This window comes from Prochlorococcus marinus str. GP2 (assembly GCF_000759885.1).
In the GTDB taxonomy this organism is placed as follows: domain Bacteria; phylum Cyanobacteriota; class Cyanobacteriia; order PCC-6307; family Cyanobiaceae; genus Prochlorococcus_A; species Prochlorococcus_A marinus_J.
Window position 1 is genome coordinate 1 of record NZ_JNAH01000005.1, and the last position, 57671, is coordinate 57671.

At 30.7% G+C, this 57671-nt stretch carries 53 protein-coding genes, 2 tRNA genes and 1 pseudogene; 31 read left to right on the forward strand and 25 right to left on the reverse strand.

Annotated features, from left to right (window positions below; genetic code table 11):
* A pseudogene (locus EU91_RS09400) lies at nt 1–302 on the forward strand (porin); the annotation flags it as partial.
* Between the two features lie 599 nt (nt 303–901).
* Here the strand turns inward: EU91_RS09400 and EU91_RS0108675 are convergent.
* Nucleotides 902–1009, reverse strand: coding sequence for a high light inducible protein (locus EU91_RS0108675; RefSeq protein WP_011132751.1), 108 nt, complete (start codon nt 1007–1009; stop codon nt 902–904).
* Nucleotides 1010–1507: 498 nt separating this feature from the next.
* Nucleotides 1508–1579: transfer RNA gene (locus tag EU91_RS03710), tRNA-Lys, on the reverse strand.
* A gap of 177 nt (nt 1580–1756) precedes the next feature.
* On the opposite strand from EU91_RS03710, the gene EU91_RS03705 reads away from it, so the two are divergent.
* From EU91_RS03705 to EU91_RS03690, 4 genes are read left to right on the forward strand one after another with little or no spacing between them, the layout of a single operon-like run.
* Nucleotides 1757–1873: a photosystem II protein Y gene (locus EU91_RS03705; protein WP_011818654.1), complete on the forward strand. Its 117-nt coding sequence runs from the start codon at nt 1757–1759 to the stop codon at nt 1871–1873.
* Nucleotides 1874–1879: 6 nt separating this feature from the next.
* Entirely contained in the window at nt 1880–3292 is a 1413-nt protein-coding gene (gene trmFO / locus EU91_RS03700) for a methylenetetrahydrofolate--tRNA-(uracil(54)-C(5))-methyltransferase (FADH(2)-oxidizing) TrmFO (RefSeq protein WP_032524561.1), read from the forward strand.
* 24 nt (nt 3293–3316) lie between these two features.
* Nucleotides 3317–4861: a carotenoid isomerase gene (gene crtH, locus EU91_RS03695; protein ID WP_032524562.1), complete on the forward strand. Its 1545-nt coding sequence runs from the start codon at nt 3317–3319 to the stop codon at nt 4859–4861.
* 11 nt (nt 4862–4872) lie between these two features.
* Complete coding sequence (locus tag EU91_RS03690; protein ID WP_032524563.1) at nt 4873–5403, forward strand: hypothetical protein; 531 nt, start codon at nt 4873–4875, stop codon at nt 5401–5403.
* Here EU91_RS03690 and EU91_RS03685 read toward each other — a convergent pair.
* Nucleotides 5376–6113 carry a response regulator transcription factor gene (locus EU91_RS03685; protein ID WP_032524564.1) on the reverse strand — a complete coding sequence of 246 codons (738 nt, stop codon included), beginning with the start codon at nt 6111–6113 and terminating at the stop codon, nt 5376–5378. The two genes, EU91_RS03690 and EU91_RS03685, sit on opposite strands and share 28 nt — an antisense overlap.
* Nucleotides 6114–6200: 87 nt before the next feature.
* On the opposite strand from EU91_RS03685, the gene EU91_RS03680 reads away from it, so the two are divergent.
* Nucleotides 6201–6470: a DUF6761 family protein gene (locus EU91_RS03680; protein ID WP_032524565.1), complete on the forward strand. Its 270-nt coding sequence runs from the start codon at nt 6201–6203 to the stop codon at nt 6468–6470.
* Nucleotides 6471–6518: 48 nt separating this feature from the next.
* On the opposite strand, the gene grxD is transcribed toward EU91_RS03680, so the two are convergent.
* Genes grxD through EU91_RS0108680 form a run of 4 tightly spaced genes read right to left on the reverse strand, consistent with a single transcriptional unit; the run spans nt 6519 to nt 8262 of the window.
* Nucleotides 6519–6842 (reverse strand): Grx4 family monothiol glutaredoxin, encoded by a 324-nt coding sequence (gene grxD / locus EU91_RS03675; protein WP_032524566.1) that lies wholly within the window; start codon nt 6840–6842, stop codon nt 6519–6521.
* A 4-nt stretch (nt 6843–6846) separates the two neighbouring features.
* The gene (locus tag EU91_RS03670; protein WP_032524567.1) at nt 6847–7077 is read right to left on the reverse strand and encodes a BolA/IbaG family iron-sulfur metabolism protein; all 231 of its coding nucleotides are present in this window, start codon (nt 7075–7077) and stop codon (nt 6847–6849) included.
* Nucleotides 7078–7089: 12 nt separating this feature from the next.
* Nucleotides 7090–7605: a hypothetical protein gene (locus EU91_RS03665; protein WP_032524569.1), complete on the reverse strand. Its 516-nt coding sequence runs from the start codon at nt 7603–7605 to the stop codon at nt 7090–7092.
* A gap of 42 nt (nt 7606–7647) precedes the next feature.
* Nucleotides 7648–8262 (reverse strand): lysophospholipid acyltransferase family protein, encoded by a 615-nt coding sequence (locus tag EU91_RS0108680; RefSeq protein ID WP_032524673.1) that lies wholly within the window; start codon nt 8260–8262, stop codon nt 7648–7650.
* 158 nt (nt 8263–8420) lie between these two features.
* On the opposite strand from EU91_RS0108680, the gene EU91_RS0108685 reads away from it, so the two are divergent.
* The 9 genes from EU91_RS0108685 (at nt 8421) to EU91_RS03625 (ending at nt 22491) form a co-directional block, all read left to right on the forward strand.
* Nucleotides 8421–9137, forward strand: a complete 717-nt coding sequence (locus EU91_RS0108685) for a pyridoxine 5'-phosphate synthase (RefSeq protein ID WP_032524570.1) — start codon at nt 8421–8423, stop codon at nt 9135–9137.
* Between the two features lie 8 nt (nt 9138–9145).
* Nucleotides 9146–9463, forward strand: coding sequence for an MgPME-cyclase complex family protein (locus EU91_RS03660; protein ID WP_032524571.1), 318 nt, complete (start codon nt 9146–9148; stop codon nt 9461–9463).
* Nucleotides 9464–9480: 17 nt separating this feature from the next.
* Complete coding sequence (locus EU91_RS03655; RefSeq protein WP_032524572.1) at nt 9481–12663, forward strand: exodeoxyribonuclease V subunit gamma; 3183 nt, start codon at nt 9481–9483, stop codon at nt 12661–12663.
* Between the two features lie 3 nt (nt 12664–12666).
* Complete coding sequence (locus EU91_RS03650; protein WP_032524573.1) at nt 12667–13140, forward strand: methyltransferase family protein; 474 nt, start codon at nt 12667–12669, stop codon at nt 13138–13140.
* Nucleotides 13141–13152: 12 nt separating this feature from the next.
* Complete coding sequence (locus tag EU91_RS03645; protein ID WP_032524574.1) at nt 13153–16779, forward strand: UvrD-helicase domain-containing protein; 3627 nt, start codon at nt 13153–13155, stop codon at nt 16777–16779.
* Between the two features lies 1 nt (nt 16780).
* Complete coding sequence (locus EU91_RS03640) at nt 16781–18484, forward strand: AAA family ATPase (protein ID WP_032524575.1); 1704 nt, start codon at nt 16781–16783, stop codon at nt 18482–18484.
* A gap of 138 nt (nt 18485–18622) precedes the next feature.
* Nucleotides 18623–20404, forward strand: a complete 1782-nt coding sequence (locus tag EU91_RS03635; RefSeq protein WP_032524576.1) for a DEAD/DEAH box helicase — start codon at nt 18623–18625, stop codon at nt 20402–20404.
* 147 nt (nt 20405–20551) lie between these two features.
* On the forward strand, nt 20552–20707 hold the full coding sequence (locus EU91_RS09590) for a hypothetical protein (protein WP_241433934.1): 156 nt from the start codon (nt 20552–20554) through the stop codon (nt 20705–20707).
* Between the two features lie 11 nt (nt 20708–20718).
* Nucleotides 20719–22491, forward strand: coding sequence for an ABC transporter ATP-binding protein (locus EU91_RS03625; RefSeq protein ID WP_032524578.1), 1773 nt, complete (start codon nt 20719–20721; stop codon nt 22489–22491).
* A 14-nt stretch (nt 22492–22505) separates the two neighbouring features.
* Here EU91_RS03625 and psbP read toward each other — a convergent pair whose 3' ends face one another.
* Complete coding sequence (gene psbP / locus EU91_RS03620; protein WP_032524579.1) at nt 22506–23063, reverse strand: photosystem II reaction center PsbP; 558 nt, start codon at nt 23061–23063, stop codon at nt 22506–22508.
* A 103-nt stretch (nt 23064–23166) separates the two neighbouring features.
* Between psbP and recR the strand changes: the two genes are divergently transcribed.
* Together recR and lipA are read left to right on the forward strand one after the other, a co-directional pair.
* Nucleotides 23167–23766 carry a recombination mediator RecR gene (recR, locus tag EU91_RS03615; protein WP_032524580.1) on the forward strand — a complete coding sequence of 200 codons (600 nt, stop codon included), beginning with the start codon at nt 23167–23169 and terminating at the stop codon, nt 23764–23766.
* Nucleotides 23767–23769: 3 nt separating this feature from the next.
* On the forward strand, nt 23770–24669 hold the full coding sequence (gene lipA / locus EU91_RS03610) for a lipoyl synthase (protein ID WP_032524582.1): 900 nt from the start codon (nt 23770–23772) through the stop codon (nt 24667–24669).
* On the opposite strand, the gene EU91_RS03605 is transcribed toward lipA, so the two are convergent.
* Genes EU91_RS03605 through lysA form a run of 6 tightly spaced genes read right to left on the reverse strand, consistent with a single transcriptional unit; the run spans nt 24666 to nt 30238 of the window.
* Nucleotides 24666–25166, reverse strand: coding sequence for a hypothetical protein (locus EU91_RS03605; protein ID WP_032524583.1), 501 nt, complete (start codon nt 25164–25166; stop codon nt 24666–24668). The genes lipA and EU91_RS03605 overlap by 4 nt on opposite strands.
* A gap of 11 nt (nt 25167–25177) precedes the next feature.
* Nucleotides 25178–26110 carry a rhodanese-related sulfurtransferase gene (locus EU91_RS03600; RefSeq protein ID WP_032524584.1) on the reverse strand — a complete coding sequence of 311 codons (933 nt, stop codon included), beginning with the start codon at nt 26108–26110 and terminating at the stop codon, nt 25178–25180.
* Complete coding sequence (gene bioB / locus EU91_RS03595; protein WP_032524585.1) at nt 26107–27114, reverse strand: biotin synthase BioB; 1008 nt, start codon at nt 27112–27114, stop codon at nt 26107–26109. The genes EU91_RS03600 and bioB overlap by 4 nt, the downstream gene beginning before the upstream one ends.
* A 6-nt stretch (nt 27115–27120) precedes the next feature.
* The gene (locus EU91_RS03590) at nt 27121–27924 is read right to left on the reverse strand and encodes an isoprenyl transferase (protein WP_032524586.1); all 804 of its coding nucleotides are present in this window, start codon (nt 27922–27924) and stop codon (nt 27121–27123) included.
* 3 nt (nt 27925–27927) lie between these two features.
* Nucleotides 27928–28836, reverse strand: a complete 909-nt coding sequence (gene cdaA, locus EU91_RS03585; RefSeq protein ID WP_032524587.1) for a diadenylate cyclase CdaA — start codon at nt 28834–28836, stop codon at nt 27928–27930.
* Between the two features lie 28 nt (nt 28837–28864).
* Nucleotides 28865–30238, reverse strand: a complete 1374-nt coding sequence (gene lysA / locus EU91_RS03580) for a diaminopimelate decarboxylase (RefSeq protein WP_032524588.1) — start codon at nt 30236–30238, stop codon at nt 28865–28867.
* 84 nt (nt 30239–30322) lie between these two features.
* On the opposite strand from lysA, the gene rimI reads away from it, so the two are divergent.
* From rimI to EU91_RS03560, 4 genes are all read left to right on the forward strand, one after another.
* Nucleotides 30323–30766, forward strand: a complete 444-nt coding sequence (gene rimI / locus EU91_RS03575) for a ribosomal protein S18-alanine N-acetyltransferase (RefSeq protein ID WP_241433935.1) — start codon at nt 30323–30325, stop codon at nt 30764–30766.
* 179 nt (nt 30767–30945) lie between these two features.
* The gene (locus EU91_RS03570) at nt 30946–33474 is read left to right on the forward strand and encodes an ATP-dependent Clp protease ATP-binding subunit (RefSeq protein WP_032524589.1); all 2529 of its coding nucleotides are present in this window, start codon (nt 30946–30948) and stop codon (nt 33472–33474) included.
* A gap of 15 nt (nt 33475–33489) precedes the next feature.
* The gene (locus EU91_RS03565) at nt 33490–34581 is read left to right on the forward strand and encodes an iron-containing alcohol dehydrogenase (RefSeq protein WP_032524590.1); all 1092 of its coding nucleotides are present in this window, start codon (nt 33490–33492) and stop codon (nt 34579–34581) included.
* 8 nt (nt 34582–34589) lie between these two features.
* Nucleotides 34590–35489, forward strand: coding sequence for an alpha/beta hydrolase (locus EU91_RS03560; RefSeq protein ID WP_032524591.1), 900 nt, complete (start codon nt 34590–34592; stop codon nt 35487–35489).
* A gap of 12 nt (nt 35490–35501) precedes the next feature.
* Here EU91_RS03560 and EU91_RS03555 read toward each other — a convergent pair whose 3' ends face one another.
* Entirely contained in the window at nt 35502–36359 is an 858-nt protein-coding gene (locus tag EU91_RS03555) for a phosphatidate cytidylyltransferase (RefSeq protein WP_032524592.1), read from the reverse strand.
* 9 nt (nt 36360–36368) lie between these two features.
* The gene (locus tag EU91_RS03550) at nt 36369–37766 is read right to left on the reverse strand and encodes an aminotransferase class I/II-fold pyridoxal phosphate-dependent enzyme (protein ID WP_032524593.1); all 1398 of its coding nucleotides are present in this window, start codon (nt 37764–37766) and stop codon (nt 36369–36371) included.
* Nucleotides 37767–37831: 65 nt separating this feature from the next.
* Between EU91_RS03550 and EU91_RS03545 the strand changes: the two genes are divergently transcribed.
* Entirely contained in the window at nt 37832–39490 is a 1659-nt protein-coding gene (locus EU91_RS03545; RefSeq protein ID WP_032524594.1) for an ABC1 kinase family protein, read from the forward strand.
* 114 nt (nt 39491–39604) lie between these two features.
* Nucleotides 39605–40099 (forward strand): helix-turn-helix domain-containing protein, encoded by a 495-nt coding sequence (locus EU91_RS03540; protein ID WP_032524595.1) that lies wholly within the window; start codon nt 39605–39607, stop codon nt 40097–40099.
* Between the two features lie 13 nt (nt 40100–40112).
* Here EU91_RS03540 and malQ read toward each other — a convergent pair whose 3' ends face one another.
* Nucleotides 40113–41633: a 4-alpha-glucanotransferase gene (gene malQ, locus EU91_RS03535; RefSeq protein ID WP_032524596.1), complete on the reverse strand. Its 1521-nt coding sequence runs from the start codon at nt 41631–41633 to the stop codon at nt 40113–40115.
* A gap of 251 nt (nt 41634–41884) precedes the next feature.
* On the opposite strand from malQ, the gene EU91_RS03530 reads away from it, so the two are divergent.
* On the forward strand, nt 41885–42880 hold the full coding sequence (locus EU91_RS03530) for a ribose-phosphate pyrophosphokinase (protein ID WP_032524597.1): 996 nt from the start codon (nt 41885–41887) through the stop codon (nt 42878–42880).
* Nucleotides 42881–42889: 9 nt separating this feature from the next.
* Here the strand turns inward: EU91_RS03530 and EU91_RS03525 are convergent, their stop codons facing one another.
* Together EU91_RS03525 and EU91_RS03520 are read right to left on the reverse strand one after the other, a co-directional pair.
* Nucleotides 42890–43327 carry a hypothetical protein gene (locus tag EU91_RS03525; RefSeq protein WP_032524598.1) on the reverse strand — a complete coding sequence of 146 codons (438 nt, stop codon included), beginning with the start codon at nt 43325–43327 and terminating at the stop codon, nt 42890–42892.
* 62 nt (nt 43328–43389) lie between these two features.
* Nucleotides 43390–43932 (reverse strand): hypothetical protein, encoded by a 543-nt coding sequence (locus tag EU91_RS03520; protein ID WP_032524599.1) that lies wholly within the window; start codon nt 43930–43932, stop codon nt 43390–43392.
* Between the two features lie 106 nt (nt 43933–44038).
* Here EU91_RS03520 and EU91_RS03515 point away from each other — a divergent pair, with 106 nt between their 5' ends.
* Both EU91_RS03515 and EU91_RS03510 read left to right on the forward strand, forming a co-directional pair.
* Nucleotides 44039–45157 carry a histidine kinase gene (locus EU91_RS03515; protein ID WP_032524600.1) on the forward strand — a complete coding sequence of 373 codons (1119 nt, stop codon included), beginning with the start codon at nt 44039–44041 and terminating at the stop codon, nt 45155–45157.
* Nucleotides 45158–45198: 41 nt separating this feature from the next.
* Nucleotides 45199–45271, forward strand: a tRNA-Glu gene (locus EU91_RS03510).
* A 16-nt stretch (nt 45272–45287) separates the two neighbouring features.
* On the opposite strand, the gene EU91_RS03505 is transcribed toward EU91_RS03510, so the two are convergent.
* Nucleotides 45288–45824, reverse strand: coding sequence for an SRPBCC family protein (locus EU91_RS03505; protein WP_032524601.1), 537 nt, complete (start codon nt 45822–45824; stop codon nt 45288–45290).
* A 181-nt stretch (nt 45825–46005) separates the two neighbouring features.
* On the opposite strand from EU91_RS03505, the gene EU91_RS03500 reads away from it, so the two are divergent.
* From EU91_RS03500 to EU91_RS03485, 4 genes are all read left to right on the forward strand, one after another.
* Nucleotides 46006–47148: an FAD-binding oxidoreductase gene (locus EU91_RS03500; RefSeq protein WP_032524602.1), complete on the forward strand. Its 1143-nt coding sequence runs from the start codon at nt 46006–46008 to the stop codon at nt 47146–47148.
* 110 nt (nt 47149–47258) lie between these two features.
* A complete protein-coding gene (gene zwf, locus EU91_RS03495) occupies nt 47259–48782 on the forward strand; it encodes a glucose-6-phosphate dehydrogenase (RefSeq protein ID WP_032524603.1) in 1524 nt (507 codons plus the stop codon).
* Between the two features lies 1 nt (nt 48783).
* Complete coding sequence (locus tag EU91_RS03490; RefSeq protein ID WP_032524604.1) at nt 48784–50085, forward strand: glucose-6-phosphate dehydrogenase assembly protein OpcA; 1302 nt, start codon at nt 48784–48786, stop codon at nt 50083–50085.
* A 3-nt stretch (nt 50086–50088) separates the two neighbouring features.
* Nucleotides 50089–51480 (forward strand): cobyrinate a,c-diamide synthase, encoded by a 1392-nt coding sequence (locus EU91_RS03485; protein WP_032524605.1) that lies wholly within the window; start codon nt 50089–50091, stop codon nt 51478–51480.
* On the opposite strand, the gene EU91_RS03480 is transcribed toward EU91_RS03485, so the two are convergent.
* Genes EU91_RS03480 through folD form a run of 3 tightly spaced genes read right to left on the reverse strand, consistent with a single transcriptional unit; the run spans nt 51477 to nt 53802 of the window.
* The gene (locus EU91_RS03480; protein ID WP_032524606.1) at nt 51477–51956 is read right to left on the reverse strand and encodes a divergent PAP2 family protein; all 480 of its coding nucleotides are present in this window, start codon (nt 51954–51956) and stop codon (nt 51477–51479) included. The two genes, EU91_RS03485 and EU91_RS03480, sit on opposite strands and share 4 nt — an antisense overlap.
* Before the next feature lie 9 nt (nt 51957–51965).
* Complete coding sequence (gene crtE, locus EU91_RS03475; RefSeq protein ID WP_032524607.1) at nt 51966–52868, reverse strand: geranylgeranyl diphosphate synthase CrtE; 903 nt, start codon at nt 52866–52868, stop codon at nt 51966–51968.
* Nucleotides 52869–52905: 37 nt separating this feature from the next.
* A complete protein-coding gene (gene folD, locus EU91_RS03470; protein ID WP_032524608.1) occupies nt 52906–53802 on the reverse strand; it encodes a bifunctional methylenetetrahydrofolate dehydrogenase/methenyltetrahydrofolate cyclohydrolase FolD in 897 nt (298 codons plus the stop codon).
* Between the two features lie 74 nt (nt 53803–53876).
* Here folD and EU91_RS03465 point away from each other — a divergent pair, with 74 nt between their 5' ends.
* Nucleotides 53877–55349 carry an HDIG domain-containing metalloprotein gene (locus tag EU91_RS03465; protein WP_032524609.1) on the forward strand — a complete coding sequence of 491 codons (1473 nt, stop codon included), beginning with the start codon at nt 53877–53879 and terminating at the stop codon, nt 55347–55349.
* Nucleotides 55350–55357: 8 nt separating this feature from the next.
* Here the strand turns inward: EU91_RS03465 and EU91_RS03460 are convergent, their stop codons facing one another.
* Complete coding sequence (locus tag EU91_RS03460) at nt 55358–55750, reverse strand: hypothetical protein (protein WP_032524610.1); 393 nt, start codon at nt 55748–55750, stop codon at nt 55358–55360.
* 81 nt (nt 55751–55831) lie between these two features.
* Nucleotides 55832–57472, reverse strand: coding sequence for a 2-isopropylmalate synthase (locus EU91_RS03455; protein WP_032524611.1), 1641 nt, complete (start codon nt 57470–57472; stop codon nt 55832–55834).
* Between the last annotated feature and the right edge of the window lie 199 nt (nt 57473–57671).

Consider the following 57671-nt stretch of genomic DNA (forward strand, 5'->3'; position numbering starts at 1 on the left):
CAGTCAGTGTTGGATACGAATTCGGTGAAGTCGAGCAAGTTGGAGCTGATGATCAAGAGACAACTCAGTGGTTTGTTGGACTTCAGTGGGACGAGCTCGGAAATGGAACTCTTGGAGTTGCATTGGGCTCTGATGGACCACAGAATGAAGGCGTTGATGAAGACATGGCTTATGAAGTCTTCTATACTTACAATGTTAACGATAGTATGACTATCACTCCTGCTCTATTCATCATTGAACATAACCAAGCTGGAGCAGAAGACGAAACAGGTGTTGTAGTAAAAACATCATTTAGTTTCTAAATCTTGAATCTAAATTAAAAATCTTACACACAAGAAGGTCTGCTTATCGCAGGCCTTTTTTTCTTGAATATTAAGGAATAAGATTTAAATTAATTGTTAATGACTTAAATCATTTATATATTAGAGTTGTCCTTAAGTTCAACTTGGAAATTTAGTACTTAAATAATTTTTTAAAGTTATTTGTTTTTACAAACTTGAATTAATTTAGAATGTCTCCAATATTTAAATGTCTAATTTGTAGAAAAGATATAGAAAGATCTACTAAAACGTTCTGGATTAAAAAAGGACATTTATTATGTTCAACATGCCTAGATAATATTGAAAAAAACACGAAAGAAACTAAAAGCAAAATATGAAAAACAAAAATGTATATTTATAATTTTTGATTTAAATTAAATAAAAAAAACCCCTAATATTAGAGGTTTCAGATTTGATTAGGTTTAAATAACTAAAAAAATTTGACAAAATTTATTCAGGAATCACTATAATTTATAAGTAATAGTGCAGATTAAAAATAAATCTGTATTAATTTTCTAAGGATTAATCAATCAGATTATTTCATTAGAAAATTCAAAGAATAAATTGTAAAATTTAAAAAATTAGAACCAGCCAGGAATAATTTGTCCTGTAGTTACATAAGCACCAACAGCTGCAACGAAACCTAACATTGCTGCCCAACCATTAAAACGTTCTGCTTCAGGAGTCATAATAAAATAGATAATTTATGTAAATGATTGTAACAGGTTTTATGAAGCTTTGTAAAGTATATCTTAGTTTTTACCTGTAATTTTTGATAATTATTTTTTTTGACATAAATAGTTACAGTTCTGTTACGAAAATGTGTAGATCAGAGTTAATGTTTCCATCTGAATTTATTTTTAGAATTTAACTTCGATATTCATCATTCTTGAGTCAGGTTTACTGTCAAGAAAGGCTAAAGTTTAAAATTTATTTTTTGCTGTCATAAAAAATGTTAGCTTTTTTGCATTCATATCTTTGTACTAGAAACATTTATGGGTATGAGAATAGAGCTTTAATTAATTAAAACTAATTATGCTTTCGCTTTTAGAAATTGTTAGATCATTCCTGAAAGATAAGTTAATCTAAAGTTACTTATGGTTCTATCAAGAAAGAGGCTAATATTTAATTTTAATAAAATTAGAGTTTTATACTAAAACCCTTTTGGGCTCAATTAATGATTAATGTGGGTCGCCTGAGATTCGAACTCAGGACCAGCCGGTTAAAAGCCGGATGCTCTACCGCTGAGCTAGCGACCCATTTTGTAAAATTGAGTACATTAGAGATTATCCCTTTTTAAGGTGAAAAAAACAACTTATTATCCCAACATGAACAATTGAAATACAAATCTTAACTAATAAGTTAAAAAATTAAAAATTCTCTCTAAATTTACAGTTAAAAGTTAAAATAATCTAATAAATAAAAGGATTTCAAAAATGCTAAGAACAATCGTAGTTTTTGCCCCAATTATCGCTGCTTTGGCTTGGGTTATATTCAATATACAAAAACCAGCAAGAGAGCAATTCAATAGGGACTTTTTAGGTAAGGATTAATCAAATTTGTTAGATAAAGAGGTAATAGTTATTGGAGCTGGCCTCGCAGGATCTGAAGCCGCTTGGCAAGTTGCTAGTTATGGCGTACCAGTTAAATTAGTTGAAATGAGACCTATCAAATCAACTCCAGCTCATCATACGAGTGAATTTGGAGAACTGGTTTGTAGTAATAGTTTTGGTGCTTCAAGTCCTGATAGAGCTGCAGGTTTATTGCAAAAAGAACTTAGAATTTTTAAATCATTGATAGTTCAAACAGCTGACAAATTTGCTGTTCCTGCAGGAGGTGCTTTGGCGGTAGATAGATCTAAATTTAGTAACGCTTTGACTGAAGCATTATCAAATCATCCTTTAATCGAAATTAAGAGATTTGAACAATTGGATCTCCCAAGCGAAGAAAATATAACTATCCTTGCTACTGGGCCCTTAACAGCTGATGAGTTGTCCTATAAAATCCAAGATTTTACTGGTATCGATGAGTGTCATTTTTTTGATGCCGCTAGTCCCATAATTCATGGAGATTCTATTGATCAAGAGATCGTATTTAAAGCTAGTAGATACGACAAAGGAGATCCGGCATATCTTAATTGTCCTATGGATAAAAATGATTACATCCATTTCAGAAACGAACTTATAGAAGGAGAACAAGCTAATTTAAAAGACTTTGAGAAAGAATCAGCTAATTTCTTTGAAGCTTGTTTGCCAATTGAAGAAATTGCTAGAAGAGGAGTTGATACCATGAGATATGGACCATTGAAATCAATTGGGTTGTGGAATCCAAAATGGGGAGATTTATTTGATAGAGAAAATAGATTGAAAAAGAGACCTCATGCAATTGTCCAATTAAGGAAAGAAGATTTAGAAGGTAAATTACTAAATATGGTGGGTTTTCAAACTAACCTCAAATGGTCAGAACAAAAAAGAATATTTAGGATGATTCCTGGTTTAGAAAAGGCTGAGTTTGTACGTTTTGGAGTAATGCATAGAAATACTTTTTTAGAATCTCCAAAATTACTTTTACCTACCTTGCAATTTATGAAAAGACAAAACCTTTTTGCGGCGGGTCAAATAACGGGCACGGAAGGTTATGCAGCAGCAGCAGCAGGGGGCTTGCTTGCAGGAATAAATGCATCCTTATTAGCTAAGGGTAAAAAACCAGTAAGTTTTCCTAATCAATCAATGATTGGTTCTCTAATTAATTTTATCAGTAACGAAAATCAAATATTATCTAATCAGAAAAAGAATAAATTCCAACCAATGCCCGCTTCATTTGGTTTAGTTCCAGAACTTACTAAAAGAATAAAAGATAAAAGATTAAGGTACAAAGCTTATCAAGAAAGATCTACAGAAGCCTTAAATAACTTTAAAAATAAACTAGATTCTTGTTTTGATAAAGACCACTTACTCAGCAAAATTTACTAAGATTAATTATCAAAGATCCAAAAAATGGAATTAAATAAAGAAAACTTCGATGCAATTATTATTGGCTCAGGAATAGGAGGGTTAGTAACTGCTTCACAATTGGCGGCAAAAGGAGCTCAAGTATTGGTTCTTGAGAAATATATTATTCCAGGCGGGAGTGGAGGCTCTTTTAAGAGAAAAGGCTATACCTTTGATGTAGGGGCTTCAATGATTTTTGGATTTGGAGAGAAAGGTTATACCAATTTATTAACTCGTGCTTTGAAAGACGTGAATGAAAAATGCGAAACTATTCCCGATCCTGTTCAACTGGAATATCACCTACCACATAACTTTAATATTTCTGTAGATAAAAATTATGAGCAATTTATAAGTAAATTATCAGCTAGTTTCCCCAAGGAAAAAAAAGGTATCAAGAAATTCTATGATACTTGTGCAAGTGTATTTAAATGTTTAGATTCAATGCCTCTTTTATCAATAGAGGATCCAAGTTATCTTTTTAAAGTTTTCTTTAAATCTCCATTATCCTGTTTAGGTTTAGCTAGATGGTTACCTAAAAATGCAGGAGATGTTGCGAGAAAGTTTATAAAAGATCCTGAACTTTTAAAATTTATCGATATCGAATGTTTTTGTTGGTCTGTAATGCCAGCTCTAAAAACCCCTATGATTAATGCGGGAATGGTATTTACAGATAGGCATGCTGGAGGGATAAATTATCCAAAAGGAGGGGTTGGAACGATAGCAGAGAAGTTTGTTTCTGGTATTGAAAAATTAGGAGGAAAAGTTAGATATAAAGCCAATGTGACTGAAATCCTTTTGAAGGAAGAGAAAGCAGTAGGAGTTAAGCTTTCAAGTGGGGAAGAGATTTATTCAAATATTATTGTATCCAACTCCACTAGATGGGATACATTTGGATTAAAAGATAATATTAAAGGATTAATTTCTAGTAAAAAAGTGCCAAAAAGTGAATATAAGTGGTCAGAAACTTATAAACCCTCACCTTCTTTTGTTTCAATTCACCTTGGAGTGGAAAAAAATCTAATACCCGATAATTTTAATTGTCATCATATAATCGTTGAAAATTGGGATGAATTAGAAAGCGAAAAGGGAGTTATTTTTGTTTCTATACCTACTTTGCTTGACTCGTCTTTGGCTCCAGAAGGTAAACATATCGTACATGCATTTACTCCTTCATCGATGGGAGAATGGGTAGGCCTACCAAGGAAAGAATATTTGCAAAAGAAAGAAAAATATTTTTCTTTTCTTGTTGAAAAAATATCAACTATTCTTCCTAATCTTGAACAAAATATCGATCACAAAGAAATTGGTACGCCCAAAACTCATAAAAAGTTTCTTGGAAGATATGAAGGCAGTTATGGGCCAATTCCTAGTAAGAAATTACTTGGACTTCTTCCTATGCCATTCAATACTACAAAAATCAAAAACCTATATTGCGTTGGAGACTCTTGTTTCCCTGGTCAAGGTCTCAATGCAGTTGCTTTTAGTGGGTATGCCTGCGCTCATAAAATAGGAGCAAAATTGAACATAAATAGTTATGACCTCCCGGATTAAAGTCTAATCAGATGATGGAAATTTTTAAAACTATTTTTTTTGTAAAAAGTTCTTTAATTTCCTTATACTTAGCACTCACAATTCCTATACCATTTGTCTCGAATGAAGAGTCAAAAGTTGTCTCAATACTTGTGTTTATAGTTGGTCTGTTTTTAATAATTAATATCACAAATGATTATGTTATGGCTTGTGATAAGGGAATTTCATACAAAACGAGTTTTATTTCTAGAGTACTAGGAAAAAAAGAATGGGAAATCACCTGGGAAGAAATTGTTTCAATAAAATCTTTACCAACCAGTCAAGGAAGTAAAGTTCATTACTTTTGTACAAATAAAAGTGAAAATTTTCTATTACCTCAAAGAATTGAAAAATTTGAAAGATTTTTATCGATAATATCTGAAAAAACAAACTTACAAATCAAAGAAATATCTTATTTATCACCTTTATGGACTTATAAATTACTAACATTTTTTTCGGTATTTATGATAATTGGGGAAATTGTTGCTTTTAAGTATCAGATATTATCAATGCTAAATCTATAACCTTGTTGCCTAACAGTTGTTATTCCCCCTCCTTCTCCCAATCCTGCCTGCTCTAGTTTTCTTCTTAATGTTAAGACTTGAGTATCAACTGATCGGGGCCCTCCACTGAATGGGGGCCAAGCCATTCTAAGAAGCTCTTGACGGCTTCTTACCATGCCTGGGGGCATCAGAAGGGCACAGAGTAGGGCAAACTCCCTAGGGCTTAGTTCTACAGGCTTTTCACTAAGAGTTACCTGTCTTAAAAGAAGGTGAACTTCCAAAGGCCCAACCTCAACTTTCTCTTGTAATCCTATTCTTCCTCTTTTTAAAAGTGTTCTACATCTTGCTGCTAGCTCTTCTAATCCAAATGGTTTCCTGAGAACGTCATCAGCTCCTTCATCTAAAAGGTTAACTAGTGCTTCAACACCTGATCTTGCCGTTAAGACAATTACAGAAGACCCCAATTGTTGAGCTAGTCGCATCGCAGTATTCTGCTCAAGAATTTCTGCACTTACTAAAAGGTCAGGAGATTGTTCCCGACATAAATCAACAGCTTCTGCAGCTGATCCAACTGCTGCAGCAAGGTGACCATCTTGACGTAGTCTTTGTACAAGTACAGTTCTTAGTGTGGGGTGAGGTTCAACAACAAGAACTCTTGAAGGAGTTTGAGAGCTCGTAGTCATTTGTGAACTACCAGGGGTTGAAGCTAAGATTTGCTCAGTTGATTGCATTCTTAATTTACTGTTGGGCCAGGCAATTAGTTATCATCCTTAATAAGGTATAACAGATGCTAAATAAAAATCAGAATCTATCGAATTATGACATCATTTGAAAATCCTAAAGCAATTCGTCATTTTCAATCAATTTGCGATAGTTGCCAAGACTTAGTTACTCGTTTTCATTCGCCAGCTGATCTTAAATTATATAGTGATGGTTATCTCCAAGCCTTAAGGAATTGCAGTAGTTTAGAGCAAAGAGATCAAGATAAATTAGAGAGATTAATAGAAAGATGGATTGTAGATCCATCAAGTTTTATTGATCCGGAGGGAGATGAAAAAAAAGGTTTTTTTGATAAAAAAAGAATTTAAAATATTAATTTTTATTAACTAATTCAGTATTTATACTTATGGATTGTTTTAAGACGCTAATTCAATTTCTATTTTCTCTTTTAGTTTCCCAGTGTTGTACATTTCGATAAGAATATCTGATCCACCAAGAAACTCTCCTTTTAGATAGACTTGAGGAATTGTAGGCCAATCTGAATATTCTTTGATACCCTCTCGGACTTCGTAATCGCTTAAAACATCAAAAGTATTAAATTCTACACCTAGAGAATTTAGTATTTGAACTACATTATTAGAAAAACCACATTGAGGCATTAATTTTGTACCTTTCATGAATACGATTAGTGGATTAGAGTCAATTAATTTTTGTATTTTTTCTTTTGTTAAGTTGTCCATAATTTTAATTTGGTGTCTCTGTTTTTAATGCTAATGCATGTATAGCTTCTGAAGCTAATTCTTCCTTTAATGCAGAATATACTAGCTGATGCTGCTTAACTAATGATAATCCATTGAATTCAGATGCAATTACAGTTACTTGTAAATGATCATTTCCTTTGATGTTTTCAACGAAAACTTTAGAACTTGGTATTTTTTTAGTTATTAGTTTAATGACTTCTTCTTTTGTAATCATAATTAATTTTAGTTAGCCCTTATATTCTGTTTCGACAAATCCTAGCTGGACTAAACTTTCATATGCTTCTTTACCTTCTGAACTATCAGGAGACATTATCCTAATAGTTTCAATAAGTAAGGGTACAGCTACTTCAGGTTTTTCATTTTTTATATAAAGAGCTGCTAATCTTTTGTTTGTTTCTGCCAAAATTTGTAAAGTAGCCTTACCTTTACTTTGCATTTCAATTGGTATTCTTGCATCAGTTCCTTTAAAAGCTGAATTTAGATCTGAATAAAACGATGCGAGTTGTTTAGCTAATTTTCTTGCGTCTAGAAAAGAATCTTTAGCTTTATCTAATTTACCCTTTTTTATAAAGTCATCCCCTTTCTCTAAGTAAAACTCCACGTTGGCTATTGAGAGTTTTTTATTGCTGCTTGAAAGGACCCTATAGCTATTTGGGTTTTCAGAACCAGCGTAAACTAATTTTTCATAAGGGTGATTTCCCAAAAATATAAATAAAATTGGAATTAACTTTAAGAACTTCATATTCTTATTAAATTATTTAAATAATATTAACTTATTGGGCATTCATCTACCGACATTTTTTAAAGCTAATTTTTCCTCATTGATAATTCTTTCATTTAGAAATTCATTAAACTCCTTAATATTAAAATTTAAAAAGTCTTTCATTACTATTGGTTTTCCTAATGATAAACAAAATTCGCTTCTAAATTTGGGAGATACTCTACTATAAGCAATTCCAATTGGAATGATAATGATCGACTCTGTTTTTTTTGTAGCTAATCGGGCTAATCTATATAATCCCTCTCTGAGAACTAATTTTTTTCCATATTTGTTAATTTTACCTTCGGGGAAAACAACTAATTGTTCGCCTTTTACTATTAGGTCAATTGCATATCTTAAGGTATGGAGAGATGGCGATAATTGATTTATCGAAAAACATCCAAGCCTTTTTAAGAACCAACCTTGTATTCCTTTCATTTCTGAATTGGTGACCATAAACTTGCAATCCTTGTTGGTGACTCTTCTACCCATTGCCATAGTGATAACCAATCCGTCCCATCTTGATCTGTGAGTTGGAGCCAAAATAACTGAGGCATTTAAGGGTACGGAAGAACCATTATTAATTATTTTTTTTTTACTAAAAAATAACCTCAAAACAATATCCTGAGTGACGAACATTGCTATGAAGCCCAATATTGGGTTTATCTTGTGAAAAATATCTTCAGATTTTTTCTTCAAATTCGGTTAACTGTATATTAATAATTTTAGCGTTTGTAATTTTTTATTAGCTATTATTGGGCGGTTACTAGATTGTCTAGAACTAAGATTTTTAAATTATGACTACATTAGGAGTAAACATTGACCATATCGCTAATGTAAGGCAAGCAAGGAAAACTGTAGAGCCAGACCCGGTACAATTTGCCTTTTTGGCTGAATTAGGAGGGGCAGATTCAATAACTGTTCATCTAAGAGAGGATAGAAGGCATATTCAAGATAGGGATGTATTCCTTTTGAAGGAAACTATAAAGACAAAACTCAATCTAGAAATGGCTGCTACAGAAGAAATGTTAGGAATTGCAAGAAAACTTCGACCCCAATATGTAACTCTTGTCCCAGAGAAAAGAGAAGAAGTTACTACTGAGGGCGGGTTGGATTTAAAAAGCAATTTGAAATACTTAAAAAATTTTGTTGAAAACTTAAAAGATTCAAATATTGAGGTTAGTGCATTTATTGATCCAATTTGTGAGCAGATCGGTTACGCCAAAGAAATAGGCTTTGATTTTATAGAATTACATACCGGCAAATATGCTGAATTATCGGGGCATGATCAATATAAAGAGCTGCAAAAGATTATAGAATCGACATATACGGCTAATGACCTTGGATTAGTTGTTAATGCTGGTCATGGACTTAACTACAATAATGTTAAAGAAATAGCATCAATTAACAATATGAACGAGCTAAACATAGGACATAGTATTGTTGCAAGGGCTTTAGCGGTTGGATTAGAAAGGTCTGTTCGTGAAATGAAGTCACTTATTAACTTAACTTAAATTTCAAAATGACAACATATTTTTTCGTCGCGGCAAGTGAAAGATTTTTAACAGTTGAAGAACCTTTGGAAGAGATTTTGAATGAGAGGAAGAGGAACTACAAAGAAAATAGTAAAGAAATAGATTTTTGGCTTTTAAAAAATCCATCTTTTCTCCAAACTGTCCAATTCTCAGATTTAATATCAAAGATCCCATCCCCTCCAGCTGTTGTTTTATCTACGGATAAAAAATTTATAACTTTCTTGAAGCTCCGCTTAGAGTTTGTTGCTGTTGGGGAATTTGAATGTCCTAGTGCAGAAATAAATGATCCATTTAAAGTTGAGTAATATAACTAATTAGTAAATTGCTCAATCTTTATAAGTCAAACAAAATTGAAGTAATTAGTGAGCTCTTAGCAGAAGAATTAAAAATATGTCCTCCTTTCATAACTGAGAAATTAGAAATAGCTGTTCCTAATTATTTTTTGGGTAATTGGTTACATGAACAAATAACTATAAAAAACCAAATAAGTGCACTTTATGAATTGAAAACAATATCAAGTTATACCGAATCATTATTGACAAATTTTTTCCCTGAAAATGATATGAGCTTGTGGAATTTTGAGTCAATAAAATGGGGCGTTATTGATTCCTTGGAAGAACTAAATAGCTTTAAAGAATCATTCCCAATTAGTAATTGGATTAAAAAATATTTGGATAATAAAAAGACAATTGATGGAGATATTTATAATTTGATTAAGAAAATTACAAATAATTTCATTGAATATCTTATTTTCAGACCTGAGATGATTGCTGAATGGAATAGATATGAAATTAATTCATTCAAACTATTTAGGAATTTAAATTCAGATCAATTTTGGCAACCTATTTTATATAAATTACTAGAAAAAAAGATATCTGAAAAACCCTCATGTTTATATATGATTGAGGTGATAAAAAATTTAAAAAAGTTTAAAGATTTTAATAATAAGATACCTAATCAAATTTATATTATTTCCGATAATAATTTATCTAAATTACACATTAATTTTTATTCAGAACTTTCAAAATTCACTAAGGTAAATTTATATTTATTATCTCCGGGAGATAATTTATGGAACAGAATAAATTATCTTGAAGGTGAGTTAGAATTTGATCATAATGAAAGTAAATTTAATTTTAACAATACCAATATAGAGAAAATATTTGGTAAATTTGGAGCAAACTTTCAGAAATTAATTGAGGAAAATATTTATACAGAAGGTATAGATTTAAGAAATAATTTAATATATATTGATCCAACGACTAATTTTTATGAGAAGAAAGATGTACCTCTTCTTAATCAAATCCAAAAAAGACTAATTGATAATAATAGCGTTGATTTTATAGTAAGTGAAAGGGATGATTCAATATTACTTTGTGAGCATTTTAATCAGAATAGTCAATTTGAATATTTAAGAAATAAAATTATAGAAATAATAAATTCTTGCGAGAATATTAAATATAGTGATATTGCTGTTTTATCTCCACAAACTAATTTAATTAAACCTTATCTAAGGTACATCTTTAATAATGAGTTAATTAATGGTGAAAAGATACCTTATTTTTTTATTGATGAGGATAATCATGACTCTTCAGGCATTTATGAATTTCTAATTGACATCATTGAAATAGCAAATGAGAAAATTACACTTGAAAAAATAGATTATATTCTTTCGAAAAAAGTAACTCAGAACATTTTTGATTTTAATATTACTGAGAAGGATGAAATTATTTTCTTACTTACCCAAGCGGGATTTCATTGGGGATTAGATGATAAAGAAAGATTAGGTGAAGAGAAAAATACTCTTGAGTGGTGTATTAATAGAATTACTTTAGGCTTAATTTATGACAAAGAAGTCAATCTAAGTACTTTTAATTTAAAACCATTTAGCTATAAAAATATAAGTTTGGATTTGAATAAATGGGTTAAAATATTAATTCATTTAAAAAAATATATTAATTTGATAAGGGGATCTTTTTCTTACAAAATTTGGGTTAAAAAGATAAAGTTTATATTAAAAAGTATTGCTGATTCTAATGAAAATTTTAATTTAGAAATAAGTGAAATAAATAGAATTCTTGATAATCACGAAATACCTTTAATACCTGATGATCTTATCTTGTTAAAAGTTTTTAGAGAAATATTAATTTCCTGCATAAATAAAGCTAAATATCAAAGCAAATCACGAGTTAACAAGATCCTAGTAAGTGATATTGAGAATTCAAGGCATATTCCTCATAAAGTTATCTTCCTAATAGACATGAATAGTGTAAATTATCCAAAATTACCTAAGAGTGAAAATATTAATTTATTAAAAAACAAATATCATTTGGGTGATCCATCTGTTTTTGATAGAGAGAAATATGCATTTCTGGAGTTGTTAATTGCCTGCAGAGATAAATTTATAGTTACTTGGGTAAAAAATGATAAAGATAATAAAAAATTAGATGTTTCTTTTCCTATAAAAGAGTTAATTTCTTTTTTTGATAGTTGCTTAAATCAAAGCCAAAGAGAACTAATAATTAAAGATTCTGATTTAAATAAAAATGAAATAATTGATCTTGATAAATCTAAGATTGTTAAAAGTAATTATTCTTTAATAGAAAATATAAATTGGAATGAAAAAAAATCTGATATTAAAAATTACAAATTATCAGAATTGATTTATTGGTTCAAGACTCCACAAAAATATTGGCTTAATAAAAATAATATTTCACCAAAGGAAATATTTATTCATCATCCAGACGAAGAGTATGTAAGCAATCTGCAAAAGTCGCAACTAATTACAAAAATAATCCAGCAATTAGAGATTGATAATCATAATATTATTGATGATTTAAATGAATTAAATATTTATGATCAATTGGCAGAAGATGGTATTATTATGCCCAAAAATAGTATTTTTACAAAAGCGAAAGAAATCAAAGACTTATTAAGAAGTCTATCTGCAAGTTTGAGTCAACATAATAAGATTAATAAAATCTATGTTAAGTCAAAAGCGAATAAAGAAGAATATTTAATCGCTGATGACACCGTAATTGAATTAATTAATGCGAAGTTAAGTTTAAGTCGTTTAACTGAGGCTTGGATAAAATTACTCTTTATTTCATCTTTAAAAAGGAATATAAAAAGGACTAAAGTAATTTTTAGAACAGAAAATAACTATAAATCGCAAATTATTCAATCACCTGGGGTAAAAGAGTCCAATTTAATTTTGCAGGAGTACATAAATATTTTTAAAAATTATTCTGAAAAATGTTTACCTCTTCCTCCAGAAAGTACTTATAAATATGTAGAAGCAAAAATAAAATCAAAAAATGAAAAAAAAGCTTTTACAGATAAATGGATTGGTAATAAAAATTTTTCTAAAGGAGAAAGAGATAATATCGAAATGAAAATGTGTTTTGGTAATGAAAAAGAACCAGATTTCTTTCTTGGAAATAGTAATTTTGATCAATTATCATATAGATTATATGGTCCTCTAATTAAAGCATTAAAGAAATAAAAAATGTCTAAATTTCAGTTAAAAAATTTTTTTAAAGCTGCTTATGATCTAATGCTTGTTTTTTTGCAGTTTTTTATTATTAGTCTTCATTTTTTTCAATGGCAATCTCTTACACAAAAACAAATAATTCAAGCAAGTCCTTTTTCTTATTTCCTGGGAATTTTAATTATCATAATCGCTTTCATAATAATGTTAGTCTCAATTAAAGACTTAGGTAGAAATTTATCCCCTTTCCCAAGACCTACTAAAAATAGCAATCTAGTTATTACAGGTATTTATAGATTTACGCGTCATCCTATGTACTATTCTTTAATATTTATTTCCATTGGAGTTTTTATAATAAAATTATCTATTTATAATCTATTTTTGACAATAAGCTTAGCTTTAATAATTAAATTAAAGATTGTCCTGGAAGAGAAATATTTAATGAATAAATTTAAGAATTACTTACTTTATAAAAATGAGGTTAAAGTTTAATTTAATAAAAGAATGGATATTAATCAAATTAAATTAGATAATAAGTTTAAATTAGTAGAAGCAAGTGCAGGAACTGGTAAAAGTTTTACTTTGGCTCACTTAGTTTTAAGAAATGTTTTGGAGAAAAAAGTTAAACCAGATGAGATACTCTTGCTTAGTTTTACAAAAAATACTTGTTCCGAATTAAGAGATAAAATACTCTCGAGATTTCATAATTTAAAATTATATTTACAAAGTCATAATGAAGGTAAGATAGATAATACTCTTAAGGATTGGTATCTAAATTTTAAGGATAAAGATAAATCAAAGGAAAAAATAATTTCCGAAATTGATAATTTTATAAATCAATTCTATAAATTAAAAGTAACTACGTTCCATGCTTTTTGTAATAATATTATTGATGAATATAGTATTGAAATAGGTATAACTCAAGATCCATATATTGATAATAATATTGATAATTTGTATAAAGATGTAATAGATAATTTGTGGATTGATGATTTTCTGAATCTTAATCAGGAACTTATTTCAGCAGTCAACAAAAAAAAAATAAGTTCTAGATTTGGAAGTAGTATCAATAAGTCATTTTTTGTAGAAATTTTAAAAAATATAGATCAAGAAAATATCTGTAAATTTCAAATAAATAATAAATATAAAATTATTGATTTAAATAATTATTTTAATGAATTTTTTTATTTAAACTGGAACGAGTTTTGTTTTGAATGGAATAAGAAAGGTGAGGAATTATTTTTACAGCTCATAGAGTTGGGAAAATTAATTAAGGAGAGTGGTGGAAAAAGTCAAATATATGCAGCAAAACCAAGAAATGATAAGTTTAATCAAATAAATTGTTGGATTGAAGAGATTAACAAAAGGCTTAATTCTAAAAATGTCGTTGATTTTATATATGATATTTCTAAGGATGATCTTCTATCTAAATATTTTTACATTGAAAATATATCTAAAGAAATTAATAAACATAATCTAAAATTAGATTTTACTAAATTTAATTTATTGCAAGATAAAATTTATAAAATAAAAGAAGGTTTTTTTAATGAATTTGTAAGAATATTTACCCAATTAGCTTATATAAAATTAATTGAATTAAAGAAAAGTTTTTCTATTTTCAACTTCAATGATCTTATAAAGACTGTAGAAAATACATTTGTAGATTCGGAAATTAGTAATAGTAATACTCTATCTAAAATTCAAAAAAGATTTAAATGTGCCTTAGTTGATGAGTTTCAAGATACAGATATTACTCAGTGGAATTTAATAAAAAAGTTCTTTAATACAAAAAATCATTTTTTACTTTGCGTAGGTGATCCGAAACAAGCTATTTATAAATTTAGAGGTGGAGATATTGAAACTTACTTAGATGCTAGATCTAATGCAATCGAAGTTTTTCGTCTTACAGATAACTATAGATCGTCAATAAAGTTAATCGATGTTCTTAATAAGCTTTATAAGAATGGACTTAAACAATCAAAACTAAACTATACTAAATTAACCTCAAAAATCAATGGAAATATTAAGCCTGAATTTAAATTTAAGGATGTATTTGAAATTGTAGAATTTTCAAAAAAAGAGACTGATATAGAGGATCTTGTAACTCATTATATAGTTAACTTTATTTTAAATAATAAAGAAATAGATATTAATAAAATTGCGATTCTTACATTAAATAATGCGCAATGCATAGATTTTAAAAAAAAATTAAATCAGTTTAACCTCCCATGCAAAATTCAAAATAAACAAAATATTTTTGATACAGAAGCAAGTTCTCTATTATTTTTATTCATTGAATGTTTATCAAATCCGAGGTCTTTAAAAAATATAACTTTGCTTGCTACTTCAAAGTTTATAGAAATAAAATTAGAAGATTTACTTGATCATGGAATTAGTAATAATTTAGAAATTTTAATTAATAAATGCATTACTTGGTCCCAAGAACTAAGAGAAAAAGGTTTTTTAAACATTGTTAATGAACTAATTATAAATTATAAGTCTTCCTCGATTATTCAAGATTCAGATTTAAATTCAAATTTATTTCAACTTTCAGAAATTGTTGAAATAGAATTAATGAATAATGATTTTGATCTCAATATAGTCTTCAACTGGTATAAAAATCAGTTAGATCATATTTTAAGAATTTCTACTGGAGAAGATTTTTTGACGAAAGATTATAATCTTCAAAATGGAATAAATCTTTCTACCATACATAGTAGTAAGGGCCTCGAATTTGAAGTAGTCTTATGTCCATATCTCTCAATTATTTCAAATAAGTCAAATAAAATTAAAGGACCTCTTTGGAAATCAAATATTGATAGAAATATATACGTTAATATTTCTAATAATTACGCGAAGGTTGAAAAATTTAAATTAATAGAAGAAGAAGATTTATTTAAAGAGAGTGAAAGGTTAATTTATGTAGCACTTACAAGGAGCAAATATAAACTTATTGTTTTTAATGATTTAGAGGATACAAATAATATTTTAAATAATGATTTACTTAATAATTTGGAAAATATCAATATTTATAAGTCTAATCCTGAAGTAAGGATAGAAAAAGAGAAAATAAAAGAGATTTTTTCTAAGTTCCAAACCACCCGATTGAATAATAACCTTTGGAAAATCGATAAAGCTAATAAAAAAATATCTAATGTTTTTAATTCTGATCAATTTATTTCTTATTCAAGTTATTCTTCTTGGATACGTAAAGATAAAAATATTGATCCAGTTATTAATCAATATAAGGATTATGAAGATAATATATCAATTATCAAAGATTCTAATTTTAAGAATTCAAAGAATTATCCTAATTATTTTTCTGATCCAAATCCCTTAAGTGAATTTCCAAAAGGAACTATTGCTGGTACTTGCCTGCACAAAATAATAGAAAGATTTGAATTTAGAAACGATAATAATCAAGAATTAATTGATTTAATTATTGAGGAATTGAACTTTCATCAAATCGATACTTCTTTGGCTTTTAATGTAAAAGATGCGATTTTAAGAATCATAAATATATCTTTAGGAAGAGAATTACAAAATAAGAAACTAGTTGATATTCCAAATGAATACTTAATTAAGGAACTCAAATATGATTTAACCCTATCTTATGAAGGTAGAAATATTAATTCTAATGATATATCAAATTGCTTTTTTTTAGATCAGGAATATGAATTTGGTGAAGAATATGCAAATAAAATAAATGATCTTCTAATAATGAATAAAGGCTTTCATTCAGGATGTATTGATTGTATTTTCCCTGTAGGAAATAAATTAGAAGATAGTAAATGGTGGGTAATTGATTGGAAAAGTAATTTGATTTCTGGTAGTGATAATAGTGATTGTTTACCAAGGAACTATAACTATGAAAACATGAGAAATGAAATGATTAAACATCATTATCCATTGCAATCTCATCTTTATTTATTAGCATTGCATAGATTATTAAAGTGGAGACTTAAAAATTATCAACCACATAAACATCTAGGAGGATATATTTATTTATTTTTAAAGGGATTGCCAGATTTTGAATTATTTGAAAAATCTAAGTCTGAAGATATATCTCCAGGTATTTTTATTAGTAAAGCACCTTTAAAAAGAATTAATTATTTAGATAACCTTTTTTAGAATGACTAAAACTACTACAGATATTCAAAAGTTCCAATACGATCATATATTTAATTTAATCTTAGGTATTTTCAAATTTAACGAAAAAAAATATGGAAATTTCGTAAAAGATGTAATAAGAATTTTATTAGAGTTTGAAAAAAATGGTGAAACTATTATTGATGTTGATAATAGTTTAATAATCTTTGAATTATTAGAAGATGGCTGGCCCAATAAACATATAGATGTTTTAAAAAATATAGATTTGATTGGTTCCCTTTATTCTCCATTCGTATTAGTAGATAGAAAATTATCCTTATCAAAATGGTCAAAAAAGATAGAAAGAGTTGTTAATTCCTTTCTAAAAAAAATAGATACCGATAATTTAATAAACTCAATAATTTATAAAAGTGATAATAAAATTGATCAAATTAAAAATATATTTAAATATTCAAACTTAGTTTTCCTTCAAGGAGGACCAGGTACAGGTAAAACCACTTTAATAATAAAGTTAATATTAGAACTCCTTCAAATTGATAACTTTTTAAATATTGGTTTGTCTGCTCCAACGGGTAAAGCTACAGCTCGTTTAAAAGAAGCTCTTAATGATAAAAAAAATATTTCCTCTAGCAAATTTTTAGACCAAATAGAATTTCAAACTTTACATAGATGGATTTTAAATTCTCAAAATAAATCTCTTAAGTTGAAATTTAAACTAAAAGAGCTTGATATTTTCATAATTGATGAAATGTCGATGGTTAATATCGATTTGATTGAATCAGTTTTAAATTTGCTAGCAAAGGACTGTAAAATTATTTTAGTTGGAGATAAAAATCAATTGTCTCCTATAAATAACTGTTCTATATGGAATTATTTGTTTGAATATTCCGATAATAGTTTAATTAAATCTTGTGTAGTAAATTTAGAAAAAACTTATAGAAATATTGGAGATATAGCATTAATTAGTAGTTTAATATTTAATAATGATTTTTCTTTACTTAATCAAAAGATAAAAAAATTAGAAAAAGATAATAATTCAAAAGAAATTACTATTTCAAAGAGTAGAAAAAAAGAAATTCCAAAAGATCTATTATTTTCGATTACAAGTCATCTAAAACAGTTAAATATTTCAACTTCAAATTTAAGTAAAAAAAAATATATATTTGATGAGAGTATTGATAATTTATTGCTTAATGAAAAAGATTTAGTAGATAAAATATTTCTGGATTTACAAAGTCACTTGATTTTATGCGAAAAAAATTCAGGAATATGGAGTGTTGAATATTTGAATGAAATTGTTTTTGGTCAAAAAAAACCCTATGATCTTAAAACTCTTAAAGAGGGTGTTCCAATAATGTGTACGAAAAATAATAATGAACTTGGATTGTCAAATGGGGATATCGGAGTACTTATAGGTTTAAAAAATAAAAGAAAATATCTTTTTAGAAAATTTAATGATAATAACGAAGAAATTGTCGCATTAATTGATCCATCTAATTTAGAAAATGTTGTACCAGCAATAGCCATTACTATTCATAAATCTCAAGGAAGTGAATCAGAAAAAGTAAATATTTTGTGGTCCCAAAATTATAGAAGGAATCAATATGCTGTAAAAGAAAAAAAAGATAATCAAAATATCTTTTGCAGAGATAATTTTGAAAGAAGGTTATTTTATACTGCTGTTACAAGAGCGAAAAAATCTTTAAATATATATTATTTAAATTAAATTTTATTTTTGAGAAATTAGTAATATCTTAACCCCAAGATGTTAGATTAATATTTCGGCTCTGTAAGGCTAATCAACAATTTAAGTAAATTTAGATATTTGTTGAGTGCCTAATCAGAAGATTATTAGGCATTTAAAATGGCTTTAAAAAAAGATAGTAACTCTCTTGGTAGTGAGCAGGAAAAGTCTCAGAATCAAGATTCTTCCCCACTAGAGTTAAAGAACTTAGATAATAAAAAAGAAATTGAATCTCAACTATTGGATGTAACGAAAGGAGATGATAATGAGAATGGATTTATCGATTTTGGGTTTAATCAATCGATCTTAAACTCATTAATAAATAAAGGATATAAAAATCCAACTCCCATCCAAAAAGCTGCAATTCCCGAACTAATGTTAGGCAGGGATTTACTGGGCCAAGCACAAACAGGAACAGGAAAGACTGCAGCTTTCGCATTACCATTAATAGAAAAACTTACAGATAATAAAGAATTAAATGCCAAGGTTTTAGTTATGACTCCTACAAGAGAATTAGCTACTCAAGTGGCAGAATCTTTTAAAAGTTATAGTTCTGAATCTAGTAATTTTAAGACGGTTGCAATATATGGAGGTACCGACTATCGAAATCAAATTTCTGCATTAAAAAGAAAAGTTGACGTAGTAGTTGGTACCCCAGGCCGAATAATGGATCATATAAGGCAGGGGACTTTTAAAATTAAAGATATAAATTGTCTTGTGTTAGATGAGGCAGATGAAATGTTAAATATGGGTTTTCTTGAAGATATTGAATGGATAATAGATCAACTTCCTGAAAATAAGCAGATGGTATTGTTTTCAGCAACTATGCCTAGTGAGATAAGAAATATAGCAAAAAAATATTTAAATGATCCCGCCGAAATATTAATCAAAAGTGTAAAAAAAGAAACTCAATTAATTTCGCAAAAATTTCTATATGTACAAAGGCATCATAAGCTAGATGCTTTAAAAAGAATACTAGAACTTAATAACGAGGGAGTAATTATTTTTGTAAGGACAAAACTACTTACCACTTCAATAGCTGAAGCTTTAGAGAATTCAGGACATACTGTGGCAGTACTTAATGGAGATATACCGCAAAATCAAAGAGAAAATACTGTAGATAGATTGAAAAAAGGATTTATTAATATCCTTGTTGCAACTGATGTCGCAGCTAGAGGATTAGATGTTGAGAGGATAAAACTTGTCGTTAATTACGATTTTCCTTTTGATAAGGAAACATATACTCATAGAATTGGAAGAACTGGAAGGGCAGGCAGATCAGGAGAAGCAATTTTATTTGTTAATCAAAGAGAAAAACATTTTCTAAGAAACTTAGAAAACTCAACAAGAACCAAGATTGAAGAAATTAATATACCAAGTAATAAAATAATAAATGAAAAAAGGATGGAGAAACTTATAGATAGTGTTAATGAGAGTTCTTTAGCTAAAGATGAAAATGAAGAAAATAAAGCTTTGATTATTGATTTACTAGATAATTTAAAAGAAAAATACTCTATGGATGACTCAAATATTGCAATGGCGGCGATTAATTTAGTAATAGGTAATAAATCATTTTTTGTTAATGAAGATGATTCTTGGATTAATAAACAAAATAATACTGATCGAAATAGATCAAATAGAAATAGTAATAATCGTATGAGAAATTCAAATAGAAGAAATAATTATCAAAATGATTCTTTTGAAACCTACAAATTTAACTTTGGTAAATTTGATGGAGTTAGAGTTGCAAATATTATATCCTCAATTTGTAATTCAACTAATATAAATGGTAGATCCATAGGTAAGATACAGATTTTTAATGATTACAGTTTGGTAGATTTACCCAGAGATCTGCATAGAGAAACTAAAAATAAATTAAAAAAAATTAAAGTCAGAAACTAGTGATAGATAATGAAAGCTAGCAAATATAATTTCTTTATTTTTGTCAATCTGATAATACTATTCAACTCCTTTAATAGTTATTATTTAGCTCAAACGAAACAAAATTCAATCATAAAATTATTTTGTCTTCAGAGTGTCAAAGAGGAGATGATGAAAGCAGAAATGGTTTATAGTGAAGAAATTGCAAACGAAACTTGTGATTGTTACTACGAAGAATTTATGCAAACTGCAAGTCATCAAGATGCAAAAACAAAATGTCAATTAGAAACTAAAGAAAATTTAAATCATAATAAAAGAATTTAATTGTAAATTTAATGAAGTCTAAGAACAATCAAAATCCAATAATTAGACTTTATTTAAATCTGATTGAGGAGAGAAGGGTACTATTTTTTGCTTTTCTTAGTTCCATAATTAATAAAATATTAGATTTAGCTCCCCCTGTAATAATTGGTCTTGCAGTGGATATCGTTGTTAAGGAGCAGAATTCATGGATTGCTGGTTTTGGAATAAAAGAGGTTCCAGCACAATTGATTTTTCTTGCATTTGCTTCAGGAATAGTTTGGTCTGGTGAATCATCCTTTGAATATTTATATTCGATTTTATGGAGAAATTTGGCTCAGCTATCGCAACATAAATTAAGAATAAAAGCTTATGAGCATATCCAGGAATTAGATATGGATTTTTTTGAAAATGATAATACTGGAAGGCTATTATCTATTTTGAATGATGATATAAATCAACTCGAGAGATTTCTAGACCAAGGGGCTAATCAGATTATTCAGTTATTTATAACTGTCTTAATAATTGGGGGCACTATGATTTTTGTCGCTCCAAAAATCGCTTTATTTGCCTTCTTTCCTATTCCAATTATATTTTTAGGATCAATTAAGTTTCAAAGGAAGCTTGCTCCAAAATACAGAGATGTTAGAAATAAAGCTGGATTGTTGGCATCAAGGCTTAATAACAATTTAAGTGGAATTCTAACCATAAAAAGTTTTACTAAAGAAAAATGGGAACTAAATAGATTAAATAAAGAAAGTCTCGATTATCAAAGAAGTAATAAGGCTGCAATAAAATTCTCTTCTGCTTTTATCCCTCTTATAAGATTTGCAATTTTATTTGCTTTTATAGCGATTCTATTAATTGGAGGTTTCCAAACTTGGAATAAGACACTTGATGTAGGTACTTATAGTTTTTTAGTGTTTATTACACAAAGACTATTATGGCCTTTAACTACTTTGGGGCATGTTTTAGATGATTTTCAGAGATCTATGGCTTCAATAGATAGAGTAATTGATCTCATAGATACCCCTATAAAAATAAAAGATGGAAAAATAAAAATTGAACCTAAAGATATCAAAGGAGAAATTATTTTTAATAATGTAAATTTTAATTATCCTGGACGAGATTTAACTTTAAAAAAAATAAATTTCAAAATTGAAAATAACTCAACATTAGGAATTGTTGGATTAACAGGTTCTGGGAAAAGTACAATAATAAAACTACTTCTTAGAATTTATGACAGTAATAATGGGTCAATAACCTTGGATGGGGTTTCTATTAAAGAAATAAATTTGAGGGATTTAAGAAAGTGTATCTCTTTAGTAAGTCAAGAAACTTATTTATTTCATGGCAGTGTACAAGAAAATATTGCTTATGGCTCAATCAACCCAAGTCTTAAAGATATTATTAAAGCTTCAAAGATTGCGGAAGCTCATAAATTTATTGCGCAATTACCAGATGGTTATAAAACTATAGTGGGCGAAAGGGGCCAAAGGCTATCAGGCGGGCAACGTCAAAGAATTGCCTTGGCGAGAGCTGTTTTAAAGGATGCTCCAATATTAATATTAGATGAAGCTACAGCTTCAGTTGATAATGAAACAGAGGCTTTAATTCAAAAATCGTTATCTAAAATCACAAAAGAAAGAACAACTATAGTAATAGCTCATAGATTAAGCACTATAAAAAATGCGGATAATATTGTAGTTATTGATAAAGGTAAAATAGTTGAAAGCGGAAAACATGAAAAACTATTAGATCAGAACAAAATATATGCTGATTTATGGAATGTTCAAGTAGGAATCTAGTATGAATTTCTAATCTATATTAAGAAGTTAAATGATTCAATTACGTTACTAAACATACCGTCAACTTTATTCCACCTTTCTTCATTTGTTCCCACAGCGAAAGTGTAAAGTGTTCCTCTATCAATTACGACAGTAGCTAATTCATGTCTTGCCTGTTCATTTAAATTTAATTCATACTCTAAATCATAGAAAATATGATTGGATGCCTCCCTCTTATTGGCATTTATAAGTTTTACCTCTCTACCTGAACCTTCGGGAGCAATGACTTTATCAATTAATGTTTGACCTACTTCACTTGGGCTACCTAATTGCTCTAATTGAACCTCTTTATTGACATCAGAAATAACTAAACTTAAGGTCTCATTACTATTTATTAAATCATGATAAATAATTTCAGGTCCTCCATCGACTTTTACTCTAGTCCATCCTGTTGGATACAAAAAGGCATATCTACCATCTGGACTTTGATAAGCTTCTAATCCCGCATTCAGTCCGCCACTACAAGCACTCAGTGTTAAGCACAAAAAAACCAATAATAAATATTTGAAAGGGTTAAATTTAATATTTTTCATTTTGTTTGAAATTACTAATTAAAAACATAATAAGACATTAAAAGCAAACAATTATGGCAATTCGGAATTTTGCGTCTAAATTATCTCTAGAAATAGTTTAATTTTGATTACTTATACCAAACCACTTTCAAAATTAATCGGTCATTTTGAGAAATTCCCAGGGATTGGTCCAAGAACAGCGCAACGATTAGCCCTGTTTATTTTAAAACAACCTGAAAGCACAATAAGGGATTTTTCAAAGGCTCTCTTAGAAGCACATAGTAATGTTGGCCGTTGCAAAAAATGTTTCAATTTGACTTCAGAAGATGAATGCGAAATTTGTAGAAATACTGAAAGAAATCAAAAATTAATCTGTGTAGTAGCAGAAACTAAAGATTTGCTTGCTTTGGAGCGCGCCAGAGAATTTAAAGGTGTTTACCATGTTATTGGTGGTTTAATATCCCCAATGGATTCTGTTGGCCCCGAACTCTTAGAAATAAGAAGCTTGGTAGAAAGAGTTAGTAAGTCTGAAATAGATGAGATCATATTGGCATTGACCCCAAGTGTTGAGGGAGATACAACAAGTCTTTATATTGGGAAATTGTTAGCCCCTTTTACTAAAGTTACGAGGATTGCATATGGGCTCCCAATGGGCAGTGAACTTGAATATGTGGATGAAGTTACACTCGCAAGGGCCTTAGAAGGCAGAACAAAACTAAATTAGATAATGAGAGACAATAATCTTATCAAGAAAGAAAAAATCTTAAGACTTCCTTCTTGGATTAAATTTCCTATCAGTAAAGCTTCCGAATTCGAAAAAATACAAACACTCATCAAAAAATCAAATATTCATACTATTTGTGAAGAAGCAAGATGCCCAAATAGAGCAGAATGTTATGCCTCAGGAACAGCCACCTTCTTACTGGGTGGATCGATATGTTCTCGTTCATGTGCTTTTTGTCAGGTAAATAAAGGTAGACCTAGTTCTATCAATATTGATGAATTTACTCAAGTAGCTGAAGCTGTGAAAGTACTAAATTTGAAATATGTTGTTTTGACATCTGTAGCTAGAGACGATCTCCCTGATCATGGTGCAAATTTATTTATTTCTACAATTGATGAGATTAGAAAAATTGATTCAACAATTAAAATTGAAGTTTTAACTCCTGATTTATGGGGTGGAGGCAAAAATCTTGATGAAACAAATAACCTTCAGATAGAGAGATTGAAGATGATTTTAGAAAAAGATCCAATATGCTTTAACCATAATCTTGAAACTGTTGAAAGACTGCAAAAAGAAGTTAGGAGGGGTGCAAATTACAAAAAATCCCTTAGGTTACTAAAAAAGGCAAAGGATATTGCTCCTCATATTCAAACTAAATCAGGAATTATGTTAGGACTTGGGGAAACATTGGATGAAATAAAAAATACAATTTATGATCTTAAAAAAATAGATTGTGATCAAATTACAATTGGCCAATATTTAAGGCCCTCATTCGATCATTTGGCAGTTAAGAAATATTGGGATCCATCAGAGTTTGAATATTTATATCGCTTCTCTAAGGAATTAGGATTCAAAAGAGTATCTTCTGGCCCTTTAGTTAGAAGTAGTTATCACGCGGGTTAACTTTCTTCAATTAAAGAGAGTTTCTTTTCTAGTCTTTTCAATATTGAAATACATTCCCCGTTCATAAGTGTACCTGCACCTCCCCAAACCAATCTTAATAAAAGATCTACTGGGCTAGAACCAACTTCTTTGACAATTTTGAATCCTATTAATTTGAAATATCTTACAAGTTTTTTACTATATCCTTCACTATCAAAAATAGCTAAAAGTCTTACTTTGTTGCTTGATTTTTTTTCAATTGCCCAAGCCATAGTTGTTGCCCATATTAATTCCGAAACAAAAGCAGGAGCTTTATTAAGGATTCTTAATGTATCAAGCTGAATACCTTGTTTATTTAAATAAGTCCAACCTTTCATTTCGGCCCAAATCTTAATTACGTTATCTTTCTGTTCTGCAATCACGATTCTAAAGAAACATAATCCGATAGTTTCTCTAACTTGAATTTTAATTAATAATCCAATGGATCCAGCAAATTTTTCTAATTCTTCAACTTTCATGATTTTGAAAATTAGTCCTTATAGATTTTATTATTTTCCACTTTTGATCTATCGATTTGTTTTTGTCTTTCTTCAAACCTTTTCCTATCGTCATCACTGAATTGATCTATGCATAAATGACATTGAATACCTTCTCTATATTCTTTTCTTTTTTGATCTTGAATTGAAACTGGCATTCCACATGCATGACAAATGGAGTAGGAGCCTTTTTCTAATTGTTGATCTAAAGCAACTCTTTTATCAAAAACAAAACATTCACCTTCAAATAAGTTTTCTTCTTCTGATATATCATCAAGGTATTGAAGGATGCCCCCTTTTAGGTGATAAATATTTTTATAACCTTTTTTTTTCAGCAAACTTGTAGCTTTTTCACATCTGATACCTCCGGTACAAAACATTGCTATATTTGCAGAATCTTTATTTTCTAAATGACTATCTAAATGATCATCTACCCATCTGGGGAATTCGCTAAAATTTCTCGTATTTGGGTTTATGGAATTCTGAAATGTTCCTATAGAAACCTCATAATGATTTCTAGTATCAATGACTATTGTATTTTGGTTTTTAATTAACTCATTCCAATTAGCTTTGTCAATATAAGTACCATTATCTTGTGCAGGGTTTATTTCATCAATACCCATGGTAACTATTTCTTTCTTGATTTTTATTTTTAATTTTTTGAAGACTTTCTTTTTTGAAAAGTTTACTTTTATATTCAAATTTCTATTATCTGTATATTTGTTAAGTAAGTTGATAACAATATCGATTAGATCTTCATCAGCACAAATAGTTCCATTAATACCCTCACTAGCAAAAATTAATAAACCTGAAAGATCGTTTTCATTTTCGATTTCTAATAATTTTTTTTTGAGATCAAAAATTAAGTTTTCTTGAAATGGGAAGAAAGAATAAAGTGAAACTATTTTATAATTTTTGCCTTTCATAAAGAGGATAATGTTTTCTCACAAGTTTCAAAATTTTTATTAAATGATACTCCAACTTCTTGAAGAAGTTTTCTGTCCGATTGAAAAGATGGATTTGAAGTTGTGAGTAACTCATCTCCGTAAAAAATTGAATTTGCACCGCATTGAAAACATAAAATTTGAGCTTCTTTTGAGAGCTTTTCTCTTCCTGCACTTAATCTTATTTTACTTTTAGGCATAAGAATTCTGGCTGTAGCTATCATTCTTATCATCTCAATAGAATCAATCGCTTTATTATTTTCTAAACCAGTACCTTCTATAGCAACTAATGAATTTATAGGAACACTTTCAGGGTGTGGATTCATGTTCGACAGCACTTCTAAAAGAGATGCTCTATCTCCATTGGTTTCACCCAAACCTATTATTCCTCCACAACAAACATTTATTCCTGCATTTCTTACTCTTTTGATGGTATCTAATCTGTCTTGATAAGTTCTAGTGGTAATAATATTTTTATAATGTTCAGGGCTAGTATCAAGGTTGTGATTGTAGGCTGTTAAACCAGCTTCAGCTAGTCTAGATGCCTGTTCTTCAGTTAGCATTCCTGCAGTTACGCATGCTTCCATTCCAAGGTCTCTTACCCCTTTGACCATCTTCAACATTGAGTTAAATGATTCCCCGTCTCTGATTTCTCTCCAAGCCCACCCCATGCAGAATCTATCAGCGCCCTCTTTTTTTGCGATTTTAGCTCTTTCTAGAACTTCTTTGACTTCAAATTGTGGATGACTTTTGATTTGGCTGGCACTATAAATCGATTGGCTGCAGTATGAGCAATCTTCTTGGCAACCGCCAGTTTTCACACTATAAAGTGATGCAAGTTGTACACTATAAACATTGAATTCTCTGTGAATTTTTTGCGATTCCCACATTAGATCTATCAAAGGCATTTTTAATATTTCCGAAATTTCTTCTTTTTGCCAATCAAATCTAATTTCGCTAGACATATTAATCTTCGATTTAATCATATTTATTTAGGAAGAGCAGTAAGAACCTTTAAAAGATTTATTTGGTAATGATTCTATACCGCCGAAACGTCGATTTCTTGATTGGTAATCAATTATTGCTTTAAGAAATTCGTTCTCATTAAAATCAGGCCATAGGACTTCAGATATATAAATTTCAGAATAAGCTAATTGCCATAAAAGAAAATTACTTATTCTTTTTTCTCCGCTAGTTCTAATCAATAATTCAGGGTCCTTGATCCCCTGGGTTAGGAGTTCTGAATTAAATAATTCTTCATTAACTTCATTGGGCTTTATCTCGCCAGAAATAGATTTTATTGCTAACTTTTTAGCAACTTTTACTATTTCTTGTCTACCACCATAATTTACACAAACATTTAATGCAAAATCTTCATTATCTTTAGTGAGATCTTCAGACCTATTAAGTACTGTTTTTAAAGAATCTGGGAAAGGGGTTAAATCACCTATAAATTTTATTTTAATTGATTCTTGATGGATCTCTTCAATTTCATTTCTCAAAACTTCGCCAAATAGATTTATTAGGAATTCAACTTCTTTTTTGGGTCTCGACCAATTTTCAGTTGAAAAAGCATAAACAGTAAGTACTTTACAACCTAATTTCTTTGATGATTTGATAATTTCCTTTAATACAGTTACTCCTTTGTTATGTCCAAACGTTCGAGGCAACCCTTTTTTTGTGGCCCATCTCCCGTTTCCATCCATAATTATTGCTACATGTTCTGGGATTTTTTTCTTATCTATTAGCTTGGATAAGTCGTTTTTTTTCTTATCGATTACTTTTTCCAAACTCATTGTTCAGTCCTTTCTGTTAATTAAGCCTTCTGATTTATTAGACTCTTTTTTATTGATACCACTGATAATATTATCACTTGAGTTTATCTCTTGGGATGGAGCAGTTTTATTTAAAGATGATTTATTTGTTACCATAGAGTTTTTATTTCCGATTGAATTTACAAGCAATTCTTGTAACCTGCTGCTTGTAATTGGCCTCTCAATTTTTCCCTGGCTCGCTAATGATAACGTACCTGTCTCTTCAGAAACAACAATGCAAATACATCTATCAAATCTTTCTGTGATTCCTAATGCAGCTAAGTGTCTTGTGCCATATCTACTAATTCCTTGCCTCGAGAGAGGAAGTATTACACCAGCGGATATTATTTTGTTACCTTTTACAAGAACTGCTCCATCATGTAATGGAGTATCTGTTGCAAAAAGATTTATTAAAAGGTCAGTTGATAATTGTGCTTCAATATTTGTACCTGAATATAAAAAATCTTCTGGCCTTAAATCACTTCCTAAATCAACAACGATTAAAGCACCTCTCCTATTTTGAGATAGTTTACCTGCAGTATCAACTAATTGAGTAATAGTTGTTGATGTTGCTCTAAATTCCTTTGGTTGATTCCCTAGTAATACAGCTAACCTCCCAGTGCCTAATAATTCCATTAATCTTCTTAGTTCCCCTTGCCAAAGGATCGCTAAGGATAGCGAGCAAGCAAGAACTACAGCATCAATTAATTTTGACGTTAAAGGGAGATATGCAAATCTTTGAATAAACCATGCAGTTGAAACTAAAAATAAATATCCCCTTAAAAGCCAGAGTGTTCTTTGTTCTTTTACTCTAGAAAATAATAAAAGTCCGAAACCGATAGCAAATAAGACATCCAATAAAAGCTTTAAATTTATAATCCCCCAGAAATTCACATTAAAAACAAAATTAATTTAAATGTACCTAATTTTGTTTAATAAAGCGATCAGGTAAAACATCATATTTTAAAAGATCAGATGGACTTTCTCTTTTCTGAATAATCTCTGCTTCACCATTACAAACCAAGAGAGCTGCTGGCCTTGGAATCCTATTGTAATTGGAACTCATTGAATTGTTATATGCACCAGTACCAAAAACACAAATAAGATCTCCTGTTTTGCAATCTGCTAATTCTATCTCTTTAAATAAAACATCTCCAGATTCGCAGTGTTTTCCAGCAATAGTATATTTGTTTTTAGAATCTTTATTAAAGGGATTACTTACTAAACATGCAGAATAATTTGATTGATACGTTATTGGTCTTGGATTATCACTCATCCCTCCATCGACAGATAAATAAGTCCTAACCCCTGGAATTTTTTTAAAAGCCCCAATTTTGTAAATTGTTATGCCTGCTGTAGAGACAATAGATCTTCCCGGTTCACACATTAATAGAGGTAAATCTATATTATGTTTTTTACAAGATTTAACTACTGAATTGGAAATTGTTTTAACCCAATCTTCAATAGAAGGGGGGTCGTCATTTTCTGTATATTTAATGCCTAAACCGCCTCCAACATTTAGTTTATTAATGACATGGCCAAATTTTTTGGCTTCTAAAATTACATCTACCATTATTTCTCCAAGATCATTATGAGGGTCTAGTTCAAAAATCTGAGAACCAATATGCGCATGTAATCCTTTTAATTTTAAATGTTTAGTATTACTAATCCTGGCAAATAAAGTACTTAGATATTCAATTCCGAAACCAAATTTGCTATCAAATGATCCTGTTCTTATATATTCATGAGTGTGGCACTCTATCCCAGGAGTAAAGCGAATCATTATTTCTAAATCTCGATTAAATGAATTTGAGAGTTTTTCTAATCTTTCTAAGTCATAATCATTATCAACAATAACTTTAATATTATTTATAACTGCAAATTCTATTTCTTTGTCTGATTTATTATTCCCATGAAAAACAATTTTCTCATTTGGAACCCCACCTTGGAGAGCAGTTAATAGTTCTCCTTCGGAGACTGCATCTAGTCCAAATCCTTCTGAGGAAATAAGGTTACTCATAAAGATTGAACTATTTGCCTTGGAGGCATATATAGGTAGAGATTTCCCTGGGTAATGTTTCTCTAATGCTTCTTTGTACGCTTTACAAGATTTTCTTAAGGTGATTTCATCCAAAATATAAAGTGGAGAATCATATTTTTTAACTAACTCTTCAATAGAACATCCACCAACGGATAATATTCCATCACTTCCTATAGAAGTAGTGATGGGTACGATATTTTTATTAGGACTTTTGAGGTCAATTTTTTCTTTTAAAAAGGAATTTTTTTCTTCCATGGGAAAATTTTAAGTAGAGTCATTCTAAAGTTGTCATATTTTAAAATGACATTAAATTCTAACTTTTGATTACACATCTATTATATGATTTTATCTATTAGGAAGTTAAATGAAAAAGATATTGATTCATGTTATGACTTAGATTCAAATACGATTTCGTTATGGAGTAAAAAGCAATGGGCTAATGAATTTAAAAAAGGAGGTATAAAAGTCTTTGGGTTGATACTCTCAAATTTAGTTATAGGAATCTGCGTTTTTCATGTGGTGCTTGATGAGGCTCAAATAAATTATTTTGTTATAGACAAAAAATATAGGGAAAAAGGTTTTGGATCTTACCTTATGGATTTTTTAATAAAACAATGTGAAAAATTAAATATAAAAAAATTATTTTTAGAAGTCTCCAATACTAATTTCACAGCTGAGAAATTTTATAGTCGTTTTGATTTTTCTACTGTAGGTATTAGAAGAAATTATTATAAAGACGGTTCAGATGCTCTCTTAAAAGAAAAAAAATTGACAACTAAATAATTTGAAAATTTAATTGTGCGGATAACCAGAATGCCTGAAATTACTATAATTTGTTGCTATACCATTAAAAAAGTTAAATTTAATTCAGTAAAATATATTTTTGGGTATTCACAAAAGCTCATTCTGAACACAAAATTGTCTTATTGCTGGTAGGTTATTAGTAGAAATATAATCTTCTAATGTTTGAAAGATTTACCGAAAAGGCTATTAAAGTCATTATGCTTGCCCAAGAGGAAGCTAGAAGACTTGGTCATAATTTCGTCGGAACAGAACAAATTTTATTAGGACTAATCGGCGAGGGTACAGGTGTCGCAGCAAAGGTTCTTAAATCATTAGGTGTAAATTTAAAAGATTCAAGGATAGAGGTTGAAAAAATAATTGGCAGAGGTTCAGGTTTTGTAGCTGTAGAGATACCTTTTACACCTAGGGCGAAAAGAGTCTTAGAATTATCACTTGAAGAAGCTCGTCAATTAGGTCACAATTATATAGGAACTGAACATTTATTATTAGGATTAATAAGAGAAGGTGAAGGAGTAGCTGCTAGAGTTTTGGAGAATCTTAGTGTTGACCTTACAAAAGTAAGAACTCAAGTGATAAGAATGCTTGGCGAAACAGCTGAAGTTGGTAGTGGTGCTAATTCAAGTAAGGGAAATTTAAAAACTGCTACTCTCGATGAATTTGGAACAAATCTAACAAAACTTGCTAGCGAATCAAAACTAGACCCTGTTGTTGGTCGTTATGAAGAGATAGATCGGGTAGTTCAAATCTTGGGTAGAAGGACTAAAAATAACCCTGTTCTTATTGGAGAACCAGGCGTAGGTAAAACAGCTATTGCAGAAGGTTTAGCTCAAAGAATCCAGCTTGGGGATATTCCCGATATTCTTGAAGACAAAAGAGTTTTAACTCTTGATATTGGGCTTCTAGTCGCTGGAACAAAATATAGAGGAGAATTCGAAGAAAGATTAAAAAAGATTATGGAAGAAATTAAATCTGCAGGTAATGTAATACTTGTTATAGATGAAGTCCATACTCTAATTGGTGCTGGAGCTGCAGAAGGAGCTATAGATGCAGCAAATATCCTTAAGCCAGCATTAGCACGAGGTGAACTCCAATGCATTGGAGCTACAACACTCGATGAATATAGAAAACATATTGAAAGAGATGCTGCTCTCGAGAGAAGGTTTCAACCAGTAATGGTTGGTGAACCATCTATTGAAGATACAATCGAAATATTAAAAGGTCTTCGAGAACGTTATGAACAGCATCATCGCCTTAAAATTACTGATGATGCTCTAGAGGCTGCAGCTCACTTAGGCGATCGATATATATCTGATAGGTACTTACCCGATAAGGCTATAGACCTTATTGATGAAGCAGGTAGTAGAGTTCGTTTAATTAACTCTAAACTTCCACCTGAAGCGAAAGAAATAGATAAAGAACTAAGACAAATTCAAAAACAAAAGGAAGAATCTGTAAGGGATCAAAACTTTGATCAAGCCGGTCAACTAAGAGAAAAAGAGATGGAATTGTCTGCCAAAATCAAAGAGGTACTTGAAAATAAAAAAGAATCTGTAACTGAAGATGAATCCAATACCGATATTAACTTAGCAAAAAGTGATTCAAAACTTTTGCAAAACCCTATGGTTAATGAAGAGGATGTAGCACATATTGTTGCATCTTGGACCGGTGTACCCGTTCAAAAATTAACTGAAACCGAATCAGTTAAACTCTTAAATATGGAGGAAACACTTCACCAAAGGTTAATTGGACAGGATGAAGCTGTAAAAGCTGTTTCTAGAGCTATTAGAAGAGCAAGAGTTGGTTTAAAAAATCCTAATAGACCTATCGCAAGTTTTATTTTTTCAGGTCCCACTGGTGTAGGTAAAACTGAATTAACTAAATCACTAGCCTCATATTTCTTTGGTAGCGAAGAAGCAATGATTAGATTAGATATGTCTGAATTTATGGAAAGACATACAGTAAGTAAACTTATAGGTTCTCCTCCAGGGTATGTTGGTTTTAATGAAGGTGGTCAACTTACAGAGGCAGTCAGGAGAAGACCTTATACAGTTGTATTATTTGATGAGGTAGAGAAAGCTCATCCAGATGTATTTAATTTATTATTGCAACTTCTTGAAGACGGCAGATTAACAGATTCCAAAGGTAGAACTGTCGACTTTAAAAATACTTTGCTAATAATGACTTCTAATATTGGTTCAAAAGTAATTGAAAAAGGTGGAGGAGGTCTAGGATTTGAGTTCTCTGGTGATTCTGTTGAAGATAGTCAATACAATAGAATCAAATCATTAGTTAATGAAGAATTAAAGCAATATTTTAGACCTGAATTTTTAAATAGACTTGATGAAATAATTGTATTCAGGCAATTATCTAAAAATGAGGTTAAAGAAATTGCTGAAATTATGTTGCAAGAGGTTTTTGCAAGATTACAGGATAAAGGTATTAAATTAAGCGTAACTGATGCTTTCAAGGAAAGACTAGTTGAAGAAGGATATAATCCTTCTTATGGAGCAAGACCACTTAGGAGGGCTGTAATGCGCCTTTTAGAGGATAGTTTGGCTGAAGAAGTTCTTTCTGGAAGAATAAAGGATGGAGATAAGGCTTTAGTTGATATAGATGATAATAAAAAAGTTACGATTAACATCTCTCCTGAAGAATCTCCTCAAGAATTAGCAAGTGCTAACTTTTAATTACTTAAAGTAAATATGCAGTCAATCTCTCCAGAAACTATATACAGGGGAAATTATGCTTGGGAAAAATCTTTACCTAAAATCACTAAATTAACTAAAACTCCTTTAATTTTAGGCAGGGGAACTCATACGTATAATTTGAGAAATAAAATTTTCCATGACTTAAAAAATCAAAACCTCGATGTTAAGTTTGCTAATTTAGAATTTGACTGTTGTTATGAAGACATTTCAAATGTAAAGAATATCATTTTAAAGAATAATCATGATTCTGTGATTGCTGCTGGGGGAGGTAAAGTCCTAGATTCTGGGAAATACATAGCCCATTGTCTTAATATTCCATGTATTACAGTGCCTCTTAGCGCCTCTACATGTGCAGGCTGGACAGCCTTATCAAATATATATACAAAAGATGGCCAATTCATAAAGGATGTTGCGTTAGGATCTTGTCCAAAAATCCTAGTTTATGATCATAAATTTATTCAAACAGCTCCATCTAGAACTCTTGCTAGCGGAGTAGCAGATGCTTTGGCAAAATGGTATGAATCCTCACTAACAAGTTCAACAATAGAAGATGGTCTTGTTCAACAAGCAATCCAGATATCGAGAGTTTTAAGAGATCAACTATTAATTGATGGAGAAAAAGCATTTAAAGATCAATTTGTAAATAATATTTCTTGGCGAAATACTGTAGAAGCTTGTGGACTTACAGCCGGATTAGTAGGTGGTATTGGGGGAGAAAAGTGCAGGACTGCTGCTGCACATGCTATTCATAATGCAATTACTCAGATAATTACCCCAAACAAATCCTTACATGGTGAGATAGTTGGTGTCGGATTATTATTGCAATTAAGACTAGAAGAAATGAAAAATAATAATAAATTAGCTGATCAATCAACTAAACAATTGTTGTTACTTATGAAACAATTGAATTTGCCAACTACTATTGCGCAACTTGGAATAAATGTTTTTGAAGATAATAATTTAGAGAAAATTGCTGATTTTACTTGTCGACATAAATCTGAGATTCACTTTTTGCCTTTTGAAGTTCATAAAAAAGATATAATAGAAGTAATTGCAAATTTTGAAAAACAAAAAATTAAAATATAATTATTTTTTTGACTGAATCCCATTTCGAACAACTTAGTGATTTAAATGTTGATTTTTTTGAGACTGCCAAAAATTCGCTTTTAGACCCTTTAGGTCTTTATTTGGCAAACGATGTGCAGTGGATCAAACTCAATGAGAACTGGAACTCTTTGAAATTCCCCGTGGTAATTGGAGGAAAAGGTCAACCTATACTTCTTCTCCATGGCTTTGACAGTAGTTTTTTAGAGTTTAGGAGAATATATCAATCATTAAAAAGAAATTTCCAAGTCATAATTCCTGATTTATTAGGGTTTGGTTTTAGTCCTAGGTGCGCAACAAATGAATATAATCCCTCTAAAATAATTTCATATTTAATTGATCTCCTTAAGACCTTACAAATAACAAAGAATCTAAAAATTATTGGTGCCTCTATGGGAGGCTCAACAGCATTAAAACTTTCTTTTGAAATCTCTGACTCTATCGATAAAATTATACTTTTATCTCCTGCCGGACTTTTTGGAGAACCTAAGAGTATACCTTTCCCTCTTAATTATATAGGGGCCTCATTTCTGGGATTACACCGGGTCAGAAAAAGTCTTTGTAGGCAAGCATTTGCTTTCCCAGATCAATGTGTTGGTGAAATGGAAGAGCAAATTGCTTCAATTCATTTAGGTTGTCAAGGATGGAGGAACTCACTCGCATCATTTGCAAAAAGTGGTGGTTTCGCTGGGACACAGAAATATATTCAAAATATCCCAATAAAAGCAGTATGTGGAGAAAATGATCGCATTCTTGGGAAAAAAGAGATTAAAAAAATTAAAAAAATTGATAAAATAGATTATATCGGATTGCAAAATTGTGGTCATCTACCTCATGTAGATTTACCATCATTATCTACTAAAATTATTCAAGATTATTTTTTGGAATAAAAAATTTCATAATTAATTTAGATACTTAATGATTATAAAAATGTAATACAAAACAGAAGGAGTAAAAATGTAGCTATCTATTCTGTCAAGAATGCCTCCATGTCCTGGTAAAAAAGTTCCTGAATCTTTTACTTTTGCATCTCTCTTCATCATTGATTCAATTAAATCTCCAACTAATGCCATAAGAGAAATTAAAATTCCATATAAAAATCCAACTAATAATGCATTTTCCCAATTAAGTAAAAAAGCGAAAAATATCGCTAATAAAATTGAACATGATATTCCTCCAATTAAACCTTCTACTGTTTTGCTTGGAGATATTGGAGAAAGAGATTTTTTACCAAATGACTTACCAAAGAAATAAGAACCAATATCACTAGCTACAATTAAAAAACAAGATGTTAAAGTTAAATGAAGACCTGTAGTACTAGATAAGTTTTCAAAAGAAATAATACCTTGATTTGAAATTAAAATCACTGAATCTAATCCCCTTAACTTAATCCAGTAGCTAGGTAAAAAACCTAAATAAAATAAACCAAAAATAGAAGCTGCAATGTCGGAAATTGTGCCAGGCTTTGGTTGCAAAAGTAGCCAAGTGCATATTACAACTGAACAGATAGGCAAAATTGAATTTGATATTTCCCCATTAATCAAACCTATGGTCTCAAGATAAGTAGAAATTATAATAATGATAGATGAAAATAATGTGGTTTTAGTAGCTGGTTTTATACCTTTAAATTCAGCCATCCTAAAGAATTCTAATAATGCTAAATAAGTAAGCAAGGCTATTGCTAATGTAAAAAACCATCCCCCTAACAAAACAACAATTAAACCAAATATTCCTATAAGTAATCCGCTTCTCAATCTCATATCAAATTTCTATGTTTTTATGACTCTTATATTAAAATTTAACAGATCTTTGTTCCATAAACTTTGATTATTTATCCAATTAAATCTATCGATATCAATTTTTTCTCCAGGAACTATCAGAGGTATTCCAGGAGGATAAGGGCAAATAATATCTCCAGATATTTTATTTAATGATTGCGAAAAAGGAATAATCCGAGTTTCACTTCTCCAAGCATTTCCAATTTGGATTTCTGGTTCTTGAACTAAATTAAAGGGCGATTGGAGTGCTTTAAGAGCCTCAAATTTTTTTGAATTTAATAGTAATTTATTCCATAATTTTACAAATAAACTGAGAAAATCTTTTTGATTCGCAAACCCTAAGCAAAAAGTTAGAGTCATCATTTCTGGTAATTCAGCAATAAGGCCATTTTTATAAAAAAAATTATCAGCTGTGAAACCATCAATGCCGACTTTAGATGTATTCAATACTATTTTTAAGGGGTCTTGGGTTTCTATGAGAGGAATATTCTTTTGGATTAATTTTTTGTATATACTTTTTGCCTCCAAAATTCTTTTTTGGTATTGTGATAAGCTTTTTTTATTAAGCCAATCTTTAATAGACTCTTCACAAGAAGACAGTAATAAGGAGCTAGGACTAGTAGTTTGCAACATATTAATACTCTTGATTAAATTTTGCTCATTTACTAGATCCCCTTTGTACCAAAGTGCAGCAGTTTGAGTCAAACCATTTAGTGATTTATGCAATGAATGAACGACTAAATCAGCATTTGATACTAAAGCGGATTTTGGTAGGTTAAGATTTTCACAAAAAAGGAAATAAGAACCATGGGCTTCATCAACTAAAACAGGTAAATTTTTTTGATGACAAAGATCTATTAAAGGCCTTAAATCTCCTGCGAAACCTTGATAAGAGGGACTTACAAGAATTACACCTACAACTTTTTTCTCATTAAAATTTATTTTTTTAAATACATTTTTTAACCAGTATTTTGTGATTGGTTTGTAATGTCCGTTTTCTGAAGAAAAATCTAGGTCAAAGAATATGGGCTGTATGTTCTGCATCGCACAAATTTTTATAACACTTATATGAACATTTCTAGGCATCAGGATAGTTTCGCCAGGATTTGCCATCGCAATTACAGCTGATTGTATTAATCCAGAAGCTCCATTAACTCCAAAAAAACAACCTTTCGCCCCAAATCTCTCAGAGAATTCTATTTGAGTTTTGGCAATTAATCCGCTTTGGGATAGAGGTGAGCCTATTTCAGGTAGCTCCGGTAAGTCCCAATACCCAGGCTGTTTTTTTAATAATTTTACTAATTTCTTAGGTAAAGCAGCCCCTCGGTTATGAGCGGGAAAGAAAAGTGACTTTAAAAATTTTTTAGTTAGAAAAGAAGAAATGCTCATAAAGTATTATTGACATATATAGAATGAACTAATTAAGAATCCTTCTTCGATATTTTTTAACTTTAATGGTAAGTTCTTATTCGCAATACTCAGCAAAAGGTGACTTGATTTGGTTGATTTTAAGACCATGGATTTTTATCCCAAGAGTTTTATATATCCTTTTAACTTTTATTTTTCTTTTTTTAAGAATACTTTTTCAAGGTAACAGTAAAAATAAAAATGTTCAAAAAAATCTTTCAAAATATCTTTTTGATGTAATAACAGATTTAGGACCATGTTTTATAAAGTTGGGACAGGCACTTTCAACTAGACCGGATCTTGTTAGACAAGATTGGCTGACAGAACTTACCAATTTACAGGATAATCTACCAGCATTTGATCACAAAATTGCTTTAAAAATTATTGAAGAGGAACTTGGAGCGTCTCCAAATGAATTATTTGATGAGTTTCCTGATAATCCTATTGCCTCAGCAAGCTTAGGTCAGGTTTACAAAACAAAAACAAAAAATAATACTTATGTAGCTGTAAAAGTACAAAGACCAAATTTATATTTTCTTATAAGAAGAGATGTCGTGATATTAAGGTTTTTAGCAACTTTTTTGTCACCATTCCTACCATTAAATATTGGTGTCGGAATTGGAGAAATAATAGATGAATTCGGTAAGGCACTTTTTGATGAAATTGATTATGAAAAAGAGGGTAAGAATGCTTTAAAGTTTGCAAATTTATTCAAAGATAACCCAAATGTTTTTATCCCTAAATTCGAAGAACAGTTTTCATCAAAGAGAATTATTACAACCTCTTGGATTGATGGGGTTAAGTTAAGAGATAGGGCTTTATTGGAGGAAAATAACTTAGTACCTTCTTCTTTTATAAAAACTTGTGTAATTAGTGGTCTTCAACAATTATTTGAATATGGATATTTTCATGCTGACCCACACCCTGGGAATATGTTTGCACTTAAAGGGGGGAATGCAGATTATGGAAATTTAGCTTATGTAGATTTTGGAATGATGGATACAATTACAAATTCAGATAGACTCACTCTTATTAAGGCTATTGTTCACATAATAAATGATGAATATTATCTTCTCGCAAAAGATTTTCAGAAATTAGGGTTTTTAACTAAAGAACAGGATCTTCAAAAACTTGTTGAACCATTAAAAGAAGTTTTAGGTGGATCTTTTGGCGCGCAAGTCGGAAATTTTAATCTTAAAAATGTAACTGATAAATTCTCCAAACTAATGTATTCATATCCATTTAGAGTGCCAAGTAGGTTTGCATTAATAATAAGAGCAGTTGTTAGTCAAGAAGGTTTAGCACTACGATTAGATCCTGAATTTAAAATTTTAAAAATCGCATATCCTTATATAGCTAAAAAATTACTTACCGATAATTCTGAGGAGATTTTAGAAATTCTTTTGGAAGTTGTTTTTGATAAAAAAGGTCGAATTCAAGTAGAGAAGGTAGAAAGTTTACTAAATATATTATTTCAAGATTCTGAAAATATTAATTCAGACCTCATACCGGTTGCAAATGCCGGTTTAAAGTTAATTGTAAGTAATAAAGGATCCGAAGTCCGGAAGAATCTTCTTTTAAGCCTTATAAGAGATGATAAATTAGAATTAACTGATGCGAAAAAACTTTTAAGTTTAATTAGAGAGACATTTAGCCCTTTGAATATTGCCAAAAGTGCAGTTCAAAATATTATTTCTCCAGTTTAGTTACTATATTTACTTCTAATAAATTTACTTATAAATTTAAAAGGATTAAAATATAGTTAATCTTTTACTTTTGAAATTGAGTAGTCAAATAATTAATGAAATTGGAGAGATGGAATGAATATTTTTAAAAATCTTTTTTTATTTAAAAAACAATCTGTGATTATGAATGAAGTAAGTCATGGATTAGTTGATCAGTATGGCGAAATCGCAAAGTTAGTAAAAGAAGCGAGAATCCAAAAGAATATAACAATTCAAGAATTGGCAAGTATTTCAAAAATCCCAGAACAAACGATAATTTCTATTGAAAATAATAAAAAAAATACTAGACCAAAGTATCCATTTATAAGATCAATATTAATAAAATTAGAGGAATGCTTAGGATTAAAAAAAAATTCATTAGAAAAATTAGCAATTAGAGAAGGAGAAACTTCCAAGAAAGAAAACAATGATTTTCTTATTAACAAATTCGATCTTATTAATACTTGGCAAGGTAGTCTTTTGTATTTTTTTATATTGGTTTTAACAATATTTATTCTGAAAAGATACTTTATTTTAAATGTAAATATTATTGAGGTTCAAAATATTGAAAATAAAATCATTGACAAATAATCTTAAATTAGCCTTATTTTAATGTTCTCCCAAAATTTTTTCCTAGCTCACTAAATATTTTAATATCGTCTTCAATTTCTTCTAAAGGTTTATTTAACTTCCATTTCCAGTTATTTTTTGTAGTACCAGGTCTATTTAATCTACTGGAGTCATCTAGAGATAATACATCTTGTATTGGAACGATAAATAAATTAGCGTTTGAAGCCATTCCAATTTCTATTAGCCCCCAAGAAGGGTTCTCTGAAAAATTATATTCATCTAATATTCTTGTTTTTGAGTCATTGTCTAAACATTCCCACCATGAAATAGAAGTAGAGTTGTCATGGGTCCCTGTATAAACAACCCAATTTTCTCCATCAATATTCTTAGGTAAATAAGGGTTATCCTCATTGCCATCAAAGGCAAATTGTAAAATTTTCATGCCAGGAAGTTCAAAATTCTTCCTTAATTTGTCTACATCTGGTGTTATTACTCCTAGATCCTCAGCGATAATTGGTAGATAGTAAGCCCCTAAATCTTTTTTTAGATTATTCAGTAGATTTCTACCTGGAGAATTTATCCATTTGCCGTGAATTGCCGAATCAGAATTGCCATTAACTCTCCAGTATCCCGCTAAACCCCTAAAATGATCTAATCTCAAAAGATCTACTAGTTCAAATTGCCTTTTAAATCTTTTTCTCCACCAATCGAAATTAGTTCTTTTATGTTTTGACCAATAATAAGTTGGGGTCCCCCATAATTGTCCTGTTGATGAAAAATAATCAGGTGGCACGCCGCTTTGAAAGATTAAATCTCCATTTTTAAGAATTGAAAATAATGATTTATTGCTCCATACGTCGGCACTGTCCCTAGAAACATAAAAGGGCAAATCTCCTATCAGCTTAACTTTATTTAATTTTGCAAAATTTTTAATGGATTTCCATTGCTTATCTAGATGCCACTGTATGAGTTTTTTAATTAGTATCTCTTTACTTTTCTTTTTGATCCATGATTTTAAAAACTTGTCATTTTTTACTTTGAATTCTTGCGGCCATCGCCACCAAGGCAACATATTAAATTCCTCCCTTATCACAACAAATGTTGCATAATCTTCAACCCAAGAGTTCATATTAGTCCATTTATAAAAATCAAGTTTTCGCTCTTCAGGCTGGGAGTTCCAACTCTGCAGAAGGTGGCGACCTATTTTTTTTGTTGAAATATCAGCAACATCAAAATCAAAATGATTCTTGTTTTGATTTATAGGTCCTAATTCATCTTTGTTTGAAATGAAGATAAAACCTTTCTCGACTAAATCATCTATGTCCAAAAACCATGGGTTCAGCGCAAAACTAGAGGGTGAACTATAAGGTGACCCCGTAGAGTCAGTAGGTGTTAGAGGTAAAAATTGCCAATATTCAATACCATACTTATGAAGCTTTTTTATCCACTCTTTAGCTCCTCTTCCAAAAGTTCCACAGACTGTTCCTCCGGGTATACATGAAGGATGCATAAGTATGCCTAATGATTTTTTTGGAAGAACTTTTTCTATTTGCATGGGTTGTTAATATGAAAATCCTCTGCAGTTAAAAGCTTTTGTGCCTCTAAATTCAACGATATACAAATTTTTTTTAATTGACAAATGACTTGCCTAGAGTTTTTAGTCTAAATAAGAAATTCGTTTGTTAATCCGCATTATTCTATATTTTGCTTAAGAGATGTGACTTTTGAAAGGATCTAGTAATTTTTCTTTTGCTAAATTCCGATAAACGACTACGATAATAATATATTTAATTAGGTGCTAGTTTCGTGACAAGTTTTATCACGGCAGTGCAAAATAAAGAATCTAAATTTAATCTATCTAATAGTAGATTAAGGCTAGTTAGCGGAACATCAAATCCTAAATTATCCGAAGAAATTGCATCATATTTAGGGATAGAAAATGTACCTTTAATATCCAAAAAATTTGCTGATGGAGAACTTTATGTTCAGATCCAGCAATCTATTAGAGGTTGTGATGTATTTCTCATACAGCCTACATGTGCTCCCGTAAACGATAGTTTAATTGAACTTATGATTATGGTTGATGCTTGCAAAAGGGCATCTGCTAGGCAAATAACTGCTGTAATCCCTTATTTTGGATATGCAAGGGCAGATAGAAAGACTTCAGGAAGAGAATCTATTACTGCAAAACTGACAGCTAACTTACTTGAGAAATCAGGAGTAGATAGAGTTCTCGCTATGGATTTACATTCTGCTCAAATACAAGGTTATTTTGATATACCTTGCGATCATATTTACGGTTCACCTGTATTAATTGATTATTTAGATACTTTAAATTTAAATGAAGTTGTAGTTGTCTCTCCTGATGTAGGTGGGGTAGCGAGAGCAAGAGCATTTGCAAAATTAATGAAAGATGCTCCGTTGGCTATAATTGATAAAAGGAGATCAGCTCATAATATAGCTGAGAGTTTAACAGTTATTGGTGAAGTTAAAGGTAAAACAGCTATTCTCATCGACGATATGATAGATACTGGTGGGACAATTTGTTCTGGAGCTCATCTATTAAAAAAAGAGGGAGCTAATAGGATTTTCGCATGTGCTTCACATGCTGTGTTTTCTCCTCCTTCTTATGAAAGATTAAGTACCAAGGATTTATTCGAGCAAGTTATTGTTACCAACAGCATCCCAACTCTTGTTAAAAATAATTTCCCTCAATTAAAAGTCCTTTCTGTCGCAAATATGCTTGGTGAAGCTATTTGGAGAATACATGAAGAAAGTTCTGTAAGTTCAATGTTCAGGTAATCAATAAAATTATTTCTTGCTTCCTTTTACAAGTTGCTTTAACCTTTTTTCATAATCATTTTTTATATTCTTAGGAATACTTTCAGGACAAATATCAAGAGCACTTCCAACAATTTGAAATGTGCCTGCGTTATATAATTTTTTTTGGTCAAGTTTTTCATTCCCTAATTCCTTAATAGCTCCACCATGCTTACCAGTAATGACATTTGCAAAAGTAGCACTAGCAATTCCTAAACCTTTGTTAAAATCTACGTCAGCTTTTGAAGCGATACAAAGGTAAGAAGCTCCCATTTGTCTATAAAGGAAAAGATCTTTTTCAGAGGCAGCGACTAATTTTTTTTCAGCTTTAATTTGATTATTTACTGTATTAATCTCAAAAAGCGAGAAAGATATGAAAAGGCCTATACCAAGCAATTTAGAAATTCTTTTTAAATAATTAATACTCATTAAATAATAATATTTACTACAAGATAACATTTATGATTTTAATGTTTATAGCTAAATAGCACTTATTTAATAATTTTTATCTCGTGGTGATTCTCTACTATTTTCAGCTTATTTTTGTTCCATGAATATATAACCCTAAATCTATAATTATCTGAATCAACTAATCTTGTATGCTCTAGTATATACCAATCTTTATAAGAGGATTCAAAAATCATTTCGTGTTCATCCACTTGCTTAATATTTGAAATCCCCTCATTATCACTTAAATAAAAATTTTCTCTCATAAGCTGGTGCCCCTTTAAGAATGCACTCATTTCTCCTCTCTCTTTATATTGGGGATTTTCTTCAAAGAAATTGTATTTTTTTTCTGGATACCAGGTGAATTTATAGTGTGACTCCCATTCCTTTTTATTCTCAACAGCTTCTATATTTATGTTCATACATAAATTATAAGTTTTTTGTGTTTCATCAAGAAAATATGTTCTATTAGATTTCCACAATCCTATATTTCTTGAAAACCATCTTTTTAAATTGCTATTTAAACTAATTTCTGGAGAGTTGTTTTCGCCAAAATTTAAATTTTTCTTTTGATTAATAACAACCATTTATAAATAAGACTCATCTATTTAATAGCTTATTTGTAGAATAAGTATAAATATCTTAAGGTGTTCATAAGGATTAACAGCTTTTCAACACTTCAGGGCAAATCATTTGAATGATAAAAAAGAGTTAAAACTAATACTAGTTGCAGCTAGAAATCAACTTTCTAGTGGTGATATTAAGTCGCTCATAGCTTATTTAGAATCAGATGATTGTGAATTTGAGATATCTCTTCAGATCTCTGAGCCAACTGAACAGCCGGAATTACTTGAACTACACAGATTAGTTGCTATTCCCGCACTTATTAAAATTTCCCCAGCTCCAAAGCAGATATTTGCTGGAAGTAATATTTTCTCTCAGTTGCAGAAATGGTTACCAAGGTGGACACAGGAAGGCTTAACAAAAAATCTAGGGATTAATTTGCAACCATCCAAAATAGATACAATAAGAACTCAAAAAGAATTTCTTTTAGAAGACGAACTTCTTGTTTTAAGACAAGAGAATGAAACATTAACAAAAAGGATTGAATCTCAGGAAAGATTATTAAGAATGGTTGCGCATGAATTAAGAACTCCTTTAACTGCTGCTACTTTGGCTGTTCAAAGTCAAAAACTTGGACAAATAGATATTTCAAAACTACAAGAGGTAATTAAAAGACGTCTAGAAGAAATAGAACTTTTATCCCAGGATCTTTTAGAAGTGGGAACAACAAAATGGGAAGCATTATTTAATCCTCAGAAGATTGACTTAGGTAATATTAGTGCTGAAGTAATACTTGAATTAGAAAAATTTTGGAGATTAAGGAATATTGAAATTGATACTGATATTCCATCTGATCTGCCAAATGTCTTCGCAGATCAAAGAAGGATGAGACAAGTATTTTTAAATTTAATTGAGAATGCTATTAAATTTTCAAAAGACTCTGGATCTATAAAAATTACTATGATGCACAAGACAAATCAATGGGTAGAGATAACAATTTGTGACAAAGGTGCAGGTGTTCCTTTGAGTGAACAAAAAAGAATTTTTCTCGACAGAGTTAGACTCCCACAGACTTCTGAAGGAACTTCAGGATTTGGAATCGGGTTATCTGTTTGTAGAAGAATAGTACAAGTTCATGGAGGAAGAATATGGGTTGTATCTGAAATTGGTGAAGGTTCTTGCTTCCATTTTACTGTTCCTGTGTGGCAAGGACAAAACAAAGAGCAACAATACTTGACGAAAGGCTAGCCTTACTCTTAATTTTTAATAAGCTGATATGCTATTTACCTGGCCCCATCGTCTAGAGGCCTAGGACACCTCCCTTTCACGGAGGCGACAGGGGTTCGAATCCCCTTGGGGCTATTATTTAAAACTTAAACTAATCTTTTGATAATTTTGCTTGCCTATCTACTGCAAGCAGATTCTCCGAAAGATCCTTTTTTAGTCTTTTTTCTATCATACCTATAGGCATCCATTGACAACCTTGAACAGTAAGGTCGTATATTAATGAATTTTTTGGGGTATTTTTAATATTTTGAATTTTCCAACTTCCTTCAAATTTTCTGAAATCTCCTTTTATTAAATTGAATTTTAAAAGGCCATGCTCCTTATCTTCAAATAGATCGATGGTTACTTCTGCTGAAAATTTCATTCCAAGGAAATCTTGAGCACCAACTTGCTTAAGGTGGACATTATTTTTATTTTGATATATTTTTTTGCTTGATAGTAGATTTGGTATAAAGAGATTTAACCGATCATAATCTGTTAAAACATTCCACAACGAATCTAAACTAGCAGAAGTAGTTAGTTGTGCTGCAAGTCGTCTAGTTCCGTTAGAAAACTTTTCCATCGTTTGCTCAATTGTCCTGTAGTCATTGGTTTTAAAATGATCTACTGATTCTTGAGGATTATTCATAAATGAATTTTTTAATTCGATAAAAAATTATTTCTGTGTAACTATACTGTTTAAAACAACAAATATTGAAAAATAAAAATAATTTTGTTTATTTATTCCGATCTCAAAACGTAACCATTTTTGTAAAATCACTACAAATTAAACTACAAATTGATAATCTTTTATAAAAGAAATCTTAAAAATGTACTCACAAGCAAAAGTAATCGCAGGCGGATTAGCTCATATACCAGTAGTAATAGCTGTTTTTTATTTTATACTCACGACTTTCAATAAGAGAGCTTTAAAATTTGTTGAAGAATCAAAAACTAAAAAACCTGAGTCAAAAGTAGTGGAACCAAAAAAAGTTGAAGTTTCGAAAGCAGAATCTTCAAATGTAGAACCTCCAAAAACTGAAGCCCCTAAGACTGAAGAACCAAAAGTGGTAAAGAAAAAACATGCAGATGTACCAGTTAATATTTATAGGCCTAAGACTCCCTATGAAGGTACTGTAATTGAAAACTACAGTCTTCTTAAGGAAGGTGCAATTGGTAGAGTTAATCACATAACTTTTGATCTTAAAGATAGTGATCCATTCTTAAATTATGTTGAAGGTCAAAGTATAGGTATCTTGCCTGCAGGAGAAGATTCTAATGGTAAACCCCATAAATTGAGACTTTACTCTATAGCAAGCACAAGACATGGAGATAATTTTAATGGTAATACAGTTTCTCTCTGTGTTAGACAGCTTCAGTATGAAAAAGATGGAGAAACAATAAATGGTGTATGTTCTACTTACTTATGCGATATTAAGCCTGGAGATAAAGTAAAAATAACAGGTCCTGTAGGCAAGGAGATGCTTCTCCCGGATGAAGAGGATGCGAACATAGTTATGTTGGCAACTGGTACTGGAATAGCTCCTATGAGAGCTTATTTAAGAAGAATGTTCGAAGCAACAGAAAAAGAAAAAAATAATTGGAACTTTAAAGGGAAAGCTTGGCTATTTATGGGTGCCCCTAAATCAGCTAATTTGTTATATGAGGAAGATTTACAGAGATATCTTGTTGATTATCCAGATAATTTTAAATATACAAAAGCTATTAGTCGTGAGCAGCAAAATACAAAAGGTGGAAGAATGTATATTCAAGACAGAGTTTTAGAATCAGCAAACGAGCTTTTCAATATGATTGAAGATGAGAAGACACATATTTATCTTTGTGGATTAAAGGGCATGGAACCAGGAATAGATGAAGCTATGACAAAGGCGGCTGAAGAAAAAGGCTTGAACTGGTCAGAATTAAGACCTCAATTAAAAAAAGCAGGAAGATGGCACGTAGAAACTTACTAAATGTTTGATATTTAAATTAAAGTTTCACCAACTAAATACTTTTTGGTTTAGACACAATTTGTAGCTAATTTAAGAAAAAAAGAGGATTTTAAAAAAAGAATACTAAAAATATGACTTCAACTTTAAGTAATCCTCTAAGACTAGGTTTACGGCAGGAAAGAGTCATTTCTCCACAATGCTTAGTAATATTTGGTGCTAGTGGAGACCTTACTCATAGAAAATTAATACCAGCCTTATTTGAACTCTTTTTGCAAAGAAGAATTCCTAGTGAATTTGGAATAGTTGGTTGTGCTCGAAGAACTTGGTCTGATAATGAGTTTAGAGAAAAGATGAAAGTAAAGCTTTCCAATCAAATATCTGGTAAAGAAAGTGAGTGGGAACAATTTTCTAATTATCTTTTCTATGAGCCAGTTGACTTACAACAAAGTGATCATGTCGTAAGGCTTTCTAAAAGATTAAATGAAATTGATAAAACACAAGCTACTCATGGGAATAGAACATTTTATTTATCAGTATCTCCGAATTTCTATGCAAGTGGATGTAAAGCTCTAAAAGCAGCTGGCCTTTTAAATGATCCTAAGAAAAGTCGTTTAGTGATTGAAAAACCTTTTGGAAGAGATTATTCAAGTGCAAAGAAATTGAATAAAATCGTTCAAAGTTGTGCTGAAGAAAGTCAGATTTATAGGATTGATCATTACTTAGGTAAAGAGACAGTTCAAAATATTCTTGTTTTGAGGTTTGCTAACACTATTTTTGAACCCATCTGGAACAGAAATTATATATCAAGTGTTCAAATTACTTCATCTGAAACAGTGGGTGTTGAAGATAGAGCAGGTTATTACGAAAGCTCTGGTGCTTTAAGGGATATGCTTCAAAATCATATGACTCAAATGCTTGCTGTTACTGCTATGGAACCTCCTGGAAAGTTTGAACCAGAAGCAATAAGAAATGAAAAAGCTAAGGTTCTTCAAGCTTCAAAACTTGCAGACGAAAATAAACCTTGGAATTGTTGCATAAGAGGTCAATATGGAGAGGGAGGAAATATTTCAAATCGACTCAAAGGATATAGGCAGGAAGAGGGCGTTAATTGTAATAGCACAACAGAAACTTATATTGCGGCAAAAGTTTTCGTTGATAACTGGCGTTGGCAAGGCGTTCCTTTTTATTTGAGAACTGGGAAAAGACTACCCAAAAGACTTGGAGAAATAGTCTTGACTTTTAAAGATGTTCCTGTTCATTTATTTGAATCAACAATAATAAATCCTGCCCCAAATCAACTTATCCTTAGAATTCAGCCAAATGAAGGTGCTACTTTCAAATTTGAGGTAAAATCTCCAGGGTCTGGAATGAAATCAAGACCTGTTGAGATGGAATTTTCTTATGACGAATCATTTGGAGAACCCTCAGATGAAGGCTATGTAAGATTATTAGCTGATGCAATGCTTTCTGACCCAACCCTATTTACTCGAAGTGATGAAGTAGAGGCAGCCTGGAAACTTTATACGCCATTAATAGAATTGATGGATAATTCTCCTTGGAAGTTGCCTATTTATAACTATGAATCTATGACGTGGGGACCTCCTGAGTCTGATCAATTACTTTCAAAAGATAATATTTTCTGGCGTAGACCCTAAAATGAAACCTCAACTAACACTCCAAACCCCATTAGAGCTTCCTTATCAGGAAATTTCTAATTACCTTAATAAATTATGGATTTCAGAAGATAAAGATAATACTGGAGCTAATACATTTACATTAATGGTCTGGCAGCCTGCTTGGCTTGAACAATGTTTGGTTCAAAAAGGATTAGTAAATGGACCAATTACTGGAAATTTAAGTACAGAGATAATTGAAGTTGCAAAAAATTTTATATTAGATCAAGGACTTCCTATCAATACTTCCCTTAATAGTGAAGAATTATTGAATTTGTTGAAGGAAAATTTATCTAATAAAGACATTGAAGACTTTAGAGGACAATTTTTTGAATCATCAATAAGTACATTGAATCCAAGAAGATTAATAACTCTAGCGCCAACGATAAATAAAAATTCAGATATCAAAACTTTTGTATCAGCTTACTGTCCATTAAGTGATACTCCAGCTATTCAACCTATATGTGGGGATTTAGTTGTTATTAGGGGGGACTCAGCCTCAATATCCAATAAAGGATTAAAAATAATTGATGAATTATTTATTCATGAATTACCTTCATGGTTGTGGTGGAACGGAAGCTTGGATGAATCGCCTGAAATCTTCGAATCTTTTGCTAATTATGGACTAAGGTTAATAATTGATTCTGCTCTTGGATCGCCTAAGAGATGTTTAAAAGTTTTAGATCAATTAAATAATTCAAATAAAGCTATTAATGATTTGAATTGGGTTAGGTTAAAAAATTGGAGAGAATCATTAGCAATGATTTTTGATCCGCCTTCGAGAAGACCAATTTTAGATCATATTACTGATATTGATATTGATATCGCAGGAGATCATATTATTCAAGCTTTGTTTTTGATCTCATGGATTAGCGATAAACTTGGTTGGTCTTTTCTAAGAGTTGATAGGGATACAGAATCAACAAAAATAGAGTTTGAAAGAATTAATGGCGAAATAATTTCTACATCAATTAATCCCTTATCTTTAGGGAATCCAAGTATTCATTTAGGACAAGTAATTGGATTGAGGTTGATTTCAAAAATTAGTGAGGTTCAAAAAAATAATACTTGTGTAATACTTGGCTGTGAATCAGTGGAATGTATGAGACTTGAAGCAGGGGGAATGGCTAATATGGAATTAATAGAACAAGTTGTTCCAAATTCTTTTTTTTCATCAGAGTATGATGTAAGTAAATTATTGGGAAGTAGTAGAGGTAATACTAGTCCTCTTTTTGAAAATTCTATTAAAATAGCTCTTCAAATATTTAATGGTTTTACAAACTAATAAATGCCTTGTGTAATATCTTCTCCTTCAACTGATAGTGGCAAAACTACATTATCGCTTTTGATATCTTGTTGGGCGTTTTCAAAAGGTATAAAGGTACAAACTTTCAAGGTTGGCCCAGATTATCTTGATCAACAACAACTTAGTTCAATTGGCCAACCTATTTGTAGGAATTTAGATATTTTTTTAAGTGGTGAGGATTGGGTTCAAGAAAGTTTTTTAAAACATTCTTTGAAATATGAATTCTCATTAATTGAAGGAGCAATGGGCCTATTTGATGGATTAGGGTCGACGACCTATTCCAGCACAGCAGATATATCTAAACTTCTCAATACCCCAGTAATTTTTATTGTTAATGCGAGAGGTCAAGTAGCTTCTCTTTTGGCTACTGTTCGAGGTTTTAAAAATTTCGATAGTGAGTTGTTAATATCTGGAATTATATTTAATAACGTTAATTCAGATAGACATAAAAAATTAATCAAAGAAGTGTTTAAAAATGAAGACATCGAAATTCTCGGTTTTTTACCATCTGATTCAAAAATAACTTTAAATAAAGCTAATTTAGGTTTGGTATCTCCATTGGACAATAGTAAAGAAATTGATGTTGAATATTTTGCAAATTTTGCCGAACAAAATCTTGATGTGTTTTCTCTTATTAAATTTCTGAAATCTCCTCAAAAGAAAATATTTAATTCTGTCAGTTTTGCAGATTTTAAAATAGACAGAGGTAAACCTATTGCGATTGCAGAAGATAAAATATTTCATTTTCAATACCCTGAAACTAGAGAGTTTTTGGCTGAAATTGGCATACCATTGATTTCATGGAGTATTTATGATGATGAAGAAATACCTAATGAGGCTTCTTCTTTAATTATTCCTGGGGGGTTCCCTGAAAAATATGCTGATCATATAAGTAACTCCATAAAAAGCTTAAATTCGTTAAGGAAATTCCGCAAAAATGGATTTATATATGCAGAGTGTGGAGGGATGATGATTTTAGGAGACTTTATAAAAGATGAAAATGGCAATAATCATAAAATGAGTGGCATCCTACCTTTTAGATCCAAAAAAAGTAAACTCTCAGTAGGTTATCGATACATTGAGGGTTTAAAAGATACTCCGATCATTAAACAAAATCAATTAATTAGAGGACATGAATTTCATTATTGGGAAATTGAAAACAATTTATCTGAACTTGATTTAAGAAAAGCTGAGTATAAGAAGAAACTGCCTTCTCCTTGGAAAATTAAATCTTGGAAAACTAAATACAAAAATGAAGGTTTTTTTGATGAAAAATTACATGCAAGTTGGATTCACTTACATATGCCAAGTTCTCGTGAAGTCGCAAAAAATTTCATAGATGCTACCCAAATTAGCTTTTCAAAGGATTGCTAGTTAACTATAAAATCAAATATTTTGAGAGGAGAACCTAAAAAAAACATTCCAGGCAAAGTGATTAATGGCCCTAAAAAACTTCCCACCATGACCTCAGTTTTTGTGTGGCCCAGGGTTTCTTTTAAAAGTAATTCTGATTGAGGGTCTAGTTTCTTTGATAGTTTATTGATTTCTGCAGCTTGAATCCCAGCTGATTTTCGAACACCACTAGCGTCATACATAACTATTAGTGCTACAGCAACTGATAATGCGAATATTGAGCTATCAAATCCTAATTCATAACCTATACCAGATGCAGCACCAGTTATTAAGGCGGAATGACTCGAAGGCATACCACCTGTCTCGAGCATAATTCCAAATCTTATCTCGCCAGTTGAAAAAAAATTGAATAAAATTTTGAAAAATTGAGCTACTAAACAGGATAATAAACTCCAGAAAAGTACTGAATTATTAAAAAAGGAAAAAAACTCAGACATAAATTTTTATTAACTGTCTCTATTTGTAATAAAGTCGGCTAAGGATATTAAATACTTTGCATCTACACCCCAAGGTTCAATTGCTTTTTTTGCTTTTTCAACTAAATCAAACGCTCTTTTCTTTGACTCCTCCATTCCAAGTAGTTTAGGGTAAGTAGTCTTGTCAGCTAAAAGATCTTTCCCTGCAGTTTTACCAAGCTTTTCACTGCTGGAAGTTAAATCAAGAATATCATCTATTATTTGGAAGGCTAAACCAATTCCCTCTGCGTATGTTGTTAGGGCTTGTAATAATTTTTCGTTAGCGCCTGCTATCATCGCGCCTGTTCTTACGCAAGCCTTTAATAAAGCTCCAGTCTTATGAAGATGAATATATTCGAGAGTTTCAAGGTCAACTTCTTTGCCTTCGCATTCCAAATCAACAACTTGTCCCCCGACTAGGCCTGGTGCACCAGCAACTAGTGATAATTCGCCTACTACATTCAATAATCTATTTGGATCGACTCCAGGGCTTCTTAAAGAGACCATTTCAAAGGCCCTGGTTAATAAAGCATCACCTGCAAGAATAGCTATTGCATCTCCATATACTTTATGATTTGTCGGCCTACCTCTCCTCAAGTCATCGTTATCCATAGCGGGCAGATCATCATGAATCAAGGACATTGTATGGATCATTTCTATTGCTACTGCAGTTGGAACAGCAAGAGAGGGTTCTCCACCAGCTAGTGAGCAAGATGCTAAACATAAAATTGGACGTATTCTTTTCCCTCCTGCTAAAAGGGAATATCTCATTGATTCCCTAAGTATTTCTGGATTTTCAGGACCTAGAGAGAAATCAAGTGCTTCTTCTACTAACTTTTTCGTGCTTTTAAGATATTTTTCAAAATCAGAAATACTATTTATAACTTCAGTCATTTTATCCCTTTAGTAAAAAATTTTTTCATCGTGGAGTTTATGGCAAAAGGTCATTAAGAGTTGATGATAAACCAAATTGTTTTTGCCAGCTAAAAATAGTATTTACAAGTAACATTGTTACTGTCATTGGCCCAACACCTCCTGGTACAGGTGTGTAAGCAAATACTTTAGAAATGACATCTTCTAATAATACATCGCCACATAATCTGGTTTGATTTTTATCGGAACTTTTTAATCTATGTATTCCAACATCAATAATTACTGCTCCTTCTTTCACAAAACTCGAATCTACAAGATTAGGTTTTCCTGCAGCCGCAATAAGAATGTCGGCTTCCTTACAAACTTTATTCAAATTTGAAGTTTTTGAATGAGTCATTGTTACCGTGCCATTTAGATTCAACAACATAAGCGATAGGGGTTTCCCAACAAGCAAACTTCTTCCGATGACAACAATTTTCTTACCTTCAATTGTAATATTATGGGATCTTAATAAATTAATAATTCCTGCTGGTGTGCATGATCTCATCGCAGGCTCATTTTTCACTAATTTGCCGATGTTTATCTCATTTAACCCATCTACATCTTTGCTTGGATTGATATAACTTATTAGTCGTTGCTCATCAAACTTCTCTGGGATGGGGAGTTGAAGCAACATTCCATCAATATCCTTATCAAAGTTTAGTTTTTTTATCAATTGTTCAACCTCTTTTTGATCTACATTATCTTTAAGATGAAAAATGAAGCTCTTTATCCCAACCCTTGAACATGCTTTTTCCTTATTGTTTACATAAACACCACTCGCGGGATCTTCACCTATTCTTATAACTGCTAAACCAGGAGCTCTTTTTGCATTTTTTTTATTACCAGAAATATAGTTATTCAATCTTTCCTCAATTTCAAGAGATAATTTTTTACCGTCTAATTTTAATGACATTTTGAAAAAATTCTTCTTTTTATATCTAGCATGCCTATAATTTTAAAACTATTCAAATAGATTATTTATAATCTGTGCAAAACATTACAACGTCCGTAAGAAAATTGTTTTATCTGTGGAAAAGGAGTCAAGTTCCACTTAAGAATCCAACAAGAATTTCAAAGATTGATAATCTCATAATTTTTTTAATATGCATTTTAATTTCAATAATTTCTTCTTATAAATTACTTCTTATTTCTCCTCTAAGTATCTCAGATATTTTTTCTTGGCTTTTGACATTTACTGAAGCACTTATTAGCTCCTGGATTTTGATATTAGTTTCTAAAAAAGAGAATCCTACAATTTCTTCAATACAGATCATCTTAGTCATTACTCTTCTTTTGGCAGTGCAAGCTGCAAAATTAGTCTTAGTTTCAACCATAAGTCCATTATCTTTGATAATTCCACCAGCATTAATAATATCTCAAGGATTGGGAAGCATAACGGCTTTAACTTGGGTATCAATAGCAAGTTTTATTTGGCCTGAACCACAAGTTGCTATTAATAATAATTTATTTTTTATTTTATTAGTTTGCGCTTCTGTAGTATCAGTACTTGGAGGAAGAATAAGAAGTAGAGCACAGTTACTTCAACTATCAATTTTTCTTCCCATAGGATCATTCTTTAGTCAATGGATATTAATAGGTGAAGATAAAATATCTCTTATTGAAAAGCAAGAATTTGTTTTTGCAAATGGCGAAATATTTTCAGATTCTTTGTTATTGGCAATAGTAATGCTTTTTACTATTTTATTTATTCCAATTTTTGAGTCAATATTTGGACTATTAACTAAAGCTAGATTACTAGAATTGGCTGATAAAGAGAAACCTCTCATAAGAAGATTGTCTATAGAAGCTCCTGGTACTTTTGAACATACCTTACTTATATGTGGTTTAGCAGAAGAAGCAACAAGAATGATTGGTGGTGATGTTGATCTAGTTAAAACTGGAGCACTATATCATGATGTTGGTAAATTACATGCCCCTAATTGGTTTATTGAAAATCAAGATGGTGCAAATAATCCACATGATGAAATAGATGATCCTTTAAGAAGTGCAGAGGTATTACAGGCACATGTTGATGAAGGTTTAAGGTATGCAAGAAAAAATAGACTACCAAAACCAATAGTTAATTTTATTCCAGAACATCAAGGTACTCTTAAAATGGGTTATTTTTTTCATAAGGCTAAAGAAAAAAATATGAAGATTAATGAAAATGATTTTAGATACAATGGTCCTGTTCCTCAGTCAAAAGAAACAGCTATTTTAATGCTAGCTGATGGATGTGAAGCAGCATTAAGAGCTATGGATATTAGTGCATCTGATAGCGAAGCTTTAGAAATAATATCTAAAATTATTTTTTCTAGACAAAAAGATGGTCAATTAGATCATAGTAATTTATCTAAGGGAGAAATTTTTTTAATAAAAAGGGCATTCTTAAATGTATGGAAAAGAATTAGACATAGAAGAATTCAATATCCAACTACTAATAATAATACTTTTTCTTAATTTTTAATTTATAGCCTAATACTTCTTCGATGTTTTGGATTACACCAATATAGAAGAGCTAACGTACTCAATAATGTTATTAAAAGAGTAAACCCACCAATACCAAAAATGTCTTGAAGAGTTATGAGCCTCACTACTGAATAAGGGCCCGTACCAGAAATTACCATTGATAGAGATACTAGAGTTAAAGTTACTCCCCATTTTCTCTCTGCAAGAAGAGCTGCTGAAGAAACTATTCCAACGATCGCAGCAGGCCATCCGAGACTTATAGCAAGAGTTATATTTGCGACTTTTAGTGGAGGTCCATAACTTATTATTAATGCGATTATCGGAAGTGCAATTATATTGCTGATCAATCCAACCCACGAAAGTGCCCAATATCCTAGTAGCCTTTCTCTCATTATTTACTACTTTAACTATTTATTAAATCTACAGTATTAAGAGGCTATTTTTAGTTCTACTTAATAATCCTAAGAAATTATTCAATTTGCGGGATTAGATAGGGATGTTTTCTCGGAGTTTTCTAAAGTATCAAATTGTGGGTGAATTGAATTTTTTTTCTCAGAAAATATAAGCCTATTTAAAGCATTAACATAAGCATTAGCCGCAGCAACTACAACATCCGTGTCAGCAGAGTGGCCAGAATATATCTTGTTATTCCTTCTTATTCTTATTGTTACTTCGCCCAAAGCATCAATACCTTCAGTTACCGACTTTACAGAAAATTCAATTAATTCATTAGGAACTTTAGCTAATTTATTTAAAGCCTCGCACACAGCATCAACAGGTCCAGTACCTATTGATACAGAAGTATTCTCAGTATGATCTTCCGTGTTTAAAAGCGTGATGGTGGCTGTAGGTTTAGATGCATTGCCACAACTTACTTGTACAAGACTTAATTGAAATTTTGCTTCTGGAAGCTGTACTTGTTCACTTACAATTGCTTCTAAATCTCTATCAGTAATTTCTCTTTTCCTATCAGCTAAATCCTTAAAACGTGCGAAAGCATCATTTAAGTCTTCCCTGCTCAAATCATACCCCATCTCTTCTAATCTTGCTCTTACAGCACTTCTTCCACTAAGTTTTCCCAATGATATTTTGTTGTCACTCAAACCAACAGTTTTTGCATCAATAATTTCATAAGTTAACCTATTTTTTAAGACCCCATCCTGATGAATGCCCGACTCATGTGCAAAAGCGTTAGCTCCCACAATTGCTTTATTAGGTTGAACAGTCATTCCAGTGAGGTTGGAAACAAGCCTAGAGGTTTTTGTTATTTCTTCTGTTCTTATGGCTGTGAGAGGAGTAGGTGAATCTGGATTCCTATTGAAAAAACTATTAAAAAAGCTTTTCCTAACATGTAATGCCATTACTAATTCCTCTAAAGAGGCATTCCCGGCTCTTTCACCAATTCCATTAATCGTACATTCTAGTTGTCTTGCTCCATTTTTTACTGCCTCAAGAAAATTGGCAACTGCTAAACCTAAATCATTATGACCATGAACCGAGATTACTGCCTCATCAATATTTGGAACATTTTTATTTATATCGGCAATTAATTTACCAAATTCACTAGGAGTTGTAAATCCAACAGTATCAGGGATATTTATTGTTGTGGCCCCTGCAGAAATTGCTAGTTGAATTACTTCATATAAAAAATCAGGATCACTCCTAGAGGCATCTTCACAAGAAAACTCAATATCATCTACCAATGATTTTGCATAATTAACCATTTCCGGAACAATTTGCAAAACATCTTTTCTGGATTTTTTAAGTTTATGTTTAAGGTGAATATCACTTGTTGCAATAAAAGTATGTATTCTTTTCTTAGGGGCTGGACTTACTGCTTCATAACATGATTTTATATCACCTTTGGAAGCTCTAGCTAAACCGCATATTATTGGACCATTTTCTTTCCCTACAGCATCAGCAATTTTATTAACAGCTTTAAAATCTCCAGGACTTGCAAAAGGGAATCCTGCCTCAATAACATCTACCCCTAGTCTCGCTAATTGATGAGCGATAGCAAGCTTCTCTTCAAGATTGAGACTGGCACCAGGAGATTGCTCTCCATCTCGAAGAGTTGTATCAAAGATCAATATTCTTCCAGGATCTTTGGACATTAAGTAGGAATCAATAATCTTATATTAAGCTAATAAAAAAAAATTGACTAGATTTTATTCAACAATAAAACTCACTGCATGCTTATTACTTAATAATATTGGTTAAAATTCTGAAAAAAAAAATAAAAAACTTTAAATATAAAGTATTCTTTTAAGATTAAAGTCTACTTTTATAAAAGGTTAATTTTGATTTTTATAT

Coding starts and splice junctions, on each gene's coding strand:
- EU91_RS0108675 (WP_011132751.1), bottom strand. CDS start 1,009: ATGACTCCTGAAGCAGAACGTTTTAATGGTTGGGCAGCAATGTTAGGT.
- EU91_RS03705 (WP_011818654.1), top strand. CDS start 1,757: ATGCTAAGAACAATCGTAGTTTTTGCCCCAATTATCGCTGCTTTGGCT.
- crtH (WP_032524562.1), top strand. CDS start 3,317: ATGGAATTAAATAAAGAAAACTTCGATGCAATTATTATTGGCTCAGGA.
- EU91_RS03690 (WP_032524563.1), top strand. CDS start 4,873: ATGATGGAAATTTTTAAAACTATTTTTTTTGTAAAAAGTTCTTTAATT.
- EU91_RS03685 (WP_032524564.1), bottom strand. CDS start 6,113: ATGCAATCAACTGAGCAAATCTTAGCTTCAACCCCTGGTAGTTCACAA.
- EU91_RS03680 (WP_032524565.1), top strand. CDS start 6,201: ATGACATCATTTGAAAATCCTAAAGCAATTCGTCATTTTCAATCAATT.
- grxD (WP_032524566.1), bottom strand. CDS start 6,842: ATGGACAACTTAACAAAAGAAAAAATACAAAAATTAATTGACTCTAAT.
- EU91_RS03670 (WP_032524567.1), bottom strand. CDS start 7,077: ATGATTACAAAAGAAGAAGTCATTAAACTAATAACTAAAAAAATACCA.
- EU91_RS03665 (WP_032524569.1), bottom strand. CDS start 7,605: ATGAAGTTCTTAAAGTTAATTCCAATTTTATTTATATTTTTGGGAAAT.
- EU91_RS0108680 (WP_032524673.1), bottom strand. CDS start 8,262: ATGTTCGTCACTCAGGATATTGTTTTGAGGTTATTTTTTAGTAAAAAA.
- EU91_RS0108685 (WP_032524570.1), top strand. CDS start 8,421: ATGACTACATTAGGAGTAAACATTGACCATATCGCTAATGTAAGGCAA.
- EU91_RS03660 (WP_032524571.1), top strand. CDS start 9,146: ATGACAACATATTTTTTCGTCGCGGCAAGTGAAAGATTTTTAACAGTT.
- EU91_RS03650 (WP_032524573.1), top strand. CDS start 12,667: ATGTCTAAATTTCAGTTAAAAAATTTTTTTAAAGCTGCTTATGATCTA.
- EU91_RS03645 (WP_032524574.1), top strand. CDS start 13,153: ATGGATATTAATCAAATTAAATTAGATAATAAGTTTAAATTAGTAGAA.
- EU91_RS03640 (WP_032524575.1), top strand. CDS start 16,781: ATGACTAAAACTACTACAGATATTCAAAAGTTCCAATACGATCATATA.
- EU91_RS03635 (WP_032524576.1), top strand. CDS start 18,623: ATGGCTTTAAAAAAAGATAGTAACTCTCTTGGTAGTGAGCAGGAAAAG.
- EU91_RS09590 (WP_241433934.1), top strand. CDS start 20,552: ATGATGAAAGCAGAAATGGTTTATAGTGAAGAAATTGCAAACGAAACT.
- EU91_RS03625 (WP_032524578.1), top strand. CDS start 20,719: ATGAAGTCTAAGAACAATCAAAATCCAATAATTAGACTTTATTTAAAT.
- psbP (WP_032524579.1), bottom strand. CDS start 23,063: ATGAAAAATATTAAATTTAACCCTTTCAAATATTTATTATTGGTTTTT.
- lipA (WP_032524582.1), top strand. CDS start 23,770: ATGAGAGACAATAATCTTATCAAGAAAGAAAAAATCTTAAGACTTCCT.
- EU91_RS03605 (WP_032524583.1), bottom strand. CDS start 25,166: ATGAAAGTTGAAGAATTAGAAAAATTTGCTGGATCCATTGGATTATTA.
- EU91_RS03600 (WP_032524584.1), bottom strand. CDS start 26,110: ATGAAAGGCAAAAATTATAAAATAGTTTCACTTTATTCTTTCTTCCCA.
- bioB (WP_032524585.1), bottom strand. CDS start 27,114: ATGATTAAATCGAAGATTAATATGTCTAGCGAAATTAGATTTGATTGG.
- EU91_RS03590 (WP_032524586.1), bottom strand. CDS start 27,924: ATGAGTTTGGAAAAAGTAATCGATAAGAAAAAAAACGACTTATCCAAG.
- lysA (WP_032524588.1), bottom strand. CDS start 30,238: ATGGAAGAAAAAAATTCCTTTTTAAAAGAAAAAATTGACCTCAAAAGT.
- rimI (WP_241433935.1), top strand. CDS start 30,323: ATGATTTTATCTATTAGGAAGTTAAATGAAAAAGATATTGATTCATGT.
- EU91_RS03570 (WP_032524589.1), top strand. CDS start 30,946: ATGTTTGAAAGATTTACCGAAAAGGCTATTAAAGTCATTATGCTTGCC.
- EU91_RS03565 (WP_032524590.1), top strand. CDS start 33,490: ATGCAGTCAATCTCTCCAGAAACTATATACAGGGGAAATTATGCTTGG.
- EU91_RS03555 (WP_032524592.1), bottom strand. CDS start 36,359: ATGAGATTGAGAAGCGGATTACTTATAGGAATATTTGGTTTAATTGTT.
- EU91_RS03550 (WP_032524593.1), bottom strand. CDS start 37,766: ATGAGCATTTCTTCTTTTCTAACTAAAAAATTTTTAAAGTCACTTTTC.
- EU91_RS03545 (WP_032524594.1), top strand. CDS start 37,832: ATGGTAAGTTCTTATTCGCAATACTCAGCAAAAGGTGACTTGATTTGG.
- EU91_RS03540 (WP_032524595.1), top strand. CDS start 39,605: ATGAATATTTTTAAAAATCTTTTTTTATTTAAAAAACAATCTGTGATT.
- malQ (WP_032524596.1), bottom strand. CDS start 41,633: ATGCAAATAGAAAAAGTTCTTCCAAAAAAATCATTAGGCATACTTATG.
- EU91_RS03525 (WP_032524598.1), bottom strand. CDS start 43,327: ATGAGTATTAATTATTTAAAAAGAATTTCTAAATTGCTTGGTATAGGC.
- EU91_RS03520 (WP_032524599.1), bottom strand. CDS start 43,932: ATGGTTGTTATTAATCAAAAGAAAAATTTAAATTTTGGCGAAAACAAC.
- EU91_RS03505 (WP_032524601.1), bottom strand. CDS start 45,824: ATGAATAATCCTCAAGAATCAGTAGATCATTTTAAAACCAATGACTAC.
- EU91_RS03500 (WP_032524602.1), top strand. CDS start 46,006: ATGTACTCACAAGCAAAAGTAATCGCAGGCGGATTAGCTCATATACCA.
- zwf (WP_032524603.1), top strand. CDS start 47,259: ATGACTTCAACTTTAAGTAATCCTCTAAGACTAGGTTTACGGCAGGAA.
- EU91_RS03490 (WP_032524604.1), top strand. CDS start 48,784: ATGAAACCTCAACTAACACTCCAAACCCCATTAGAGCTTCCTTATCAG.
- EU91_RS03485 (WP_032524605.1), top strand. CDS start 50,089: ATGCCTTGTGTAATATCTTCTCCTTCAACTGATAGTGGCAAAACTACA.
- EU91_RS03480 (WP_032524606.1), bottom strand. CDS start 51,956: ATGTCTGAGTTTTTTTCCTTTTTTAATAATTCAGTACTTTTCTGGAGT.
- crtE (WP_032524607.1), bottom strand. CDS start 52,868: ATGACTGAAGTTATAAATAGTATTTCTGATTTTGAAAAATATCTTAAA.
- folD (WP_032524608.1), bottom strand. CDS start 53,802: ATGTCATTAAAATTAGACGGTAAAAAATTATCTCTTGAAATTGAGGAA.
- EU91_RS03460 (WP_032524610.1), bottom strand. CDS start 55,750: ATGAGAGAAAGGCTACTAGGATATTGGGCACTTTCGTGGGTTGGATTG.
- EU91_RS03455 (WP_032524611.1), bottom strand. CDS start 57,472: ATGTCCAAAGATCCTGGAAGAATATTGATCTTTGATACAACTCTTCGA.